This window comes from Haladaptatus salinisoli, from assembly GCF_020614375.1.
GTDB classification, from domain to species: Archaea; Halobacteriota; Halobacteria; order Halobacteriales; family Haladaptataceae; genus Haladaptatus; species Haladaptatus salinisoli.
This window is the reverse complement of sequence record NZ_CP085331.1, coordinates 113,070-170,740: the sequence shown is the minus strand read 5'-3', so window position 1 is coordinate 170,740 and position 57,671 is coordinate 113,070. Positions and strand designations below refer to the sequence as shown.

Below are 57,671 nucleotides of genomic sequence, written 5' to 3'. Positions count from 1 at the left end.
ATTCGAGCAACTCTATCTACGTAGTCGCAAGTCACTCGACTAGGCAATTAACGAATTCCTCATCAGCGTCGATGTGGACGAGGATCTCCCAAACGAGATCGACGACGTTCCGATAGTAATCCTTGATGAAACCCCGCGCAGACGCGATCGAACACGGCGACGACTGCTGCTGGTAGTAGCAGAACGGCCGTGTAGTCATTGTACGGTGTGCTTCGCCACACCTCTCTAGCGAGCGCAATAGTCGCGAAGAGACTGCGTGATGCGCTCGGGGGATTGCCCCGCAGCAAAGTCTCGATCTTATCCAATATGCATTATCCTCGAATGGGCGTGAACGCGATATCGTCAACGAGCAACTTCGGCCGTCCAGTCACCGGGTACCCGAACTTGCGGTGTTCCCGTATCCACTCCGTTCGTGCAATCCTAATATCCTGTCGAAGGCACGTCCGAATCCGCATTTCACTGTCTACTCATCTTTGTGAATCAATTGCTGTTGAATCGGTTACCCGAGTGCGCGGTACTCCCCATGATTCATTTCGAGCCAGAAGGTAACGGCTACGAAGATAGCCGTAGAGGAAAGTACTAACATAAGCACCGTATAGTACGTCATGACTTCGCTTGCGGCCAGCCCACCGGCGCCAAGGATAATGATAAGAATCCCGCCTGCTCTGGGAAGGTCAAACCCCGTACTTTCCCGGTAACAGTCTAGATTCTAATGTATTCGAAATTAGAATGCGAGAATTAGTAGTCAAGAGTGCAACTTCTTCGTTCAGACTTTATATGATCAATCCGGTACAGTGTACCTGTGAGCGGCGTGAGTACCAGCCAACAAACGAGCGGCCATGACGAGGGGATCCAGTGACTGACTATTCGACTGATGTCGTCGTTGTTGGTGGAGGTCCAGCTGGCTGCATCCTCTCCTACTTGCTTGCACGCAGCGGCGTGAAGACGACACTGGTCGAACGACAGCAGACACTCAATCGGGAGTTCAGAGGGTACGGGTTCCGACCGCCGATTCCGAGCCTCCTCGCGGAGATGGATCTCCGTGATGACATCGAATCACTTCCCCACGAGACGATTGCTCGAGGGACGCTCGTCGCCTATGGTCGGTCGTATCCCTTGTTCGAGTTCGACAATGAGCAGGTCATCCTCATGAAGCAGCCACCGCTGCTTCGATGCGTCGTTTCACGCGCCCAAAAGTACGATACCTTCTCGTTTCTCAACTCCACCACAGTGGATGGATTCCTCCGTGACGACGGAACAATTTCGGGCGTCACAGCGACGACACGACCGAGTGGTGAGCGGCTCACCATCCGGAGCCGGCTCGTGGTTGGAGCCGATGGGCGGTACTCAACGACCCGAGACGCTGCCAAGATAGACCTGCAAACAAAAGAGACGGGATCGGAGGTCGTCTGGTTCAGACTGCCCCGTGCAGCAGCAGATCTGACGACACATCTGCGTATCGAACGAGACGGTGTCCTCGCGTACTCCCCGCTGAGCGACCACGAATCTCAGTACGGCTTGCTCATTCAAGAGGGTACGTACCCGGAGCTCCGGAACCGCGGTATCGAGTCCTTTCGGAGCCAGGTCACCGGTATCGAGCCTAGACTCGCAGATAGTGTCGACCAGCACCTCACCTCATTCGACCAGTGTGCGTTACTGTCGGTTCAGTCAGCGCTCGCTAAGCGCTGGGTTGTAGATGGGTTATTGCTCATTGGCGACGCCGCACATGTCGCCTCTCCCATCGGCGCCCAGGGAAACAACTTAGCGATTCAAGACGCGGTCATCGCACATCGGATACTCACGCCGGTACTCAAACAGGAGACGGCTTCAGTATCGACCGGCGTTCTGCAGCGAGTTGAGCGGATCCGCCGTCCAGTGATTGAAGAGGTAATCGAGAGCCAACAGCTAATGGGAGAAGGATTAGCTCGGCTTCTCACGATACACGATTACCTTCCCCAGTCCTTCCACGCACCAGTACTCCGAAGTGGTGCAGCGCTCGTGAGTTTGGCGACAAGATTTTCGCGTCGCACTGAAACCGGTCCTGAACCGCCGTCGGTCGATCGTGACCTCTTTGTGGAATGATTTCTCGCTGGCTTGGCAGCAAGCGCTGGTGCTGCAGTTGGAGGAATGAACCGTCGTCTTTTATGGAAATGTGGCCCAAGTGGCAACATGCCCCAGAGTTGACAGGCAGGCAACCATCTCTCAAACTCATTTATGACCGATGTTACGTAACCATACTGCGATACAGAGCTCCCATCGTCAAGAAGAATCCAACAAGACCAATATCCATCTAATAACGAGTTGTGACAAGTAATTTTCCCAGTATATAGTGTGTCTGGAGTTACTCTGGTACCATATGGAGATCACGCGGCAGACCATGGCGAAAGCCCTAGTTACAGTATTCGTCATCAATCTAATCGTGATGGGAGTTGGGGCATACTACTCCGTCCAGCAGGTTCCACCAATTCTACAAGAAGTAATTGGACTAGATGGAGACGGCGTCGCGACTGAGTCATAGGTCCAAACCAGGGAAGTTGCCTTCTAGAAGGATGGTCTAATGAACCACCGCTCGATTTTGGATAATTGCACGTACTTCGGTGTCGACTACACTGCTGATACACTCAACTTGAAAGTTGAGTTCATGCGCGAGTACTATGCGAAACAACGGTACAACAAAGCATATTCCAATCTCCCCTCCGCCGAACGGGGAGTATAGGCAATCTTGTGCGTGACGATCTCGACAAGTCTGTCGAGCAGGGGGCGGAGACGGTACAGTACTTCGCTGCGGAGGTATACGCCCACCAGCAGGTGCGAACCGTCTACGTTCAACGGTATCACGATGGCGCGCTCGATCGTGACGTCCCGGCCAACTTCATCGATTTCGAGGAGGAAGCACGACAGTTTGCCGACTTTGCGCTCTGAACTACGTGGATCTCACACACCGACCGCCCGAGGAGCGACCTCAGCTTCACGAACGAGTGGCGCTAAAATCGGCTGCGGAGAAGACACCAACTGGATCGACGATGATCTGGAGCGTTACCAGTATGGTGCTTCTCGTTGCAGCTGTCGGTATCGGTGTGTTCGCCTGCAAATCCGTCGAACTTCTGGAACCGGAGATCAACGACCTCGAGGTTCCGGTCTCTAATGAAATCAGGTTGACGCCCAGCCAGCATGCCGTGACCTGGTTCATCTCACTTGCAGGAGCCCCTGTTCGCCATGCAAATGCTTCTCGGTATGGTGGCAAAGCGATTCACGGTGCGCTCAGTTTCGATGCGGCATGACACGCCAGATCGGGGGATAATTCCTGACCGAATGATGGCCGAAGTCGACTGATTTTGAGGAGAACCAGCGTCTACCTCCATTCCAAATTTCTTCACACCTTCGAGTTCATAACTTCTTTATCCGTCTCACTAAAAGCTAGTTACGTAATGAGCGACGATGAAACAGTGTTCGACCGTCTTGGCGGACACGAGGCAGTGGAAAGCGTCGTGAACGATTTCTACGACCGTGTTTTAAATGATGAGCGTGTAAATCACCACTTCGAAGATAGCAACACGACGGAACTCCGGGCTCATCAGGTCCAATTCATCTCAGCGGTAACCGGCGGACCGGTCGAGTATTCAGGGGATGATATGCGCGAAGCTCACAGCGGGATGGGTATCACCGATAACGAGTTCGACGTCGTGGGAGAGCACTTAGATACAGCACTGGCTGAAAACGGGGTCCCCGACGGAGACCGTGAACAGGTTCTTGAGACGGTTGAGGAGCTGCGCCCCGAAATTGTAGAGACCACGGAGAGCGGTGAAACTAGTTCAGCGACCTCGTAGCTCATCCCCCCTCTCTAAACAGCATATTTAATCGCTTTGACGCCATCACTGGATACCTTTTAGTGGGGAGTGCCCGGGAGTTTGCGTCCAACTGATACAGAGGATACTCGTTAGGATTGCTCATGAAGCATCCTATCTACTGAAGAATGAGAACTACACAATACAAGCCAAATTTAATCGCAATACCTGCACTAGAATCTTCAACTCTGTCTATGAGTGGGAAATTTCATCGAGGATCGCGTCACGGACAAAGCGGCACTCGTCGGGAGCGACAAGGTCAAGGCCGATATCTACGTTCGAGAGATACCCAATAACGAGGGATTTGACGCGAAAATGGCTGCTCGTAGCCAAGAGGTCCCGTGAGTCGGTTACTGGTAGAGTATGTTTAAAGAAGTGATCTGCAGGGGCGAGAAGGGTTATCTCGCTATGGTCTCTGTTCTCACGTACGATGATCGACAGCATAGAGTACGAAGTGGAGATGATCAATCGGCACCTAGACATCCTTAGGATGGTTGTCAACAATGAACCCATAGGGATCGTAAAAATGTCGAATGAATTAGACTATGCTCATCATCAAGTCCGTTATTCCCTCCGGATCCTTGAGGAAGATAACCTAATTAGGCCGACAAATCAAGGCGCCGTAACAACCGATCGAACGGGGCCGTTTATTGAAGATCTCGACGAGCAGATTGACGATATCAGAGCGAGACTCGATGCGTTAAGAGGGAGTAACTAATAATCCGTGAGCCGGAGCATCCCCCGACTTCATACAGAGGCCCACGTATGGAGAGACGTTCGACAATATCCTTGGCCGCAGGTCGTTCAAGGTCTTTTTCCTCCGCTAAATTGGTATACACTTCGTCGTAGGAGAGCTCGCACTCATGTGGAGCTACAATTACAAGCGCATCAAATGTATCTCGTACAAGTGAAGTAGTGGCCATTCGCCATTGGATCCCATCGGTACTACAAAATCCGCGTTCTAGATAGGTAAACCCCGTGGATGAAGAGTCCTCATGACACTGTTTCTCGTTGTGACAAGAGGAATGAGCACACAGCGTGGGAAAATAGACTTGGGATGAATACGAGCGCCCACGCCGCCTGCTGGGAGACGCTGACTGCATTCCCTACTAAGTAAACATAGGTGCACTTACTGACGAGAATCTGCGTCTCCAACGTCTGGAAATAGTGTTTATACCCTCACTGAACGCGGAGAGCGTATTTGTGAAGGATGAATCAACATCATTGTTTGGGATACCTAGGCACAAGAGAATACCTGCGTGACACGCTTTTCTACGTTTACAGCAATGAATCACGAGTTGGTAGATTAACATCCTCCTCCGACTAAAGCCGGAGGAATTCTGAGCGTTGGATGTTTCAGGTTTACAGTGCCACCGAACACTGACGCAGTGCGAATCCGCGTGGTGGTCACGGACTAGACTAGGGGGACTACTAGGAGTGCCACGCCCCGGTACTCCTATCGGTATCGGCGAGAGAATCCCGCCGTTCATGGCGGGCGTGAATCGCCGTCTTCGATTTACTTTCACTGTGGATGGTGAAGCCTTAGGTGCTCACCGCACGTTTCTTTGTTCATCCGACGCGGTCCATCTACGCCCATGTCAGGACAATCGGACAGTATGGGGGTTCCGACGTAAGTCTCACGGGGGAGGATACTTGCGAGATAGGCGAGGCTACCAACATGAATCAAGCCTTATAGCTCCGATTCTCTTACAGGATAAGAGTAACGGCCGTGTGGCCCGGCTAGCATCTCATCGGGTATCGAACCGTACATCACCCAACTCAGCAAGCCATCGCCTGTGGGACGCCCCGTCGTTTATGGAAGGGAGGAGATCACGAAGGGTTCCTTTTCATGGTTGATTACTGGCTCATGTAGATATCTACGTCAAAAGACACAACCCATGATCGAGCCGATTGATAATCCACTTGAAGACTGCAATATAAACGTCAGACAAATGGCTGACGAACAGTGTTTACTCGTCTGTAAACCAAGGATGGCGTGAGGATGAATGGCAACCACCACCCGTTCAAGTGAGTGGTTTCCTTTATAAAGACAGAGACCCCGTCGTTCAAGTGAATATCGTCACAAAAGCGGTTCAGGTGAATATATTATTTATTATCTCATGCTAATTGGTGGGAAATAAACGCACGGCTAGAATAACACACTAGTACGGGTGTGGTTGTATGCTATTGGTATTAAATCTTTCCTCCTCTAGAGGTGACGTTGAGAAAGTCACCCGCTCATCAGCAGTTATTCACTTGAACGACGGGGTCTGAGGGTCTATGTCTTTACTTATATAGTCACGCTCTCACTCGAATCACTTGAACGGGTGGTCGATAGAAATAAGTAATTAGGTATCACACAAGAAATCGAATGGGTGACTTCGACTTTAAACCGGGAAATTTCCCATTTGCAAATCGGAACGCACTACTTGACGATTACACCCCCGAAGAGTTCGTCGGACGTGATGATGAACTCCAAGAGTACCACGCTGCTCTTCAGCCTGCTATCGACGGAAGTCAACCCGACAATATTTTCCTCTTTGGAAAAACGGGTGTTGGAAAAACTGCTGCAACTCGGTTTTTATTTGATCGTCTTGAATCTGCGGGAGAGAATTATGATGTAGGTATCAAAACAAAGCTCATCAACTGCGATGGAATCGATACGAGTTATCGAATTGGTGTTGAGTTAGTAAACACCTTTAGACAGAGTGATGAGAAAATCAGCGAAACAGGCCACCCACGCTCGAAAATCTATGATATGATGTGGGAGGCATTTGACAACCACGGTGGCCTCATTATCCTCGTATTGGACGAGGTTGACCATCTCCAAGATGATTCACTTCTCTATCAGTTGTCTCGAGCACGAGAAAATCGAGAACTCGAATCGGCCCGAGTGAGTGTCGTAGGAATCAGTAACGATCTCTCGTATCGTGATCGACTCTCACCAAAAGTCCGCTCGTCACTCTGTGAACGTTCAATAAATTTTCCTGCATATAGTGCTGATGAGCTTCGTGAAGTCTTACGTCAGCGTGAATCGATTGCGTTCCAAGATGATGTTCTTGGGAGTGGTGTCATTCCACTCTGTGCTGCATATGGTGCACAAGAATCAGGCGACGCTCGTAAAGCGCTTGATCTACTGCTCAAAGCTGGTGATATTGCACAAGAAGAAGGCGCTGACATGGTGACCGATGACCATGTTCGCCGTGGGAGGGAACTCCTCCAACGGGAGGAAGTTACACGAGGCATTCTCGGTTTGAATGAGCACGAACGTATTCTTCTCTATGCGGTAACTACTTTCGAAGCAAGCAGTGAGACTCCCGTTCGATCACGTGATCTTTATCGCCGGTACGAGTCGTTCTGTGACCAAGCTGGCCGTGAGACACTCACAAGTCGCTGGATGCACGATCATATTGATGAACTCGAAATGTTAGGGCTTCTGGCAGTCGATAAACGGAATGAAGGAAGTACTGGTGGTCAATATAAAACGATTACATTGAATCAAGACATTAACCCGGTGCTAAATGCACTAGAAGAAATGATCAGTGTTGTAGGTGTTCACCAGTCAATTCGATCGCAGATGTGACTTTCTCTCTATCGAACGGCCAGGGCTCTCAACCATTTTCGCGGCTTGAAGATGAATGAGCAGTTCGCTCCGAATCGCAGTTTGTGGTGATTGCACTCCCTGTAGACGTTGTCGTATCTGCACAGTGCGTCGTGAAAACAGAACAGCCCCTTCTTAAGGAGTGAATAGCCCCTGAATACGTAGAGTGGGCTGGTTCACTTCGCGTCTCATCTATGAATCGATGTCAAGCTCAGAGCGCAAGTCATCTTCATTTTGCAGGACTGTCCGAACGACTGCCGGGTAGAAATCCCAGTGTTTCTCTAAGTCCTCTCCCTTTGACCGAGAGTACTCGAGATCCATGAGTTTGAAAAGGTCGTTGAGATCCCGTTTCAACTCTGGCGGAATGTAGATATTCACGTTGTCATACTCATCAATAAGGCGTCCACGTGATGTCTCATCCGTATCCTCTGTTTTATTGTTAGCTGTTGAATCAGACTCTCCAGCACTGTCTTGTGACACCCCTGCCTCACTAGATTCTTGCTTTGGTGCTGACTCGTTTTCTCCCGATTCTGACGTCACTTCTCTTTTAACTGCTGCTTGTGTTTCTGACGTTTCTAACGCTTCTGATGTTGGCGACGACCCCGATGTTTCAGCCGTTTCTACCCCTGCGGACATCTCTGATGGTACTACTTCTGATTCATCTTCGTCGGTTGATGACGCGGTATTACTTTCGCCTGCTTTCTCACTGGTCTCACCGTTTGTCCCGTCTTCATCGTCGGTTTCACTGCTCACTCCAAACGCAGCGGCCCGTTTTTTCGTTCGCTCCATTTCCTCCTGAAGATCGCTCATGCTTTGATCTCCCGTGATCGAATATCATCGGTCGTTTTCTTCCGCATCGAATCAACATCGCCGAATTCAGGTGGGGTAGTTTGGTCTACGATGAGCTTTACTGCTTTATCGAACTGTGGGAATTCGTCATTTTGTAGCGACTCTTCGTGTACGTAGATCGAGCCAGCTTCCCACTTTGCTCGGTCGAAAGCAGCGCGATCATCGATTTTCACCCCCTTCTCGCCAAATGTATCGTCAAACCACTCCAACACTTCGCGCATCTCTTTCGTCCGCTTCGTCGAGGTGTATGTCATCGTAAAGGCTAGGTATTCGATATCAAGATCATGCATCATGCCGAGGGTATCGTACATATCGAAGAGGAGATTCGTCGAGTGAACCATCTCGGATCGTGGCACCATTGGTACGACCACATTTTCCCCAGCAGTAACGGCATTCTTCGCAAAGGCAGAGAAATCAGGTGGACAATCGCAAACGACATAATGGTAGGTCTTCTCCATGCGCGAAAGAACCTTCCCAAGTCGTTTCTCCCCTGCATCGGCAGAGTCCAATGGTGTCTTGTTTCCTGTGTATGTTGAGTTTGCAGGGATCAAATCAAACTCGTCTCGCTCGATAACAAGGTCGGAAACCTGATCCCATTTGTTTACGTCCAAGAGAACCTCGTCGAGCGATAGTTGATCAATGTCATTGAATACTTCACGATGGCCGAGATTGGCTGTGAGTGTCCCTTGGGGATCCATATCGATCAACAGTACTTCGAATCCCCGTGCAGCGAGTCCACCAGCGAGGTTCATCGCTGTGAATGTCTTCCCTGTCCCTCCTTTCTGGAACGAAACTGCAATGACCTCCGGGTTTACATCCTCCATGGTTAACGCCTCGAACGTTGCTCTCGTTTCTAACGTTAAAAATCTACGTCAGACGAATCGAGAGTGTTTCTAATATTAGAAATCGATCGTGCAGATTCTACCAATGACATTGGACGTGTTTCTTAGGGCACGATGCTGCCGGTGCTAATGCTTCTTCAGCAAGCTTAGAACCAAATAACAGTGATTGAATCAGAGAAGGAATCTTAGACTCAAGCTTATTTACCTTGATAATGTTATTTATCTCCCTGTTGTTTCTAATGCTGGTGATATTCACTAACTTTCTAATAGTAGAAAGACCGCAATCCATTCTAATAGGTGAATGCCACAAGGATGAGTGCTTGTAGTAATGCCAAACCTTTCGACTAGACGCTTGTTTCTACTATTTCTTCTATCTCCTCTATTTCTAAGATCTACAACTTATTCCTGCCACCGTCTTCAACGTCTCTTCTATTTCTAATGCTTCTAATAGGCCTAATGTACCTTATGCTCGATATTCCTACCATTTCTAACGTCTCTTACGTTGCTGACGTTTCTGCTGTCCAGTCACCATTTCTGTAATATTTCCAATAATTCATGTGTTTCTACGGTCTCCAACGTTTCTAATATCTCTAATGCCCCTGTTGGTTACCCCCTGTGCTGACCCAAAATGGTTCGATCTTTCTGTTTTCAGCGTTTCTAATGTTTCTACTGTCTCTAATATTGATCGTGTTCTCATAGGCTGATGTGGCTCATCGGCACAATAGTGTTCGCTTCTTCGTCGTCTAGGCAAAGACGAGATAGCATGGGGTGGCTCTGACAACGGTGCCAATCAAAGAGTTCTTGGTTTGTTGTGAAAAGTCGACGCGCTTGCCGAGACTACTGAATCATTGGCCGCGTTCAACTGTATTCGTCCAGCGCCACCCAAGTACTTTCACATCACTCTGAAACAAGTGGGGTTCGTCGTCGGGACAGCCGAAGCGCACGATGAAGTCTCATTAGCAACTGCTGATGCAATTGCCAAGATGGCCAGGAACCCTTGGATCGTCAGCTGGACGCGCTGAAATACGGAACTGTTTACTTGGGTCATTCCGTTCACTCATACACACGAACCATGCGTGCCACCCGGTATCTACCGTGTTCGGTTCCTCAACCACAATTTGGGCCACTCGATACCGAGATGGGAGGTGACTCGGTTCTCGAAGCGTGAACGGAACCACGCGGTTCGCTTCGTCAATCGACTCGTACCCCCCGCCCTGCCCGAGGTCCTCCGAGCTGAGACGTCTGCTGTGAGACGGGAGCTGTCTGATCTCTTCGGTGACCATCACGGGAAACGTGGTGGTGTAGTCGCGGCCCTCAAACTGGATGGTTACCATGGCTGTCGCCGGGGCGGCGCCAACGACCTGTTCGAAGGTCGGTCGAGGGGTAAATACCGGCTCTCCCTCCTGATTGACAGACGGTTTGATACTGTTGGCGGTGGGTTCCTTCTTATCCTCGTTGTGAGCGGTCTTGCTCTTTTTCTCCCCATTCTGGAAACTATACAAGAGAACATTGACGGAATTAACTGATGAATAAACGAGATTCACCCGAGTCAGTCACTCTTTGGGCTCATTCTATCAATGTCATGCTTCATTGAATCTGATTTCGATAGAAAGAGTAAAAATCATTTACAGTATGTCAGATCCGCGTTACAGTTCTCTGACGATAGATACAGAATATGTGTCCATCACTCGCGTATGCGTTGAGTGCTGCGGGGATAAGCATGAGACCGAGGAGAATTAGGAAGTTAACGCCGAATCCATGTTGTCGGATTGTCACGCTTATGGGATTAGGAGATAGCTCTCCAGAGCGCCTACTATATAAGAACTCTTCGGCTTTGAAGCAATTTCATCAAGACTTCCGAGTGCGACATCCAAGAACGAGGAGACAAGTCATAACAGAACCGTTGTCCTGTCTCCAGTGCAAGTACAACAGCGGTGCTCTCGTTCAGTAGAGGGCCCAAGACTCACATATACGACAATATAAATCTCATGCCGCTATATCGAGATCATGCGCACTACCTACGAATAGCGAATGGTGGATCGACGCTACTATTGTTAGTAACCATCCACACATAAATTGTTATAGAAGGCATAAAAACCCGCTTTTTAGCAACTACACGAGCTGACAAAACGAAGTAAGGGGAAGGTGCATTATTCCTGTGTTGGTAGACATCAATGGCGTCATTTATGCCAGTGATCTTCATCACCGTCGACATATTGATGGACAAGTCTAGATTCAGCCTGGCGAAGGCGGTAGGAGAGTGTTGAGCGTGGAATATTGAGTTCGGCGGCGATTTCACTGAGAGTTATCTCACGCGGCGATTCGTAGTAACCCGCTGAGACGGCAGCACGGAGCGCAGTCTCTTGTTCTTCAGGTAGTGAGGTGGTAACTAGAAACTCCTGTCGCCAGCCGCTGGCGTCACGGAGGTGCCCCATCCGGAACGAGAGACCATCGCAGAGTCGGGCGCTAAGATCGTCATAAAAGACACCGACATTTTTATCTGATCGCATAAGTATTCGCCACCAGTGGGCCGATTCACGGCGACGGGTTTCAAAGATCAATCCGATTGGAAGGTGCTTCCCTGCGAGGGTGTGAACGGATTCACAACATCGAACATCCTCAGTGTATGTGTATAGAACAAGTTCGTTTCCCGAACGTTCAAGAGTATCATGATACTGGGCCGCCTCGCATCGTTGCTCGGTAATCGCCTCACCACACGTCGTATTGTCAAAACGTATCGCTTCGATCCGGTCAAGAGCTGATTGTGATCCAGAGATACGTTCTATTCGCCAGAATCGATCTTCAGTGACAAACCCTTTGAGCGAGCGAGCAACGAGAGATGGATGGTCAATGAAGACATCCATAATCGGGTTAGACCCCGGATCGTACTCAATGGCAAAGGTGAGTTCCCGCATATATAGTAGTTGAATAATTACTCAATAAAAAATTTGCTGACTGGGGCATGGTTTTGGAGGTCAGAAGAATGTCCGTACAACGAGTAGCATTGTCGTAGCGATAATAAGTAGTCCAACAAGGATAGTAAGAATCGGTCGATATCCCGTCTTTTGGAGCTCCTTTAACCGGATTTCAAGACCGAGTCCCGCAAATGCAAAAAGGAATGCCCAGTTGGATCCGTTTGAGAGTGACGTGATCTGTTGACTACTGAGAAATCCGAGGTTCGCGATGATCATCAAACCCAGAAACCCGAGAACGAACTTTGGGAAGATACTCCAGATGAACCGCCAACCACCGGACACACTGTCGGCGGTGTCGGTGTGACCTTGGCGGGTATAGTATACCGCATATGCGATGACAGCAAATCCGATCATCGAGTTACGGGTGAGTTTTACGAGAAGAGCCCACTGACCGGCGGTTTCCGAGAATGCGAACCCAGCAGCAGTAACAGGACCCGTACTGAACATGGTCAGTCCGGCCCAGATACCGAAGACCGTGCTAGAAAGATCGAGAACGTGACCGACGAGCGGGTATGCAAGGAGCGTCACCGAATCGAACAGGAGAACTGTTGCTGCAGCGTACGCGATGCGTGTATCATCAGCGTGAATACTTTCGGAGGTGGCGACGACGGCCGAAACCCCACAGATTCCCGAGCCTACGGCGAGCAGCGACCCCGTCTCTTCGTGAATTGAGAAAACAAAACGTGCGAGGAATTCGACGGTGAGAATAGTTATTACGACGGTGATTATAACAAGGAGGAGTATCATCGGCCCGGCAGCGACCACATGATCGAACGCCACGCTTGCACCCATGACAATGATTCCAGTCTCAAGCCAGAATTTATGAGTTCCGACACCCGGACTAGCCCAGTTCGGAACTCCGTACGTATTGCCGATAACAAAACCGAGAGTGATTGTGACAATAAGGTAGTTCACAGTTGGGACAGTTGATGCGATGAGGCGTGCAACAAGACCGATCATGAGAAGAAAGAGAAACCCTGGGATGAGCGTCCGGTTCATCGTTTACCAAGGAATAGGGATACCAAAGAAAACGATGAGAAGCAGGAAAAAGCTAAGACAAATAGCTTTCCAGTCAGTTTCAAGGTTCATCCACCTCTGAAATACGTATCCCAGTATGTGAGCGTAGTTGAACACAGTAGTAGTTAGTTAGAAGGGGGAACAACATACAGATTTAGTTGTCGTACGACAAATTGTCTACGACGACTGATATCGCCTCTCTGAAAGCGACTGTTTGTCAGTCTTTAATAGCTGGATAATAACGGTGGGAAGGGCGACACGGGAGCGTCATCTGCAAATCATTGTTTTATTTGAGCGATCCACTTTGGAAACAAGCGCTGTGGATTTACTGAGGAAAATTCGTAAGCGGAATAGACGCAAGTACCCTCACTACTGGTCTGAGTTAGTGGCTACTACGGTAGGGCTCTGGAAGTAGTACCGGTCAAGAGACCGCATTCTTAAACGGGGAAGGTATTTTATACCACGATTGCAATTTAGTAACTCATGGTGATGCAGGCGAATAACCCTGTCAAAGCCCTCTATACAATGGAAGAGATAATAGAAACCCTTGAAGAACACAAAGCAGTCGGGGTCACAGAACTCGCAGGAATTGTTGAGCGGCCTCAAAGCGTAGTTCACAACCACCTTGCGACGCTCCGGGAACTTGAGTACGTCATCAAGGAGGGATCAAAGTACAAGCTTGGGCTTAAGTTCTTGCAACGAGGGGAGATCGTCCGCAAGCGTTTACCACTTTACGCAAAGGGGACACCAACTGTCAGCAAACTCGCGAAAGAGACCAAAGAGTTGATAACACTCATAGTAGAGGAGCACGGAAGAGGGGTCTACCTTGATGTCGCTCAGGACAACGCGGATATTCAATACCCAGCAATTCCGGGAACACGAATTAGGCTGCATTGTTCGGCCACCGGCAAGGCAATTATGGCGTATATGTCTGAAGATGAAGTCGAGGAGATTATCAACCGACATGGATTGCCAGCCCAGACTGACAAAACCATTACGACAAGGGATGAATTGTACGAGGAACTTGATGCAATTCGTAAACGAGGTTACGCTTACGACCGTCAAGAGTTTCGCGAAGGAATGCGCTCTATCGGTGCACCAATTCTTGACGAGAGTAACAACATCCTCGGTGGACTGAGCATCGCCGGGCCGACACACCGGTTCGCCGGCGACCGACTCGAAACCAAGCTCCCAAAGAAACTTTTACAATCAGTGAACGTCATTGAACTCAACTACAACGAGCCGAATATCCAGTGAAATCATGGCGTAGGGACCTCTTCGCTGCTCACGCGCAAACTTCCGCATTTCACAAAGAGAGACATAAGCAGACATATCCGCTGGCAGAGACCGAGGACAGAAGAGCCGTTAGAAAGGAATCAAAGCTGTTTGGCCAGCCGTTCTAGACCGATGGCGAGTGCAGCAGGCACTACTAAGAGCATGGCCACCACAATGAGTAACGTCGAAACAACGCTGATGGTCGGGTCAAGCTCATTCCTAAGCCCGATCCACGCCAACACCGGAATGGTACGGGTGTCCTGTCCTGACAGGAACAGCGCCATAACGAACTCCTGTAGGCTAATGATAAATGCGATAAGTGCCGATGCAAAAATCCCGTTTTTCACATTCGGGAGAATGACCTCGGCGAATGACCGAATGGGACCAGCGCCAAGGTCGTTGGCCGCGTCCCTCAGTTGCCAGTCAAACTGGGCGAGCACAGCCTGCATAATGAAGAACACTAGCGGTGTCGCCCACAGCGAGTGTGCAATAATGATTGCAAAGTACGAGCGATGGAGACCCAATTCGCTAAGGTAGGTCAGTAGGATGACCGCGATAACTACTGCCGGCAGGAGGAGCGGTAGTAAGGCGATGGGGACGAAGTATTGCAGCGACTTTGATTCGACGCCTTTCAGACCAAATGCAGCAGTTACACCTAAGAAAGTAGATAGTACCGCTGTTCCCGAGGATGTAATTAAGCTGTTCACGACTGCTCCTTTCCATGACGGGTTTGAGAGAAACTGGTTGTACCAGACCAGTGAAAATCCACGCGGCGGGAAGACCAGCTGCCCCGTTGAGCCAAACGAGGTGCCGATAACCACTAGTAACGGCAGCACCATCAGAAATGCGAGTAGTCCGTATACAACACGGAATGCAAATATTTCTATGCGTTCGAGTGCATATGAATTAAACATGCATCTCGTCACCTCCCCAGTAATTCATGGCTGTGAACATGAGCAGAACTGATATTAGGACGAAGATAAGAAGAATTATCGACAGTGCACTGGCGACCGGCCAGTTAAACTGCTGAAGCATCAACCGTTCGACCTCAATGGCGAAAGTTGTTTCACTGGCCGACCCCAAGAGAGCGGGCGAAGCATACGCGCCAACGCCCCAAGCAAAGGTTATTACCGTAGCTACAGAGATCCCCGGCAGTGTCTGTGGCAGCACCACCTCGAAGAATGAGCGTGGTCGGCTCGCCCCAAGATCGCGGGCCGCCTGAACTGTCTTCCACTCAATGGTCGACATTACACTGTAGATGGCCAACGTCGCGTAGGGGAGTGCAGTATAAACTTGACCGACGACCGTCCCCAAGAAATTATTCATTAGTATCATTGTTTGCTCGATGACGCCAATCCTCACCAGGAGGCTATTGAATGGTCCAATAGGGGATAATAACAGTAACCACGCGTAGAGCTTGACGACGAGCGTCGTCAACAGTGGGAGGATGACCGTAAATAGCAGGACGGTCTTCAACATCCCTTTGGCTCTCCAGACAGCATAGGATAGCAACACCGCAAGCATGAGCGTTACGACGGTTACCACGACGGTGAACTTCACCGTGAATATTATTAGTCCGATGGTAAGGTCCGAGGTAAGTACTTGAACATAGCTGCGGATAGACCATGTTCCCGCAGCATATGCACCAGCACCAGTAGGTGAGTAGAGACTGATACGGACAAGATAAAGTAACGGTACAATGAAAAATATTATCTCGAAAACAATGAGTGGAACCATCAGTAATTTTGCCCGTGAGGAGCCACGCTGGAGCCACTTTCCAAGTTGACTGAGGAAAGAGCTTTGTTGCAATTTCATACTCATACTTACTTCTCGAAGGCAGTAAACTGAGTTTCCTCACCGTCGAAGGCAACTAACCGTTCGGGATCCCATTGTATAACAACGTCCTGCTGTTCTTCGATTTCGTTGTCTGGATCGTACTGTTGCTCGATAAATATCTTCCGCGACCCGGTGTTGATGTACAGTCGCGTCATTGAACCACGGTAGATTACATTATCGACCTGCCCACCTACTGCACATCGTGAATCACCGCCGTCGGCCTTGATATTGTGAATTTTAGATTGCCGGATTCGCATATTTTCCGGCCGCAAGGAGATGGACACCGATTCGCCTCTGCTTGGGGCTGCCTTTCGGTTCTTGACGGGGATGTCTACGTGGCATCCAAGATCCGTTTCGGCGACGACTCCATCTGAGGTCGTCTCAACGACTTTTCCTTCAAGAAAGTTAGTATCGCCGAGAAACTCTTCTACGAACTGGTTTTCGGGGTTATTGTACACATCCGGCGGTGCCCCTACTTGAACAAGTTCGCCGTTATTCATGATGCCGATACGATCAGCCAGCGTGAACGCCTCGCTCTGGTCGTGAGTGACGTGAACCATCGTCTGATCCAGTTCCTTGTGAATTTCTTTAAGCTCGATCTGCATCTCCTCTTTTAAGCGCTTGTCCAGATTTGACAGCGGTTCGTCGAGTAACAGTACATGGGGTTCAATTATCAGTGAACGCGCCAGTGCGACTCGTTGTTGTTGACCGCCACTGAGCTCCTTAGGTTTCTGATCTTCAAACCCATCGAGTTGAACCATTTCGAGAGTCTCCCGCGCGCGTTCCTTTCGCTCGGTTTTATCAATACCATCCATCTTCAGCCCAAATGCGACGTTTTCTAATATCGTCTTATGAGGAAACAACGCCCAATCCTGAAAGACGATGGAGCAGTCGCGTTCATAGGGTGGTTGCTGCGTGACCTCTTGACCCGCGATGTGAACGCCGCCCTCTGTCGGTCGCTCGAGGCCACCGATCATCCGCATAGTCGTCGATTTTCCACATCCACTTGGACCGAGCACACACAGCAATTCCCCCTCCTTTACCTGAAGGGATAAATCGTCGACAGCGTTGAAACTCCCATACCTTTTCGTTACGTCTTCGAGTTCGATTGCACTCATGGCGAATCAACCACCCAACGCGAGCAAAGCAGCTGTACAGTCGGACAGGCCTGTGAGTGTGTGACTTCCACACATAGGGTAATATGTTTCATCTAACATCATATAAATTTCCGTAATATCCATGATATGTATGCGGAAACATCTTCCGAATATGACTACGATGGGTAAAATATATCGTCTTAAGTTTTGACTGCATTAGTTGAGCGCAGATTCAATGAGTTTTATAAATGCCGTCGATGAAAGTTGATAGATCGTGTTCCCGGAGTCTGTCCGTCGGCGAGCGGTCGTCTCGATACACCTACCATCGACGTGGATCTCCCACTGAGAAGGATAGCGTGGCTGTTTTGACCGAAATGTAATGGAACAACCGTGTTTGTCCTCTATTTGTTTTACGACGTTATGTGTGAAAACGCCGTCGGAGAACTTGGGCGGTTTGTAACCCGGCAATCCCATCTCTTCACGAAGTCGCTCATTTTTCTCCCACCACTCCGGTCGCTCAGTCGACGAGGGTGTAGTCTCTTCGGACACCACACTCCAATTACTGGTTTTATCGTACTTATCCATGACGCTGTGGCTTCACTCAGAAAAAGCGCCTGTCCGAGGTGAACAATCAAGAGAAATAAGGATGGAAAGTGGCAGTGTGAGTAGTACAGACGGAACGTGAAAGTACGAGGTCACCTAACGCGAACACTAGCGAGGGGGCAATAAGGTGAGTATTGCTATCGTCAGGGTTATTTACCATCGTTTCAGTGGCTAGCACTCGCAGAAGGTGAATCGACTTTCATATGATTCACCCTTTAATAGGTATGAACGACCTCAGGATGTTGTTTCCGAGGACGGTAAACACAAGTGGACAACTGATGTCAACAGTCACCGTCATCTGTTTCATCAACAGTATTGGCATCGTCTGTCTCGGTGACTTCCGTTAACTTATACGGAGTAGGTATTAAACCTCGAAACAACAATTCAATCACAGGTAAATTCACGTGACCACGATTAGCGCGTTGGGTCCTCAAGATTCATATAAACGCTCTTAGTTTGTAAATAATGGTTGAGGGATTCTTCGCCGAGATCATTGCCAATACCTGACTCCTTGAAGCCGCCGTAGGGTGCTTCGGGGAGGATAGGGCCATAGTCGTTAACGTAGACTATCCCAGCTTCAAGATCCGCGGCCGCGCGGTGGGCGAGCGAGATATCTTTGGTTCCGATACCGGCCGATAGACCGTATCTAGTATCGTTTGCTAGGTCGATACCTTGTTCGTAGCTATCAAACGTCTGGATAGTCTGAACTGGACCAAATATTTCCTCGCAAGCGATACGCATATCATTATCCACATCGGTGAACACGGTCGGTTCAACATACCACCCGTGTTCCAGTGATTCAGCGGGCGTTCCACCACCATACACAAGGTTCGAACCCTCTTTCTTTCCAAGAGAGATGTATTCCTGGACGGACTCGTACTGGTCTTCGGTGGTCAACGGCCCCATTGTCGTGTCCTCGTCAAGAGGGTCTCCACAAGTATACTCATCGGCGGCCGCGAGGAAAGCGTCGAGAAACTCCTCGCAGATGTCCTTGTGGACGATGGTTCTTGAGAATGCATCGCAAATTTCCCCTGAACTGTAGTAGATACCGTCGGCAATGGCCTGTGCGACTTTCGAGAGGTTGGCGTCGGGAAAGACCAAGAATGGTGACTTACTACCGAGTTCCAAGGTTACGGGTGCAATATGATTTGCGGCATTTTGCATGACAAGTTCGCCGACCTTGCGACTGCCAGTGAACGACACCTTCCGGACGTCTCTATGGCTGGTTAGCGCATTCCCTACATCACTTCCTGTCCCAGGAACGACGTTAATCACTCCATCTGGGAAGATGTTTTTCGACAGTTGCGTAGCGCGGATCGCTGTCAGCGGTGCATCCTGCGCTGGTTTCAAAACCGATGTGTTACCGGTTGCAAGAGCAGGCCCGAGCTTCCAGGTCAATGACCAAATAGGGAAGTTCCATGGGATTATCTGCCCAACCACGCCGAACGGTTCTTTGCGAGTATAGGCATGGAGATCCTCACTGGCGGCGATTTGATCGCCATTGATAGTTCGACAGAGCGAGGCATAATAGTCCAGGGTATCGAATGCTGCCCGAACTTCTCCGCGAGCCTGTTCGATGGGTTTGCCGGTATCAAGACACTCTAGTCGGGTCAGTTCGTCTTCGTGGTCTCGTAACACGTTAACCCACTTACGAAGCATCGTCGCCCGCTCAGCGGGCAGAGTCGCCGCCCATTCACGGTCGTAGGCGTCTCCGGCCGCTTTGACCGCAGCATCGACGTCACCACTGTCACAGGCGGGAATCGCCGTAATAGGAAGAGTCACCGCTGGGTCAATGGTCTCGATAGTTACATCCTGGTCAGGGAGATACTGCTTCCCGTTTATCCAAGGAGTGAACTTTGCATCGGTCGTTATCTCAGTAATTGCGTCTTCGTGCCTGGTTAGGATGTCTGAATTATCCATGAATCTATTGATTTAAGGGGGAATCAGCTGACTGTGGCGATACCATCATGATCGCTTGAGCTTTTCGAATTTCCTACTAAACTTAGCCGAGTAATCCGTGAGGTATTCATAGTTGGGGAAGTGGAAATTTTTGTACTCCTGGTTGGTCGAGGGGAAACCGGCCTGCTGTGCGGCCTGAGAGTGCTCTGCATTCTTATTAGCGAGTAGTTGATGGCTAGTCTTGCCCCACTTGTTCTGAACGTCCGTCCGGAGCATGAAGTTGAGGAAGTGTTCGGCCATCTCGCGTTTATCTGTACCACGGACGACACCATAATGGTCGTAGTATCCCGTTGTTGTCTCCGGGAGCGTGACCGATATCCAGTCATTATCGGCCTTACGTCCCATCGAGACGCCAAAATACGTCTGGGCCGCGTTGGCGATGCGCAGTTGCATATGCTGCCATCGTTCGGCACCCGTACTGTAGAATGAGGTTGTGTTGAAATCTTTCACCCTTCTGAACGGCACCTCGTGGTGCCGTTTATTGTATATCTCTTCAACCCCTGGCATTTGATCGGCGACGATAGCAGCGATGTGTATCGTGTACGCATAGAAGCCGCCGTCCATCGTCAAGCGCGTCTTATTGTCAATGAGAGTTTGCCAGTCTCTAATGTCGTAGTTGATCTTCTGATTGTTATACATTATACCAACGGGTGCCCCGTCAAACGGGGCTCCGTACTTCGTTGACCGAAGATTCTTGATGTAGGGATACACCTTGTTCAGATTCGGTATGTTTTCTTTTCGAATTTTGAGGAAGAGGTTCTCTGCTTGCGCCTGATTATACATCTGTCCCTCTGTGACTGCGATGTCGTAAGGCGGATCGTCCTCGGGAGCGCTTTTGATTTTTGAAATAATCGCACTCCACCCGGGTACGAGTTTCACTGTTGCGCCAGTTTCCTCCTCGTACATCCGCTTGATGGTGTTCTTGAAATAGGTATGGTATTGGCCACTCCAGACAGCCACCTTAAGTGTCTGGCCCGTCGTTGTACCAGAACTACCACCGCTACTGCCACCTCCATCGCCACTGGATTCGCTTGAACAGCCAGCCAGTAGCGAAGCAGACGCTCCTGCCATTGAGAGCAGGAGTGTCCGCCGTTTTCTAGTGTTGTGCTCCCTATCTTCGGAACCCGAGGATGTCGTCTCGCCGTCGGACTCACTCTGTGAGGTATGTCCACTCATACCGTAACTGTATATGAATCAATATTCTCATATAAGTCTTTTGCGGCATAGGATACAACTAAGAATTTCGTCACCTCTTACCTATATTCTAGCTGTCCGTCCGTCTAGTCAGTACAGCGATTCAGTAAACGTCATCACCAGGAATCCTGTAACATTGGATATATTAAGTGTTTTCACGTAGAACAACGAGTACCGGTTGTACCCTCAGAATGTAAATTAACTTACCACCAGTGGATGGTAGTCATTCCAATAGTGGAGGAAAACAATTTTTCCAAATTCGTCCTCGTGAGTAAATGACTGTTTGCAAGGGTAAACATGAGGAGGCGCCGTTGGCTTCGACGATGCCCCAATCTCAGCATTACGACTATGCCATCCTCTTTTACTTGATGAGAGTTCTAATGTTCTTGTTGAAGGAGTAAGAGCGTCAGACCTCTTCGAAGTTGAATTGATTGGGACGGTCATGAAAGCCCTGTTTACAAAAACTCATGCCATAAATTCCGTTGATTATGATGCTCACAAACCGTTATAGCGAGTATTTCATACTGAATCTCGAAAAGTGGTTAGACTACTGGTCGTAACTCAGACACTAACAATGATATCCTCACCGTCGACTCGAACTGGATGAGAGGGAAGTTGTGCATTCGAAGTTAATGATTCACCGTTTGTGACGTTATACTCCCACCCGTGCCAAGGACAGCTCAGAATCTTGTCTTCACTACACCACTCCATGCAAACTTTGAGATTTTCCTGGTCGTACTCGGCGGTCCAGGTACCGGTCAAGGTACCTTCACAGACCGGGCCAGCTTGGTGGGCACACCAGTTCGTGTATGCTTTGTACTCACCGTCGACGTTGAAAACAGCGATTTCGCGTCCTTCGATTTCGACCAGCATTCGCTCACCTTCGTTCAGTTCGTCTGCTCGTGCGACCACATGTTCTTTCATGGTTCACTCCAATAGTTGGTTCATCCTCATGTAGGTAGGTCGTCTGTCCGTTTCACAAGTCAAGTTGGAAGGCCTCTACAGGGGTATCATATAGAACTTTCCGACGATCCTCCTCCGTGAAATAGTGTTGTAAGTACTTATCGAGTTCATCAAGTGCATCGAAGTCCCAATGAGGGTAGTCAGTGGCGAACATGATGTTGTCTGTACCCATGATTTCAAGCATCTTCGCCATGTCTTCAGAGTCGTTCGGTTCACCGAGAGGCTGGTTGGCGAAGTAGAACGAGTCACGGATGTACTCCTCTGGTGTCTGCTGCAGCAACGGCACCTCGCTCCGACGCATGTGATATATCTTATTCATCCGGTGCATCATGTAGGGAACCCAGCCGTAGCCTGCTTCGAGAAAGACCCAATTGAGATCAGGGAACTTCTCCGGCGCACCTTCAGCAATGATACTCGTCAGCGTCATCATTTGCTGCCAAGTATGGGCGACGCTATGAACCTCGAAAAATTTGTTAAAACCCCGGTTCTGCATCGGGAAGTCAAACATAAACTCCTCAGCGTTACCGTGGAACGCAATTGGAAGGCCGTTGTCCTCAGCAGCCTGGTAGATAGGATCGTACTTTGGATCCCCTAGAGGTGGATGCTCACCGCTTGACCCGACGTACAGGCCAACGACTTGATTTTCTTGGCCCATCTTGTCGATTTCCTCTGCAGCTTCATGGGGCTTCTGAGTTGCGACGGCAGCCAGACCTAGGAAATCGTGATCGTCTATATACTTGTCTAGCAAAAGTCGATTATACGCCCGCATAAGCTCCATTGCTAGATCCGGCTGAGAGAACTTCCCTAGTGGCTCGAAGGTATTGATGATCGGATGATCGATATCGAATTCTCGCTGAAACTGGAAAATATCCTCAGCGTCAGTAAATTCAGAGAAATTGTCCTTGATCTTTCCGCCCATCCGCTGATCCCAGCTACTTGATGGGAAAATAGGGTGGGGAGAGTCAGTGATACTGGAAGCGTACGGTTCATCCATATACTGTGCGACCTCCTCTTCAGGCACGGTCATGTGAACATCAGTATCCACTACGGTCGTCTCTGCTAGAGTCGAATTGGTAGCTTTTTGTGCCATACACTTCCTCACTTCTGGGTCGTTCATAATAAAACTTGTTCGTAATTGTCCACTATCATGCCCGATATCTCCCGATTTCGGTTCTTTATCGCGGAATTCCTGTTCTTAACACCGAATGCAATACAAAGCCGCTGTTTCGAGAGGCAAACGCGGAAGAAAGGGAAAATGGTTTTTGCCGTTTCAGCCGGCCGTACATTCACCATTACGAAATAACTGTTAAATTCGTTGATCGGGAACTGCAGGCGCCTAGATGGTTGTATTGGGCTCATCAACTATAATACATTTAACCTCAATCGAAAAAGTGATCAAAATCCGGAGTATGGCTTCCTCTCAACCGGATTCACTCTGTTTCCAATTTTCTCGCGATATTCTATAATTCTGAATCACTCCTTTGATGTCCTCATCTCTCCCGTTACACTCATAGAGATGTAATGGAATCTCTAAACCAATTGTCAAACCGAGCAAGTTGATGGTGAACGCGTACAGCGGAATGACGTAGCGCCAGACCTGACGTCTAAATACTACGCCTTCCTACCGATCTTGACTGGTTCGATGTTAGTGACTCAGTTCTCAATAGTGGATCTCTCTTTGACCCTATTCTCGTCCCTCTCGGATGACGGAATTGACTTGGTCGATTCAAATATGATCGAGATTTTCATAATCGAGTATGTTTAGAATCGCCTCCATATATCCGTTGAACTGGTCGACTACGTTCTCTTCAAATTGATCGATGCAGAGTCGCAAACTCCTCTTAGATTTCTTCCCGTTGCGTTTCGAGTTGCTCCTGCTTGGCGACCTCAGATTCGATGAATTCAGTTTCTCCTCACATCTTCATGATCGTTCGTCTCTTTGTGATCATATCCGATACTTATCCCCCTTCTTTCAACTCGTCCGGAGGAAGTATGCATTTCAAAATACATTACTCAATTTTCGAAAGTAGTCTGCAGACACTCGTTCGCGAATAGGTAACATCGAACTGCTCGTCCAAAAGGCGTTGTACGAGTGGGATACTATATTCTTCAGCGTCGTAGCCAGCGTTTACAGGCGGCTCGCACAGCAGTTGTGCGAAATTGAATTGTTCCTCACAATCGAGTTTCGGTGGGCGACCCGGGCGTACCTTATCCCAGGCTGCGTCGTGATCTGGCTCTTCCTCGAATCGGTGAAGACATTTATAAATAGTCTCCCCTGAGAGCCCGTACCGCTTTTTTTTACGTCCGTTTGAGAAACACCTTGTTTGTAGGTGATCGCCACCTAGGTCGCTTCGCCGCTTGGCCACTGCTCATATTTTCAAACTTTACCGGAGTTCTTCAGTCAAGATAATCCCCAAGCGATATGTAAGTTTCTACGAGTAGATAATCGAGTAAACAATTTCGGGAAACGGGATTTCTTCAGTAGTCTTCCTGAGCACTAAACCGGGTGCAGCCAAAAAATGGAGTGGTACCTTTCGTACTAAATACTGCCAGTACAACGATTAAAAAGTAGAACAAATTCTGATATTATCAAATGTCTGTATACCGTTGGTCGCCAGTCATACCTCTCTTCGAGTGCTTCAATAGCGCAATCGACAGTTTTGAGGACAGAAGTTATTTCTTCATCGTATTCGACAATGTCGGCCCGGTTTCTCTCGAACTTGAACACAAAGAAACTCTGCTTAGCGGTTACTGTGAAGACGTTGGACGATGGAATACTGTCTCAAGCTCATCTCGAGTGTTAATGTTGGTCGTTGACTCCTTGATGGGAAGACTAGCTGGTGCAGCCTCTATAGGTACCGTGACAACCTTCTCCAGCGACGCAAGCAACATTCGTGGTCCGACTGCCGAGGGAAGTTGTTTCCGAACACGCTTGAGTGTCGGCTGTTGGTACAGCGTGTGCAACGGATCTATTGTCCCGTTAGGCTGTTGAACCGCCAGCGCTGCAGGTGGCGTCTTAGACATGTGAACCCTGTCTTGTAGCGTGTCGAAAAGCCATTAGAGGACTTCTGGCGAAAGTAACGGCATGTCACAACCACAACAGAATACCCAGGATCCTTCGACGGCATCTACTGCGCCGAATACACCGGCTAGCGGACATTCGAATGCCACATCGTCAAACGCGAATGTTACGTCACGGTCAGACAGTACGTCCGCATACGTCTCCTGTTGGTCGGCGGTTTTGATAGCAACTACCGGTGGCTGATTCGTAGTTTCTGTGATAATGTCGACAACACGACCGATCATCGTATGTCCATCGAACGTCGCAACGGCCTTGTTTTCACCGTCGTCGCCGAACCGGCTGCTCTGGCCCCCCGTGAGTACAAGACCAGTTACATTCAACGTAGTTTCAATCTGTTCTGTCACTGTGGGTATACTCCTGTTCGACCACTAATCGATTAATACGTACGACGGTTCGGGTCGCCAGACGTTCGATGGCGCTACGGGCCGTACCACCTCCATCACGAACTGCGATCGGGGGGAGACTCATGGATCTCTCGCGTTCCTCTTGTAGCCGAGGGAGTTACAGCCGGCCGATGCCGGGAATCGATACACCGGGTACTTCGGCAGTGTCAGTCTCGTCATTGAGCAACCCGACTGCTGACGTCATCTCTGACTCCTAGGGTCAACTTGATTAGTGGTGCAAATCTGATCACTTGGATTGCAGTCGGCGGCATAACCTAAAAAGGTGAGTTTATGACCGGTGGCGGCAATCGCCGAAGAGATAGCTGTCCCGATGGCCCACCACTGCGCGTTCGATCTCGGAATCCGAACGGCGACCATCCTCCACGTATTTCGAGGATCTCCTCGAGGCGATTGCGGCGCTCAGGGTACTCCGGCCAGTCGTAGCCGAGCGATGTCTCGTTCATCGCCTCGTCCGTACTGAGGCCGAGGACAACCGTGTGGAACTACGGGTGGAAGTGATCCGAGATCCAGATGAAGTCCGCGCTCTCGGCGCGCTCGGCCAAGTTCAGGAGGCGACTGGGACTGAACGGCTCCTGGTGGGTCACGTAGTTGATACGGATCATCCCGTTCTAAGCATCAAAGAGTCCCAAAATACAACTTTCCCTCGCGTAAAAGTGGCGTCCGTCCTAAGATTTTTAGATGTCCGGTATGCTTTATTAATCATGTCCTGTACCATAGAATATTGCGTTCAGAACGTGTCGGCAGACGTCCGCAGTCATCTCGAAGCGTGTGAGTTCGACGTCCGTGAGGAGGCTTGTCTCCAACGATGTGGGGACTGTTTCGATACCGAATTTCTCGTGGTAAATGGAACTCTCGTTGAGGGAGATCACGATCGACTTCTCGTGAAAGTCGGGGGAGAAGAGAACCGAACATGAACGTCCTGTTCATCTCGATCGACAGCCTTCGCCGGGACGTACTCGGAGCATATCCGGACGCACCCACCATTTTCGACTACGAAGTTGAAACGCCGAACTTGGATCGGTTTGCCAAACGGGCGTTGGTCTTCGACTCTCACTACGCGGGCAGTCTCCCCTGCATGCCGACGAGACGGGAGTGGCTGACCGGTACGCAGGAGTTCCTCTGGCGGCCGTGGGGCCCAATCGAACCGTTCGACACGACGCTCCCGCTCGCTGCGCGGTCAAATGGAACGCTAACCCAGCTGATTACGGATCACTATCATTACTTTCAACACGGTAGCAACGGCTACTATGAGGACTTCCACGGGTTCGAGTTCGTGCGCGGTCACGAGTACGACGCCTACGAGACCGTCCCTAAGGAGCCAGACGAATGGCTCCTGTCGCAAGTGGTCAACGAGTCTCCCAAAGAATCCGATGACATCGCACTCACCGAGTTCACCGCGGGGACAAACCCGACCGACCTGCGGTTCATGAACCGAGCCCAATACGTGCGAAACGCCAAATCCTTCGAGGCCGAAGAGGACTTCTTCGCACCCAGAGTGTTCTCGAATACGGCCGAGTGGCTCAGGGAAAACCAAGAGTGGGATGAGTGGCTCCTGTACGTCGACAGCTTTGACGTCCACGAACCGTTCCACAATCCGGAACCGTATGCGTCGATGTACACCGACGAGGATCCGAGAGATCCCGAGCACACCGTCTGGCCGTTCTACGGTCGGACTGACGCTGGCCAGAGCGAATTGACCGACCGAGAACTTGACTTCGTCCGCTCGCAGTTCGCCGGCAACGTGACGATGGCCGACCGCTGGTTCGGTAAGGTTCTCGCTGTGATGGACGAAGAGAACCTCTGGGAGGACACGATGGTCATAGTCACCTCCGACCATGGGTTCTTCCTCGGAGAATACGGTTGGATCGGAAAGCCCGGGCGAGTCCCCATGTATAACGCCCTCGCTCACACGCCGCTTCTAATCTGGCACCCCGACGCACCGCGAATGGGTGAGCGCGTCTCGGCGTTGACGGCTGCGGTCGACCTTTACGCGACGATCCTCGAGGCCTTGGACGTAGACGACACGAGTCGCGGCCACAGTAACAGTCTCTTCCCCCTCATTCAGGGCGAAGTAAGCCACATCAGAGATTGGGCGCTCTACGGCTACTGGGGCTCATCGGTCAACGTTACCGACGGTGAGTACACGTATCTGCGCCCGTGCCGGTCAGACTATTCTACGGGGTGTTACTCCACGACGATGATGAATCCGTACGGCTGGTTTACGCCCCAACGACCGAAGGAAGATGCGACCTCCGGACGGTTTCTGCCGTACAGCGATGCCCCAGTGTGGCGATTCGAAGGCCCGTCAGTACAGCGTCACGAAACACCTCTTCTCTTCGACGTACAGGATGACCCGAACCAATCTACGGACTTGAGCGAGAGTGCTCGGGAGCTCAGCCGGGACAAGCGTGATCTTCTCGAGAAAGCGTTAACCGAAATCCAAGCGCCGGCGGAGCAGTTCGAGCGGCTAGGGCTGTAGCCCCGCGGCCATCCTTATCACCAAAGACGGAGAGAACAGGGCGGTCGTTTCTCGTGAGCAACCTACGTCTCGGGATGTGGTTCGATGCGGTCAGTTCTCTAGGTGTAGTTTCTTTCTTCCTCGGCGCCGGCTGTGACTTCGCGCTCGCCTGCGATCTCCGGGTGATGAGTGAGGAGGAGTCGTTCCTGGTGAACAGTTCGTGAACGTTGGCCTCGTGCCGGGCGACGGGTGGCTTCTTCCCCGGCTGGTTGGGGGAGCAAAACCAAGGAGTTCATCCTGACCGCGCCAGAGGTGGCCGACGATCAGCCTCAGGTCGTCGAGGTTGTCGAGGACGGCCAAACGTTGGCGACAGTCCGCAACCTCGCGGCCAGCCTGCGGGATAACCCAGCGACCGCCCTCCGCGAGACGAGTCGCTGGTTGACCAGACAGGGTCGTTCAAGGATTACGCATAGGCCGCCATCGAGGCAGAGTGGAAAGCCACGGGCGATCCTGAAAATAAGGAGGGGGTCAGCGCCGTTCGTGAAGGGCGTGACCCCGAGTTCGACCGAAAGTACTGACAAAGGGAGGATTACGGCCTTGCGCAGTCGGTATGAGAGTTCGGGCGACTGATCGCGATATCAACTCGTAAGATGGATTGGCTGAACGAACCGCCGTCACGATGCTTGACGGCCCCCAAACGAACGAGGTCGAACCGACGGAGGGCTTGACCCATGTATATTGTCAAATGGTGTGGGGCTGTACCTCGAACTCCTCGAAACGCCCGAGAAAATGTCGTACGTTGATGACACCGACGAGTGGCTATACGATTCCGTACCCTCGTGGACAAACAGACCCGATCACTTGAACTGAGCGACGCCTTACTCTTCCACATATAAACGCGGGGAGATTTGTGCTTCCTACTGGCATCCTCGCTGCTGGATTTATTGAAGAAACAAGAATTGAAACGCAGAGGTGTCCCCACTACGGTGAACGAATCGAAAGAGGATCTCTGAGCGGTCACCCAATGTGCTCAACTAGACTCTGTTCGCGCCGATCCGTTGGACTTCAACGAGGAACACCTTGCATTGACGGCGGCGAGTTTTGTGCTTCCCGGAGGGCGGCGACCCGGCCATTTTCACTTCCGCTTAGAGATATAATCGGAAGCATTGACTAAAATTGAGTATTGGCCGAATTTAGACGGAAGAGAGGTTAAAACCTGCATCACCGAAGTGTTAAACTGTATAACGCTATAGAAAATCTCGCAATTCAGATCGCACAACGTTATTTGAGGGAGAAACCAACCACAATGACCAAATCCAGTATATTCTCGCCGCTACTGCCTGTGAGAAGGCGGAACGCCATATCGATAAAACATTGAGAAGTTCGGGAACTAGCCAAAAGGTGGTATCAAAGCACATTACCCGTGAGAGTATTTGTTCAAACTTCAAGTTTAATTACATCATGCATAGAGGCCCAAGAAGCTGTAGTGACGGACTTCCATTTTATAGGAGGCAAGCATTCATTAGGTAAGTCCGCGATGTTCATCGTGACTGGTATAACGGACGTTGATCAGGAATGAAGACAACTAATCCCCCAAACAATGCGAAAGGTTGTCCGTTATTCGAGAGTCGTGTTTGATCTTCTGCTTAAATCATTGAAGGAGTCAAAACAATGAAACCAAAAAGTGATTCAATATACAAAGTAACCCCGTTGAACAGAAAAGGGAACCACATCTCACTTTTAGAATCGACTTGGAAGGAACACGGTCTGATCTCCGTAACAGATGGTGGTATCAGCAGTAGCATGCAACTGATTACGTCGGATGATACAATTGTCTCTGAAAAAGTAATCGCTACAAAGGCAACAGCACCTTTCGAGGGGACATTTGAATGGAAGTTCCTTCGAGACATGATGATTCGTCCAGATGGAATTCTCGAACCCATCCCCCGACACTACGCTGCAAAGGTTGCTGGGTCAATTATTCGGTTTGTTGAGGATCTTTGTTTAGGAACGATAATCCTAGCGAATTTTGATAACAAATCGGTCCCTGGTATTGTTACTGGCCCGTGTCGATATCGCTCAAGTTCGGCTCTGACTAACGTTGCACCGACTCATGTATTCCAGCGGGATGTTCGGTGGTTAGATCCTGTGTTAAAGAATATCTCGATTAATGAACATTTACTTGATCCTCATTCCAATATGGTTCCCATCAAGGAATTATCTGTTTCGGAGGCGTTGTGTGAAGTCGGACAGTCTCCTAAATCTCCTAACCAAAATCATGATCGAGTTCGTTAAAAGTCGTGTGTTTAGAAAAGAAAACCCATAAGGAAATAACAATAACCTTCCTACACTAGCCGGTTCCAGGACTATTATATTTGCGCAAAGCCTCTCTCAAATCGTGATTGTCGACGCAATCCAGTTGAGCAATACAGAGTTCGAGGGAAAGAATAATGCCTATCTGCTCCGCGGTGACGAGATAGCGCTCATTGATACAGGTGTCTCAACACCACAAACAGAAAATGCACTTCGGACAGGTCTTGCCGGACATGGCCTGACAGTGGCTGATCTCGATCACATCTTCTTGACGCACTTGCATGAGGATCATATTGGCCTTGCAGGTACCTTGCAACGTGAAAGTGGGGCAACCGTCCATGCTCACTCTGCAGATGCACCACTCATTGAACGTAATTCAGAGGCGGTTGATCAATTCCGCAAAACGCAACACAAATTTTTTGACCGCTGGGGGATGCCGACAACTGCCCGCCGTGAATTGCTTAGCTTCTTTAAACATCATGACGAACTTCGTGGTGAACCTGCCGATTTAATCACGCGCACTGACGGTGATGTTATCACCGTCGGTGACCAACAGCTAACTGTTGTCCATACACCTGGACATACTGCTGGGCATATCAGCTATGCGTACGAAGATGAAGACGGAACGGCGTTGTTTGCTGGCGATGCACTATTACCCCACTATACGCCAAATGTTGGCGGAGCAGACGTACGCGTATCACATCCACTTGAATCGTATCTTACGACACTCTCTCGTATTCAAGATGCTGAATTTGAGCGGGCGTATCCTGGGCATCGCCACGTCATTACCGATCCGGCAGCACGAGCGCAAGAGATCATCAATCACCATCACGAGCGGAGTCAACGCGTCATCGAAGTGCTCAATGACTATACCGCTGCCGACGCATGGACAGTCAGTGCGGAGCTGTTTGGCGATCTTAATGGGGTTCACATTCTTCACGGCCCAGGTGAAGCTTACGCACACCTCCATCATCTCACTAAAAATGGTGTTCTAACCGAAGACAACGGTGCATATGCGACGAAATCGGACACAAAACATCGCCTTAAAGAACTCTTTAATAATATTAAGTAATTTATGACATATTCTAATCGATTGTACCCTCTATTGAAGTAGACTACAAGATCTCAAACGAGTACTCGGACTGGTAGTTTGGCCAAGATTTTTGGCAACGAGGAGCAATATATTAGTTTAATGAGGAAATTTTACTACGACGATATTGATGTCGGTGAAGTTCACGACCTTGGGAGTTTTACGGCCGAACGAAAGGAACAATTAGAATTCGCAGAACAGTGGCACCCAGAACTACTCCCCCGTGACGAAGAAGTGTCTGTGGACCCACTACAAAATGACATCATCGCGAATGGCTTGTATATCGCGAGCTCGTGTATGCGTTTATTGGTGGACCGGTTTTTGAACGATACTGCGTCGCTTGGATCGTTCGGCCTTGATGAAATACGGTGGCCAAATTCTGTTAAACCAGGAGACACAGTGGATGTCAAATGTAGAATTACTGAAAAAACAGCGTCAAAATCACACGATGATCGAGGATACATAGAGATCGAAGTGCTGGGAACAAACGAAAATGACGATGAAGTAATATTCTGGCGTGGAACGAGCATTTTTTCACGCAAATAATCGTTGACTCTTTTGCATATAATGGTGGAGATAGAGATCAAGACCAATGTCAAACATCGCTCTGGAAGTGAATTTACTGTAAACCCAGAAGATCGATTCAGCGGCTGGCACGCCGATAATGCTAATAAAACTCAAAATCAAGACACTATTCAAATCGGCCAGTTTCCTTATAACTCCGACCGAAGTCAACGTAATGTTGATGAACTCGCGATATCTCTTGTTTCTGGTTCTCAGTCAAAGGACGTGTTTGAGCAGGGACACCGTATGCTAGGTGCCCCTCTGGAATTGTTTGATCCTGCAGGACGACGCTTCCCGCCGCGACTAAGCAATTCGACTCGACGGTTGCACCACGGAGTACTGTACTTTGCATCCCAATAAGTGCATGGTTCTTGACCGTTGCATAATCAATAACTGCATTGTGGCCGATGGATACTTCATCCCCAATCGATGCCCCGTGGAGCATCGTGAATTCTTGTATGTTGCACTCTTCGCCAACTGTCGTTGGATTATTCTTCTCATCACCACGTAAACAAACGAAAGGCCAAAGACTGGACCGTTCTCCTACAGTAACATCTCCAATCAAATACGACATCTTTGGAACAAATGCAGACTTAGCTACTTTTGGCTCCATGCCGAAAATCGATTCTTGCATATTCTGGCTAACTCTGACCAAGTGATAAAGTCTTATCGACGGAAAAGGGAGGAGGTCTTTACTGTGGTAGTTATTCAAGTGAGTTCATTATCAGTTTACTCTGGTTGCTGTGTATCAACCATTTTTGAGGGTGTTTTTTCTATCTCTGTTCCCATACTAATTTTCGATATATCTTCCGCGGCAAGCCACCAAATGCATAGCGCTGATAGCCATGCAGAAGCGCCAGCAGCAATATTGAGAGTAGCATTCGAGAGTATAAAGTTTATACCGGCAAACAATACTAGTAGAAACAAGGATATGAACGCTCCTTGAATCTGCCACCCCATTTGATTTTTAAAGGCTGGGTATCCCAGGAGTACAATTGGAATAAGAAGGGCAAGGAAGTAGGTTGCCATTGCCTGCGGCGTCACTAAATGCAATACATGACCTACCGTTTCAAGCATAAAGAGACCGAACAACCAGATTCCAAATGTTGCGACTACTGAACCAATATAGGTTTTGCCTTGCGAAATTTCCCATAGACCGCCAATACTTTCACCTACTGCCGCTATGAAGATAGCGAATACTAATGCGCCTGCTGCGTCAGGTACTATCAAGAGTTTAGCCCCTAAAACGGCAAGTGAATAACCGAACAGTAGTAGGGGGAAGATTCCAGGATTGACTGATTTATCTTGTGCCATGGTCCAACACACCCCATGATTGATAACAACTGAATATATGTGTTATGGCTTCGGTTATTTTCACCAGAATGCTATCATAGCAATACAGGATAATCCCCAGTTTATCACATTACTACTAACGGCGTTATATTTCGTTTATAATTCGAACAAAGAAACACCGACCGATCTTGCCTAATTACCACTAAAATCGGGATCTCGCTTTTCTCGAAACGCTTCTATTCCTTCCTTATGATCCTGTGTTTCCAGAAGAGTGCTCTGAGCTAGCGACTCGAGTAAACTTGCTGTTTGAGTGTCTTGGTTCCAAGCAGTATCGATGACACGCTTAGCTAATCCGAGGGCCTGTGGTGGTTGCTGGAGAAGATCGTGTGCATATTCTTGAGCGGCATGAGCTGGGTCCTCCGCAATTCGCTCAATAACACCTAACTCAAATGCTTGTTCTCCATCGAACAGTTCTCCGGTGAAAATAAGATCTTTTGCTTTTCCAGGCCCAACGAGCTGAACAAAGCGAGAACATCCACCAAGTCCAGGAATGAGACCGATATTATGTTCGGGAAAGCCAAGAGTAGCGTCAGGCGATGCGATTCGAACGTCACATGCCAATGCGAGTTCAAGTCCGCCGCCGACGCAGGTGCCATTGATGGCTGCAATGACTGGTTTTTCAAGTTGTTCTAACCCATCAAAAACACGACCAAGAATCCGCGAGTTCGACCGGAACTCTTGTGTTGTCCATTCTTGGGCTTCTTCAAATAATCCTATATCAGCACCGACGGAGAACACATCCCCAGCTCCTAAAAACACCACCACTCGTATTCGGTCTTCCCGAAGGACTTCTAATACATCTGCCAACTCGTGGCGAACTTGTTGACTGATTGTATTCACTGGTTCGTTATCTAATTGGACTGTTGCAACTCCATCCGAGATTGTTAGGTCGAGCGTTTCAAACTGCATACTCCTTATTCCGTACTCACCCTATATGATTCTGTGGTGTCGACCGGTAATCTATCTCACTTCGAGACAATATCACAGATAAAGGCATCAAGGCTCTCAATCAACACTAAAGACGAGTTCTCTATCGTCATCTTGTAGTATCCACGAAAACCGCTCTTTCGCTACTGATCAACTATTGACCAATGCTGCAGTGCAGACCGCAAGCGTATGCTTAGGGACGACCTCGTATTGTTTGCCGTTTTCTATACTTTAGTAGTGCCAGATGAGGTACTGAAGTGATATGCAAACTATTACCAACCACCGAGTACGCTTTGGTGAGCTTGCTGGGCCGCTTGTTCACGGCGCGAAGTTCTTCGATTGGCAGTTAATTTCCACCCAGGAAGTAGCCATGGCGTTTGACTACCCCTTTGAAGAAATCCTTGATGCCGACGGTATTCCTTATGCACCAGTGGTCGTTAGCACCTCGGTCGAGCGCTATCCCACCGTGGGGGACACCATTTCTGTCGAAACAGTCCCACGGAGCGTCGGGGACACAAGCGTGGAACTGGTATACACGATGGTAGACAGTGACGGTGAAAGTCTGGCAACAGCACAAATGACCCATGTAACTATTTCGCCAACTGGAACTGCATTACCACTTCCCGAAGTGGTTCGCTCGGCCTTTATTGACGCTTGTGTGGATTGCAATCCTACGGTTGGTCCAAGTACGGAAACCAGTGGAATCAAAAACCTACCGACGTTTTCATCGACATTCCCGATTCGTAGTCCCTTTATCGAGGGGGCGGAGTTAGCGTATTTCGAAGAATATCCACGGTTTGCAGATATTGCCCTTGAAGAATACCTCAGTGAACAAGGAATGAGCATTACCGAATTACAGGGGGAAAAACAGCCGTATCACATTCGCAACTGGAACTGGGAATTCAAGGCGCCCGTGCAGTTCGAGTCGACACTAACTGTTACATGTGACGTACTAGCGGTCGAACGTGAAACGATTCGCGTTGCCCATGAGTTGTCCAGCAATGGTCAAACCAACATTAAAGGTATCACCGAATACGGCTGTTATAATCGGTCGGGTACCCCTGTACCGTTTGATAAGTCGATGCTCACGCCCTTTATGGCATAAACACTCATCTTCTGCGGGTGGACCTCCTACTACATAGTGTCAGAATAGATCTTTAGCAAACCTGGAGTTCCTCTTGTATTGGATAACCTCAGTATTGTATTATCGCGGCCAACCGTTTTTTCCGGACTTGGTTGAATTCTATGCTGGTTTTTGGCCCTTCGTACGCAAAGTGCATAAACTCCTTTGAAAAAAGAGCAATCGCAAACCGAAGAGTCTCCCACAGATTCAGCAGCGGAGGGATTTACATATGATTGTCGAGTAATAAACCGCGTATGTCAATGGATAAGATAGCCAGCATGCACGATGCTATTGCTAATATTAGGGCCGGCAGCTCTGTTGCCCTAGGATTGGCGCTGGAACATGCAATACCTTTTGCCGCTGGACATGAGCTAATTCGGTAGGAAACGCCGAACCTCACATTGATTGGCCCAATCAGTGATGTACTCTTCGACCAGCTAATTGGGGCTGGGTTAGTAGAACAGATTCGGGCGGCATGGATTGGGAATGTAAGTACAGGCACTGGCCATTGTTTCCGACGAGCAGTCGAGAGCGACAAACTCACAGTCAAGAACCATTCAAATTTCAGCATTGCACTCGCGCTAAAGGCGGCAGGGATGGGTGTGCCTTATCTTCCAACACGATCATTATTGGGGAGCGACATTCTCAAAGAAAGCAATCAGTTCATTGAAACCGAAGATCCCTTCGCAGGGGATTCCGTAGTTCTCATTCCGGCGATCGCCCCTGATTGGGCAATTGTTCATGTACAACGAGCTGATCCATATGGCGACGCCCACTTCTGGGGCAACACTGGAATTACTCATCCTGCTATCGAGGCAGCAGATCGCGTGATCTTGACCACTGAAGAAATCGTCGAGCCATCGGTGATCAAGAGTGACCCAAGCAGAACCAGCATCACTCGCGACCAAGTGACCGCTGTCGTCGAGGTGCCACACGGAGCTCATCCGTCACCGGTAGCTGGCTACTATAACCGTGACAACCAGTACTTCCTTGACTACTACAAGTGGACCGAAAGTTCCTCGGCGTATGAGGAATGGGTCACAGAGTGGGTGTACGATGTTGATTCGCGTGCAGAATACTATGAGAAGGTAGACGCAGATCTCTCATTGTCCATCGATTGTTCTGCCGCAGAGGTGAATTATGGCCAATGACAATCACGAATATACTGACCGAGAACTGATGGTGAGCGCTGCGGCGCGGGGGATTGAAGATGGAGACGTGGCATTTGTCGGAATGCGTCTCCCGTTGATTGCATTCCAGCTTGCCGTTAGTACCCATGCGCCGAATGCACTCTCAGTTTTTGAAAGTGGTGTTGTACGAGATGATCCGGCAGATGGATTTATTCATACAATGTATGATCTCCCAAACCTCAATTGCGCCGTCTCGACAACGGATATGATCGACACCATGAGCCGATTACAACGAGGTGATGTTGATATTGGATTCCTCGGCGTTGCAGAGATTGATCGACGTGGAAACTTAAATACGACACGAGTACAGGCTGATGAGCGAGAAATTCGTCTTCCGGGAAGCAGCGGTGCCTGTGATATTGCGAATATGGCTGGCCGAACAGTAATCCTGATGGCACATGAATCTCGCCGATTCGTTGAGGATGTCCACTATAATACTAGCCCTGGATACGGAGAGAGTGAAGAATGGCGGACTGAGAACGACGTAACAGGTGGGGGCCCAGACGCACTAGTCACTACAAAGGCGACGTTCGGTTTCTACAACGGCGAACTCTTTCTTAAGACGACGCATCCAGGCGTGTCGGTTAACGAAGTGCAAGCCGACTTTCCTTGGGAACTGCAGACGATAGGCGATATTGGGCAGGGGAAGGTTGAGGAGACATCTGAGCCAACGGGGAGAGAGCTATCGCTAATTCGCAAATTCGATCCTGAAGGATTTTGGACTCAATAGTTGTTTTCTTGGAACCGACCCCCGGTTCTAACCACAAGTTATTTGCCCTGAAACTATAATCAATCACCTGGCGCTATGCAAGACAATATCCCACAGGCGTACCTACCGGATGAGACCGACAGTCCAGACTTGGTACATGCGGTACCCGAAGTTCACTACCCCAAGCAGATAAACGCCGCAACGGAACTGGTGGATCGACATGTGGAAGAAGGACATGGGGATAATATTGCAATCTACTTTGAAGATGAGACGATTACATATAAAGAACTCCAAGAGCGAATTAATCGACTGGGGAATTCTCTTCTAAACTTGGGTATCGAGCCAGGAGATAGAGTTGTAATCCGGTTTACGAACCGACCAGAAGCGATCGTCTCCTGCCTGGCCACACAGAAGATTGGGGCAGTAGCCCTCCCCTCGATGAAACTCCTTAGAGCGAAGGAGCTTACGTACATTATCAACGATGCTGAAGCGACGGCGGTCATCGTATATGATGATCTGCTGAACGAGATTGAACAGACAACAGACGATCTCAAGACGCTTGAGGAAATTGTAGTTGCAGAGCGAACTGATATTGATCACGATTTTCATAGCTATGATAATTTGATGGAGGACGCCTCTCCTGAGCTTAGCGCATATGATACGCATTGCGACGATCTCGCGCTCATGCTCTACACCAGTGGCACTACCGGTCGACCGAAAGGGGCAATTCATACCCATAGACAGGTACTCGCAACGGCCGATACGTACGCACGGTATTGTCTTTCCCCCACGGAGGAAGATGTCTTTGGCGGCAATCCACCGCTCCCATTTGCCTATGGATATGGTGACCTTGTGACATTCCCACTTCGATTCGGTGCGAGTACCAGTCTTGTTGAAAACGCTACTCCAAAGACGCTCTTAGAAGCTATCGAGAACCATGGTATTACCATCTTTTGTTCGATCCCAACTGCGTATAACCAACTTCTATCTAAGCATCCTGAGGGCCCTGAGAAGTACGACGTTTCATCGCTCAGACTCGGAGTAAGTGCCGGCGAACCGCTAACTCCGAATACATTTGAGCAGATTCAGGAGGAATATGGTATCGAGATTTACGATGGAATCGGAACGACGGAAATGCTCCACATTTTCATTAGTCATCGCCAAACGGACGAAGTTGACGCAAGCGCCACTGGATTTCCAGTACCGGGATATGAGTGTAAGATCATTGATCCGGATACCGGTGAGGAGGTTCCACGGGGGACGCCAGGCTTGTTAGCGGTTCGCGGTCCAACCGGGATGACCTATTGGAACCGGCCAGATAAACAGGATGAGGTAGTGAACGATGGTTGGAGTCTTCCTGGGGATATCTTCGTTCAGCGGGAGGATGGCCGCTTCGAATACAAGTCACGTCGTGATGATCTCATCATCTCCAGTGGCTATAACATTCCTGGTCCCGAAGTTGAGTCGGTTCTTGAGGAACATGAAGCAGTCGGTGAGGTCGCCGTGATAGGCAGTCCAGATCCAGAGCGAGGCCAAATCGTCAAAGCGTTCATCGTTCTATCCCCTGATTTCGATCCTGATAACATCCTTATTGAAGATCTGCAAAATCGAGTCAAGAACACACTCGCACCGTATAAGTATCCTCGAGAAATTGAATTTCTTGATGAACTTCCTCGAACGGAAACAGGGAAAATACAACGTATGAAACTTCGGAAAGAAGAACGAAGCAAAGTTGACGAACTAGCCTGAGCAAAGCCTTTTTCCACTATTGTAAAGGAGCATACGAACCTGGCTGTCGTAGTTTATGGAGAATTAACAACGATTAGTCGGTCTCTTTTCGTATAGACGAAGACGGCAGTTGTCAAGTTAGCACCGTAATCGAACCCTTCGTGAGTACCTTGCGATATGGAAAATTTTCTGCCAAGGCGGGAAAACACCGTTTTCGACCCTGTTCCGCCTGTTTACAAGAATTGATTACAATTTCGTTTACGATGGCGGGGGCAGTAGACGAAAAACGCCCGAATGACATCATTAACCATTAAATATCGCGAGTATTCCATTACAGTCCTACTGCTGTAATCCGTGAATCGGTGGTGCGTTAGCTCTTCATTACACGAATAGGCTTGTAACGGGGGCTCTATTTATGAAGTCGATCTGCTTAGGAAGTATGAACAGTTCGATTTCAAGAGTTGTGTAAACAGAAAACGTAAACACCACGGGAAACGCAAATCTAGCTCGGATTCGTATGAACAGAAAATCAATGGATTTGGAAACTGCTATGGACCGGTGTTCGTCTCGATTTTCACGTCGGATCGCGGTTTCGCAATACACGTGAGCACGTACCCTTCTTCGCGTTCTGTGTCGGAGAGAAACATCCCTTCTGTTTGATCAACCTCTCCTTCAATGACCATGCCCGAGCAAACTCCACAGACGCCCATTCGGCACTGGTATGGGAGCTCGAGTCCAGATTCCTCTGCAGCCTCCAAAATCGGCTGATTCTCGGGAACCTCTATCGTGACATCTTCATTGACGAATTTTACCTTGTGAGTCTCAACCATTGTCACTCCAGCTGTTTCTCGTAGATGTGTTCGACGGGGGTGAACCCAAGTGCTGAATACTTCTCCTGTGCTTTTGCATCTCCTTCGATCGCATTGATGCGATAGAAATTCACATCACGAGGCGAAGTGGTAAACCACTCCTCTGCAGTCTGAAGGAGTGCTCGCCCAATTCCTTCACCTCTGTAGGACTCTATCACATAGAGCCCGTTGATGTGCCCATGATCCTCAAGCCGAAAGATGGGGTGGTTCCCCATGATCCGTGCTTCAGCAACACCGACAAGTTCGTTATCAGCTTCGGCGACGACGACCGTCCCGTACTTTGAGTCAACCAATTGATTCTCAAAGTACGAGAGCCACCGTTCGTCGGCACTCTCCTTATGCCGGTATCGTTCATCGTACTTGGAGAGATGATTCGTAAATCCATGCCACAATTCAAGGAGGGCGTCGCCATCCTGAGCATCTGCATGTCTGGTTGTGAATTCCATATATAGGAGTCAAACACATGTGATAAATAAGTTGTCCCCAAAGGATGGGAGATCCCATATGGGTGTTCTTCCTTTCACAAAGGATAGAACCGAAAGCGCTCTGTGGAGGTCGTGTTTGCGTTCGCACTTAGGTGAGTGGTTCTTAAGCCTAGCTCCTCTTCTGTTGAGCCCCAAGCACAGATGCATACGGATGTGAGCGTCAACAACGCCATTGATTGGTGAACAGGAGATGGATGCTATGGTTTCACCGATTATCCGTTGTCTCACAATCAACGAGCAAGCGATTTTGGCTAACACATGGTGTACCATGGCAAGTATTATATGTACGCGCCGGTAAACCAAGAAAGGAGGGACGCAAGATGGTTAGCGAACAGCAGTTCAAAGATGAACTGCAAAACGGACGTATGATTGAATCGACCGAAGAAATGACAGACGGCTACCTCGATGCGCTGAAAACAATCCTTAAAGTATCCGGGGACACGGAGCTAATGAGCGCCCCGGCATACTATGAACAGTCGTTAAACGCACCTAGTCTGAACGCCCGAACATCCTGTGTGAGCGTGATCCAGGACGAACTTGGCCACGGCCACATCGCCTATCGCCTCCTCGAAGACCTCGGTATGAGTCGTGAGGAATTAGTCTACGGTCGTGAACCACACGAGTTCCGGAACACCTACGGCTTCGACCAACATATCGATAATTTCGCTGAACTCGTGACTGCCCATGGCTTGTTCGACCGAGCCGGCATCGTTCTCCTCAGTGACGTCCATGAAAATACCTCATACGCACCATGGAAACGTGCGTTGACGAAGGTTAGTAAGGAAGAGCAGTTCCACCTTCGACACGGTGAAACGTGGATGCGCCGACTGGCGATGAAAAACGACAAAACGAAACAAAAGCTCCAGAAGGCCGTCGATTGGATGTTCCCCATCGCAATCGAATGGTTCGGACTCCCAGACGACAAAAAGAAGCACAACGATCAAATCGAGTATCGAATCAAGGGATTGACCAACGACGAACTTCGTCAGGCTTGGATGGAACGAACCGTTCCGCTCTGTAATGAGCTCGACCTTGATGTTCCGGCTCATTACGACGAAGAGGCTGACGAATACGTCCTTGAATATGATCTTCCCGTCGCTTTCGATGAGAAGAACAAGGAATGGCTGTTTGACCAGCCCATTTCGTGGTCCGACGTTATCGATCGCTGGCGATCGCGCGGTCCAGCCAACGAGAAGTACGTCAACATGATCCAATCTGGGAAGTTGGAGGGTCTGGCATGAGCACGAATGTTGCAAGTAGTGACGCTACTGGAATCACCCTCGGTCCAGGCGAGGATACGTCAACGTTTGAACGAGAACTCTGGAGCCTCGTCGATGAGATCCCTGATCCCCATATTCCCGTCAGTCTGGTCGAGATGGGGATGATTTACGATATTCGGGAGAAAGAGGGCGAAGTAACCGTTGAAATGACATTCCCCTGCATGGGATGTCCCGCATACGATTTCATCCAGAACGATATCAAAAGTATCCTTCGTCCGGTTGACGGCGTCACGTCCGTCACAATCGACATTGTTTGGGATCCTGTCTGGTCGAAGGACATGCTCGAATCGGATGTCAGAGATAAAATCCGCAACGCTGGAATTAGCCTATGAGATACGAAGTATTCGCACAAATCAACCCTGGTGGTGACATTACTCACATCGGCCGAGTTGAGGCCGAAAACGGTCGATTAGCAAAGTCATATGCTAGGACAACGTTCGATGAAGAGGACTGGAACTATATGGCAGTGGTTGCAGAGAATGATCTCTTGGAGGTCACTGGTGAGTACGAAACACCGACCCCTGAGGTGGATGCATGAACGAATGGCCAGAGGGTGCAGTGGACTACGTACAGGCGATCACTGATACAAAGCTCCTCCTCTCACACCGTTATGCCGAGTGGATGTTAGCAGGACCGTCGCTCGAAGATGATATTGGCGGTGCTAGTGCTGCCCAAGACGAAGTAGGCCATGTCCGACAACTAGTCCGTCTCCTCGAACAACAAGGTCGAGAAACCGACTGGCTCGAAGGAGATCGTGAACCCAATGAGTTCAGGAATGCAGCGGTACTGGACACTGCGAGCGAAACTTGGGTCGAACATCTTGCCACAGTCGCGACCGCAGATCGCGCAGCTTGGTATTTACTCGATTCGATTACCGCCGAAGATTTTACTGGACTCGTCGAGAAGATAGGCCAAGACGAGTACTTCCATCTTGAATACCATGACGCTCGGCTGACGACACTCGCACGAAACCGTCCCGATGAATTACAACCCATCGTCGAGGATGCGCTGTCGAAGACGTTGGTTTTCCTCGGTCCAGCGTCCTATGACTCTGATTCAGATCCTCTTGTACAAGGGGGATTCGTAGACCGATCGGCCGTGGAACTACGAACAGCGCTATTCTCACACTACGAGAACCTCTTCGACGGGACGGACGTTTCACTAGATGATGTCACTCGAGAGGCACCATCACCTGACGAGTGGGATGCTACTCGGCGGCGAGTCGAGAATGGTGTGATCAGTCAATCGGTCGTCGACTCCTTAACCGGTGTCCAGAACAAAGAGTTCGCAGTGGAATGAGCGCCATGAATGGACCTTCGACCGAGAAGGACGAATTCGAACCATCATGTCCTTTCTGCGGGTCGACCGACGTTGAGCGAGAGTCTGCATTCGGATCGGAGATTTCGAAAACACAGTATTACTGTCATCACTGCCAAACCATGTTTGAACGGCTCAAGTATGACGGGAAACGGCCAGACACTGGTCGCTAGCGCGGCAACTTTCGGAAGTCCCACGAAATCTCCGATTCCGGTGTGAGTGCGATTTTAACCCGTTGGTGTCCATCAGCTCCCGGAATGGATTTAACGGTTCCAAACAGCGCGCGTTCAATCTGTTTCTCGAACTCACGATCATGTACTACTGATGCACCTCCTCGCCACATGATCCCGCGATGTTGTGAGTAGTCGTCGGCACCTGCATCAACAACCGCCGCGGCTTTTCGTGTCGCCCTCACGTTCTTCGTCTTGACTGCATCGTCGTCGGTTTCAAAGCACAGTTTTCCATTTACCTCTGCAAAGGCTACAGGAACAACGTGTGGAAGTCCGTCAGGTCCGACACTTGCAAATCGCATCACTGGCATCTGACCGAGTAACCCTGCTCGCTCATCTTCGGTAAGTGCGATTTTGTCGTAATCTCGGGTCACATCGAAAATTCGTGGCTGAAGCTCTTCAGCCTACCTACCAAACTTATATATGGGTGGGTGATAACTGAATTAGTGTATGGAGTCATTCGCTGACCTCGAGTTAGAGAACTTCAGTACTGAGATGGATGACCATGTGGGAATCCTTCGCATCGACCGACCGCCGGCGAACGCCCACGACCTCGATATGATAATCGAACTTCAGTCGGCCATCGAGAGTGTTCGATTCGACGAGGATGTCCGTGTTGCCGTTCTCGCCAGCGCAAACGACCGATTCTTCTCGACCGGCTTTGACATTGAGGTGCTGCAGGAGGAAAGCGGCAGCCACATTGGTAAAGCGAGTCAGACGAGCAAGGAAGCGATCATGAAGATGCGGACGACGGACACCCTATTCATCGCCGCCGTCGACGGTCACTGCATGGGTGGTGGTCTCGAATTTGCCCTCGCATGTGACATGCGGTACATTGGTAACGATGACGAGTACAATATCGGCGTGCCTGAGGTTGACTTGGGACTCATCCCCGGTGAAGCAGGAACGCAACTCCTTCCCCGCTACGTCGGTCGGTCGAAAGCACTCAAGATGATGATTAGCGGTGAAACGCTTACCCCCGAGGAAGCGCACGAAATTGGGCTGTTTGACGAACTCACTGAAGTGGGAGAAGCAGAAGAGGAAGTGCTTGAGTTTGCGCATGAGATCGCCCAACTCCCGAACAAAGCAGTTGGCTTCGACAAACTTGCCGTTAACGAAGGGATGGAACTGCCCCTTTGGGATGCTCTGGCGCACGAACGCGAACTTCAGAACCAACTCTTCGACACACCCGGTGCGAAGGAAGGAATCGCTGCATTCCTCGAAAAGCGTGACCCAGACTTCGTCGAAGCTGAACTTGGCGATAAGGACGTTAAAGAGCTCTCAAAAGTCAATTCCGAGCACTGATCTGATAGGAGAGATCTCTATGGATACTCATCACGGTCGCTCGTCCCATCGACCTTCCTCCAAGCGAGCTCCGGGTATTCATCAGTATCTGAGCTAAAACATAGAGATTGAGTCCTCTCCTTCAACGAGCGCCTGAGGTGTTGAGAGGAGTAGTCAGTGCTCACGTGTGTATTCAATTTTTTCTTACGATGCTAATAGACGTAGACGGAGAACGCTCTTAGCCACTGGAAACTGCGCTCTCGGAGGAAACTCTGGAATTTAGAAAGAAACGTTGTGGAAACGTAATTTTCGTACTTCAATGAGGTCTATGCGTCGACGCGAGTGAACCAGAGTCAAGTAGGTCAGAGGACATCGTTTTCAAGTGTTGGCAATTAGATTCCGAGTGCAGCACTCGCAACTGTTGTCTTCTGAATTTCGCTTGTTCCGCCAATGATGCTCAGTATTTTGGCGTCCCGGTAGTACCGTTCTAGCGGGAGATCAGTCCTGTATCCTTTCCCTCCGTGAATTTGAATCGCGTTTCGAGTCACGAACTCGGCAGCATCGCTCGCGACGAACTTTGCTTTGCTGGATGCACGTGTGTCGCCTTTATCGCCAGCAATCATGGTCGCAGAATCATATACAAGGTGACGTGCACTTTCAAGTTGGGAGTCCATCTCGGCGATGAGTACCTGAACCGCTTGATAGTTTCCAACTGGTTGCCCCCCTTGCTCGCGCTCACTCGCATATTCGATCGCACGGTCGAACGCTGCTCCGGCAATTCCAATACCGATCCCACCAAGCCCTGTTCGAGCCATATCGATGGTTCCCATTGCGATACGGAATCCTTGCCCAACATCACCGAGGAGTGCGTTTTTTGGAACGATAACATCGTCAAACGATGAGTCACCAGTAACATGGCCGCGCATACCCATGAACTCTGTTCGATCGAATTCAAAGCCGGACACCTCACCACTCCCTGGTACAAGCAGGACACTCACGCCGTGAGAATCATCTGGCGTCGGCTGCACGCGTGCGACAACAAGATGAACATCGGCGATGCCGGCGTTCGTGCCAAATGCCTTCTCGCCGGAGATAGCATAGCCATCGTCACGCTCTTCGGCAACGGTCTCAAGTTCGGACGGGGAACTGCCTGCTCCTGGCTCTGTCAGTAACATTGCACCGACAGCCTCGCCTTTGATCATTGCGGGAAGATATGTCTCACGTTGTTCTTCCGTGCCAAATTGTGCAATTGGGACGGTAGCGAATGTGTGACCCTGAATACTTTCTGCGACGGCACCGCTCTTCCGGGCAACCTCTTCGACTGCCAGACAGTACGAGACGAAATCCGAATCCAGTCCGCCGTACTTCTCTGGAAGGAGTATACCGAGAAGCCCGTAATCTCCAGCAGCTTCCATCACATCCCGTGGAAACTCATCGGTTTCCTCAATTTCCTCTGCACGTGGGGCGACGACCTCTGTTGCAAACTCGGCTGCCTGGTCGCGCACTTCTCGATTCTCTGCTGATAGCGCACTCTCAATGAGAGCCATGTACTTATGTAGTCCAGTGCAGGGGCTAAAACTTCACCCTTTCGAGTGGGAGAGATCTCGGACGTGTTCAGTAGTAGATCACTGTCACTGGCATCTACCAATATTTGGATATCAACAGTCATCCGAATTTCTGCAAGCAACAAGGAATCTCGGACAGCCTTGTTCCGGAAGAAAGCGAGTAAGTCACAATCGACGAGTTTGAACACAAATCCCTTGATTCAGTTGAACTCTAACTAAGGTTAACGTTGATGTTTTTCACTTGCGTGTACTCGTTGATTGCTTCACGGCCCTGCTCACGACCATATCCGCTTTCTTTGTATCCTCCGAAGGGAGTTTGCGGGAACGTGACCGGATACTCGTTGACACTCACCATCCCGTAGTCAAGATACTCAGCGACCGTGTGTGCGCGGGTCAAATCAGACGTCCAGACGCCGGCGAGAAGGCCATATGGAGAGTCATTAGCGATCTCAATAGCCTCCTCTTCGTCCTCAAACGTAATTACGGAAAGAACCGGCCCGAAGATTTCCTCACGAGCAATGGTCATGTCGTTTGTGACGTCAGTGAATACCGTCGGTTCAACGAAATACCCACGATCTTTTTCAGATGGGATACTACCCCCGGTCACCAGTGTTCCCCCTTCTTCTTTACCAATTTCAATATATTCGAGGATCTCTTTGCGCTGACTCTCGCTTACAACTGGACCCATTCGGGCATCATCATCAATACCGCTTCCGAGAGGTGTCTGTTCAGCACGGGTCGCCACTAGATCGAGGACTTCATCATGAATATCCTCATGCACGAGGAGTCGCGACCCTGCCCAGCACATCTGACCGGCATTCATGAAGATCCCATTATGAACACCTCTCGCTGCAGCTTCAATATCAGCATCCTCAAAAACAATATTTGGCCCCTTTCCGCCGAGTTCAAGCGTGATTCCTGTGATGTTATCTGCTGCGCTCTCCATCACACCTTTTCCAACACCTGTACTTCCAGTAAATGCGATATGATCGACATCCGGATGCGATGCCAATGCAGCACCGGCGTCACTTCCTGAGCCAGGAATGACGTTTATGACGCCATCCGGGAGGTCTGCCTCTTCAGCAGCTTTTGCGTAATAGAGCGCCGTAAGGGGGGTCGTACTTGACGGCTTTACCACAAGGGAGTTTCCACAAGCGAGTGCCGGTGCGAGACTTCGTCCGGCAAGCTGGAACGGGTAGTTCCAAGGAACTACATGACCGGTCACCCCGATCGGTTCACGACGGGTATAATCAAGGCGATCTCCCGGGACAGGGATCGTCTCACCTTCGATCTTATCGGCCCAGCCAGCATAGTACTCGAATGTGTTGATTGCAGTCTCAACGTCGATCTGAGCCTCAAATGGTGTTTTCCCATTATCGTGAGACTCTGTCAAGACAATCTCATCCCGCATCGAGTCAAGCGCGGCCGAGAACTCTCTGACATATTCTGCACGCTCTCCGGGAGCGAGTTGGCGCCACTCACTATCGCGATCGACTGCCCGTTTAGCTGCGGAAACGGCATGTTCGACGTCTTTCTCATCCGCTTTTGCTACTGTCGCGTAGACTTCCTCAGTCGCTGGATCGAGTGTTTCGATGGTTTTCTTATCTTCTGCAGATGTCCATTCTCCGTCAATATACAGCTCTGTCGGACCCGAGTAACTCACATCATGCCATTGATACTCAACCCTATAATCAGTTGGGGTTCCGGCCACATTTTATATAACAGACCGCGCCATTCCCCAGGTGTTTTTTACCATGCTTTTCCATTGTAACGGTGTGACAGAGGCATATGTTATCGGGGCTGGCCAGTCACCGTTCGGTTCCTTCCCCGACAAGAGCTATCGATCCCTGTTCGAGACAGCATTTAATCGCGCGCTCGACAGTATCGATACCAGTATTGATCGAAATCGAATTGAAGAGGCGTTTATTGGAACACTCGGAGTTGGCGGACGACAGCTCGGTCTGAGTGGTCCAGCCGTCACTGAGCACATCGGACTTCATGGAATTTCGACAACGCGAGTAGAGAACGCGTGCGCTGCGAGTGGCTATGCATTTAGAAACGCCGTTGCTGCCGTTCGAGCTGGTCTCGCTGACCTCGTATTGGCGGGCGGATACGAAATAATGACGGATATGAGTTCTGACCATACGAAGTGGTGGCTCGGTGTGAGCGGCGAAACAGAGTGGGAGCGACTTTCAGGTACGACGTTCGCAGGTGTGTACGCACAAATGGCGAGCGCACATATGGCTGCCTATGGGACAACCGTTGAAGATCTTTCCCGAGTTGCGGTGAAAAACCATCATAATGGAGCATCAAACCCGAATGCACAACTAGGATTCGAGTGTACTCTCGAGGACGCGATGGCAGCACCGACCGTGGCCGATCCACTCAATCTCTATCATTGTTGCCCAACGACGGATGGCGCGAGTGCTGTGCTGATCGCGAGCGAAGAGGTTGCTCGAAAAGTGAGTGAAACCCCTGTTCGTGTCGCTGGTATGGGTGCCTCAAGCGGTCGAGTTGGCTTGTTTCAGCGTGATACTTTCACCGGTATCCCTGCCAGTGCGCGGGCAGCTCACCGCGCGTATGATGATGCCGGGATTAGCCCTGAAGAAATCGATTTCGCAGAGGTTCACGACTGTTTTGCCATCGCAGAGATCATGGCGTATGAAGACTTAGGGTTCTGTGAACGTGGCGATGGGGGACAGCTCCTCCGCGAGAAGGAGACGGAGCCTGGCGGTCGACTGCCAGTTAATACGAGTGGGGGACTGAAGTCGAAAGGGCATCCTATTGGTGCGACTGGCACCGGTCAAATTGTCGAAGTATTTGAACAGTTCCAGAGTGTCGCTCATACGCAAGTCGAAGATCCATCCTATGGACTCGCGCATAATGTAGGTGGAAGCGGGGGAAGCGCGACCGTCCATCTATTCGAAGGTTCGGAGGGAGGAACTACATGAGAGGCATCGCGGCAATGGGGAGCTATCTCCCTCGGTTCCAAATTAGTTCAGACACTATTGCCAATTCGTGGGGTCATTACGATGGCTCTGATATCGAGGCCAAGCGGGTACCTGCGGCAGATGAGGATGCATTGACAATGGCTGTCGAAGCAGTTGAAGCCACGCTTGAGCAGAGTACCGTCGATATTGATGCCATTTCGTCAGTCCATTTCGCGACAACGACCCCGCCACTTGCGGAAGAAGAACTCATCCCGCGCCTCATTCGGATGCTCGGACTTCCTCAAACAGTGTCAGCACGAACATTCACACAGAGTACTCGTGCAGGAGCGTCAGCACTCTCTACCGCGCTCGATGCTGACGGTGTGGCTCTCGCTATTGCCTCGGATGCCCCACGAGGGAAACCGGCAGATACGGATCATCCGTTCGGGGCCGGGGCTGCAGCGTTTCTTATTACAGATTCGCCGACTGCCGAACATCTCACTACGGCCAGTTTCTCCGACGAACTCCCTGGTATTCGATATCGAGAACGAGGAAGTGAAGAGATTGAGGGACTCGAAATAACGTCGTATGAGCGCGATGAAGTCAGACAGTGCGTGACAGAGGCCGTCTCAGGGCTTAATAGCGATCTCGATGATGTGAGTGCTGCGGCAATATATCAGCCCGACGCTCGCTTTCCGTCCCGTGTTGTCAGCAGGATCTCAGTCGATCGTGAAGCTGTGTCTAGGGGAACTCTTGTCGACAAAATCGGCGATACCGGTGCCGCTGGCGTTCCGCTTGGATTGATAAAGAGTTTCTCATCGATTGAGGGTAGCGAACAGACGCTTGCAGTCTTCTTCGGTAGTGGCGGCGGTGCGACTGCGATGTTATTTCAGGGAGGAGTCGACAGTGATTGTGACGGTATTCCTGATGCCGAAGAAATCTCATACTCCTCGTATCTTCGTGAGCGTGGATACATCGGAACGGTCGACGTATCAGGCGGCGGCGCACACGTCAGCCTTCCCTCATGGCGGCGGACACTTGATCAGCGGTATCGCCTCTTGGCAGGACGATGTCCAGAGTGCCGCGCCCTTGCATTTCCGCCGGAAGGAACATGCCCAGAATGCCACCGTGATGTTGAGTTCGAACACGTCGAACTCCCTCGAACGGGAACGATTCGAGCAGTGACCGTGATTGGACAAGGTGGTGCACCGCCAGAGTTCACCGAACAACAACGTCAGGACGGAGAGTATGGTGTTGCTATTATCGAACTTGGAGTCGATGATGAGGAGACCGTCACACTCCCGGCACAACTCACGGACACAGACCCCAATGCGGTCGACGTCGGAACCGAAGTTCAGGCACTAACCCGTAAGATATACACACAAGAGGGCGTTCCTCGATACGGCGTGAAATTCACGCCGACTGAATCGTAGCCCTATTCGACATATTCTAGCTTTTTGAAGTAAACGTCAGCGGGTTATCGTCGATACGCCGTAGACAGCCGCCTTCGGATAGTGCTGTAAGATGTGCAGCTGCCTCGCCAGCACCCATCTTGACGTGAATCCCACTCATCTCTCCAAAGAGGACTCTCGCAACATCCCACGGTGTGACCGGTTGATCCCGCCGAACGACCGTCAAGACATGCTCTGAGCGCTCTTCATGGTGAGCGATGATTTCGTTTATGCGATTCTCGAGTGAGACTTCTGTACCATGCCCGGGATACGCCGTTTCCTCCCGCGTTTGTAGTCGATTGAGCGTCTGCCGATACGTTTCGAGAGGTCGTTTGGTGCGTGTATCACTACCGCCAATATTCGGAGTATACGTCGGAAGGATAGCATCGCCAACGAAAATTTGCTCATTCGTTGCAAATGCTGCATGGCCACGTGTATGACCAGGGGTGTGTACCAGTTCGAAACCTGCGACTTGATCGCCATTCGAGAGCGCCTGAACAGGAACCAGATCCGGAAATGGAGACGGCGTATCATGATCCTGTACTGACTGCGTGACATCCTCAGGCACTCCCCATCGTTTTAGATGACGCGTATCACGCTTGATCCGCCGCTTACGCTCAACCTTGTATTCCGCAGCCAGCGGAACATCGGCCTTATGCATGAAGATGGTCGCATCAGTCAAATCAGCCAATCGCGGTGCAAGTCCAACGTGATCGATATGCCAATGTGATACGAGTATCGTCTGGAGGTCATTCAGTTGTAAACCAATATCTTGGAGTCCATTCCGTAGATTTTGCCAAGCGATGTCGCTTGGTGGCCCAGGGTCTATTACTACTCCCTGGTCTGGGAAGACGTATGCGCTATTCGTCCCCTCGGGACTGCCTTCGCCAACGGCGATTCGGTACATCTGTTATGACCCTCCTGAGTCAGTTGAGAATCCCATCTCTTTCCAGTTGTCTCGGACGAACGACCTCGTTTCCTCTGGATACGACGATTCGAAATCAACCCGTGGTGCAATGAACTCATCGTCCCACCGGGGATCCCACGTTGCGTCAATAAACAACCTGGATCCGGTTGTTCCGTCACGTCTATAGGTGGTTGCTGTGGCAGCTGGAGCTTGGGGTTCACTGAAGTGCCAATCGTGGGAGGGGTGGGCTTTAATCCACATATCGTCGAATGCTCTTGCAAGATTCCCTGGCGGTGTATCTTCGTCGAGAATGAGTACTTTGTCGAATAGCCGGGAGAACGAAAACAGGGTGTTAGCGAGTTGCCACTCAAATCCAGCATAGAGGATTTCGGTCGCCACGAGACACATGCCGAGTCGTGTTTCTGCCGGGAGGTAAATCCATTCTACTGGCGTTACTCCCCAATAATTATTCACTCGACGAAGCAACCGAACGGACTCAACGATACTCGCGAGGTGGATATCGTCAGAGAGTGGTGCACCGACAGCTGAGAAGGGGAATATCGGTTCGTCTCGTAGGGCAAGGTCGGTGACGCGAATTTTGAGGGTGGTCGTCTCTGTGGCCTTCTCCCAAGCTTCGGTCGGACTTGTTTGGCGACTATCGATGGTTGATATGGTTCCATCGATAATCCCTTCGGCGCTTGCAGGAATCGCACCACCTAATCCATCGGCAATCTCTATATCGTCGTACAAGCAAGCCGTCTGAAGCGGGTCGCTCGCTCTCGTTTCTCCCATCCAACGGAGTTCGGCAGCGATTAGACACGCCGCTGGCACGCCGAGGGCCACGGTGACATCAACATCACATGAGAGCCGTGCTGCGAGCGATGTGGGGACTGAAGCTATCAGACTTTCGTGACCGTCGACGAGCGCTCGAACGGGTGCCCATGTCGTCTCCCCCTCAACGGATACCGACAGAAGTCCAAGGGTAATCGTCGGTCCCCCTGCAGAGACGGCTGGCAGTCCAAGTGAGTAAAGATCGACCTCAGTTGGAGTCGCTTTGAGCGACCCTTGCGGCGGTAAGGAATCATCGCTTGGTATCTTTGATAGTTGACGGACGAACTGGTCATACGGTACGTCGCTCTCTAATCCGATGGCCATCGCGAGTCGCGACCATGGGGCTTTCTTTCGTGGAATCATCTGATCCGGCCCGCCATACGCTCCACTCACTACTCGCGTCTGTCCAGGAACGTTTTCAAAGAGAATCGCTGGGCCGTTCTCTCGTGCTGCCTCTGCTCCTATAACCGGCAACTCATCGGACCAGTGAACATTTTGTTCGATAGGCAGTAGATCTCCATTCGCATTGAGCGTCGATATATGCTCTCTGAAGCTCATTGGTGATTCTCCTGCACTGACTCCGTGGTAATCGACAAGCCAGCACTCTCGAGTGTTTTGCGAGCTTCATGGACAACCTCGTTGTCATCAAGGTACGCCGGTTGTACTTGCGAACTGTCGCTAGTGGCGTCTATGTATGCCTTCGCTGTCTTTGTCTTAGAGGTTCCAGTCTCGATATTCCCTTTCTCCTCGGGAGTCTGGTAGATGTTGAGCGGTATTTTCGGCATCGTCTCAACGCCAAACTGGTGAAAATCTCGATCTGGGTCAGCGTTAATCGCAATCGCCTCAAGAACGGCGCGCTGATCTAGCGGATCGACATCTGTGTCGACGAATACAAAGAAGTCGATATGGAGCATTCCCCATGTCGTGAAGATGAAGTTCGCGAGGTCATGGAGATAACCTGGCCGGGGATTCTTGGTGGAGACCGTATATGCCGTTCGCGGGGTGAATCGCCATGGAACACATTTTTCGATATCAAACCCAGCAGTCTGGAGCCCGAGTGTCGCATCAGGGCCAACACAACTTACCTCCATCGTCGTACTCGAGTTAAGTGTATGGCCTACTCCAATACCTTCCACACAAAAGGGGATATACGGATGTTTTCGGTGTGTAATGGCGTCTACTTCCAATGCAGGCATTGATCGTCGAGGACCATGCATATACCCAAAGTAGTCACCGAACGGCCCTTCGTCGAGCCGTTCACCAGGTTGCACTGACCCTTCAATGACGACCTCCGCACTGGCTGGCACAAGAAGGTCATTCGTTTCACATTCAACTAATTCGATTGGTTCACCCTTCAATGCTCCTGCGAAGTTTGCTTCATCACGCCCTGTCGGAATCCACATGACCGACGAGAAGTAAACGGCTGGCTCTGCCCCAATCGCAATTGCGATCGGCATTGGCTCATCGCGTCGCTCGTACTTATAATAGTAGAGATTTGGCGTCTGTTCCCCCGCAAGTAAGAGGACACTCGCCTTCATCGGGGAATGAATCATCGTACGATGGTACGACCAGTCCACCCACTCCGAATCAGGGTCAGTTGTAATCACTGTGTGAAGATTGGAGTACCGCCCTCCGTCTCCAGTGTGTATGTATGGCCATGGGAAGTCAAACAGATCAATCTCTGGGTCTGTCCGAACTTCCTCTTTACACGGAGCCGATTCACGATCGATGGTTGTTGGAGGAATTGGTGATCGGAGTCGATCCGTGACCGTCTCGTAATACTCGTCACCAGTCAATCCCATTGGCAGATCAAGTGCGGCAGCAATCCGATCCCATGGTCGATGTCGTTCACCGCGATATGGATCTCCGACGAGGCGCGCGTTTACTGACTTCTGATCTTCAACTGTTTCAAATACTGGAATATTGGCATCAGTAAGATTCGCCATCATCGTAATCGCGCTTGCTTCAAGATTCCATGAAATGGGTTTCGATATCCGTGTTGTTTTGTCTGCATCATCAAGTAGAGAAATATAATCACGAAAACTTTCAACACTCATTATTCTCTGTCGCCTCCTAATTGAGAAGATATCTCCTCGCGCTCATATTCCGTCCGAACGTCAACATATTCCTCAACGAGTTCAGGGAACTGTACAGAAAGATGATCTCTTAACAACTCACGGACGGCTTCTGAGACAGATCCGTATCTATTCGTCTCAACTAAATAGAGCAGCAGTGCTCGAAGTTCATCCGAGCGAGCGTTAATAATATTAGACTCCTCTCGGCTCTGTTTAATGCATTCCCACAGTACTTCTCGATTAACTTCAAGATCACCGATGTCCGTTTCCAAAATTTCGATGTACCACTGTTCCTCAACGCTCTCATGTGGACCTCGGACGATTGTCAGTGGTTCAGGGTTAGCTAGCTCACCGGAACTCTGTGCCAGACGAGCTCGCGTCGTAAAGATCTCCTTTGTCTCTTTATCAGTAACTTGGAGCGTAACCTCGCCTTTGGGATTCTCTGGGAGGTATTCCTCAGAGGTGGTATACGCAGCGGTCATTGTCCCCGCCTCCCCTCGATTGAGGACGTGATCCAGTACATGTCAAACACCACCGTGTGGCGGTACATAAGTTCTTCCTACAGCGCCAGATCCAATAATCGGCCAATACAAAACATATCGGTTACTTGCGACAGTGATATTGGAAACTTTGTGTCATGTGAATCCTTAAGAACGAAGTCTTCTCATCTATGGTTCTCTTCTTAATTAGTAGTATGAAATTATAGTATTTAAGATGGTTTTTCTATTGGGTAGTCTGTAGTTTTCGTTCTTGATCCCTTAGTTTCTTCCGTTGTATTTTCCCTGTCTCTGTTCGAGGAAGATTCTCGACAAAGGTTACCGCTCGTGGATATTTGTATGGTGCCAGAGTAGTTTTAACGAGATTTTGTAGTTCCGAGACTAGCGCTTTACCGGTTTCAGCATCGGGACTTGGGACAATGAAGGCCTTGACAATTTGTCCTCGCTCTGAATCTGGACTGCCAACGACAGCGACATCTGCGACAGCATCGTGACTTTCAAGTACGCTCTCGACTTCTGTCCCTGGAATATTATAGCCACTGGAGATGATGAGATCATCACGTCGAGATTTGTATTCGAAGCGGCCGTCCTCGCGCTGAACGAAAATATCCCCAGGCAAAGACCATCCGTCAGCGATGACTTCCTCTTGTTTATCGGGACGGTTCCAATAAGTCATACCAGTTGGTCCACGAACCGCTAATAAGCCAGGCGTCCCCCGTGGAACGTCTTCATACGTATCTGGATCGACGATCTTACATTCATACCCCGGTACTGGAAACCCAGTCGCATTGGGGTCGATATTCTCAGTATGCCGGTGGCTGACGAAGACGTGGAGCATCTCCGTCGTACCAATACCGTCAAGCAACGTGATACCATACTGTTCTTCGAAATTATCGAAAGTCGTTGGCGTCAGCGGTTCACCTGCGCTCATTCCAACCCGAAGCGATGACACGTCATACTGCTCGGCACCATCAGGATATTTTGCGATGATTTGGTTGAAAGCTGTCGGAATGGAGCAGAGAACTGTAATGCCGTGATTTTCAATTGTCTGAAGCAATTGTCCCGGTTTCGCATCCTCGACGAGGCTTGTCGTCGCACCGAACCGTAGGGGGAATGTGACGAGAGCACCGTAACCGAATGCGAACGGAAGCGGTGAATTCCCTCCAAAAACATCGTCTTCGGTCGGCTCAAGACAATACTGCGCGTAACCATCGGCTGTTGCAAGCAACTGACGATGTGTGTGGATTGTCCCTTTCGGCCGACCGGTAGTGCCACTGGTGTAGAGCATGAGCGCGAGATCGTCCCGCTCTGTTTGATGTGGATCAAGGTCAGTAGATGCACTATTGAGCAATTCGTCGTAATCTGCATGGTCATGTTCGGTGTTCGACCGATTGACCACAATTACCTCCTCAAGCGTGTCGAGATCATCAAGCGCCATTTCGAGTTCGTCGAGTAACCGATCAAAGACAATAGCGACTTTCGCTTCTGAATTATTAATGATGTAGGTGAGTTCCTTCGCTCTGAGGAGCTTCATTGAGGGAAGTGCTACTGCCCCAATTTTTTGAATTGCAAGACAAGAGATGATCGCTTCAGGCCGATTTGAGAAGCGAACAATGACTCGATCACCCGGTTCGACGTCTTTATTCAAAAGAGCGTTCCCAAGACGATTTACCTGCTTCTGTAGGTCAGTGTATGTGAATTCATCGTCCCTGAACCGAATTGCGACGTTGCTTCCTCGTCCCTCATCGATATGCGAATCCATAAGTTCGGCTGCAACGTTGATTTTCTGCGGATAGTGTACTTCAGGTAGTGTGTGAACGAAATCTGGTCTCTTATCCGCACTTGGGAGGTATCCCTGTGGGACATTCGCTTGCATAACCAACTAAATGAACCTAGTTAACCATGAAATAGCTTGTGGTAGATGGTGAGATTAGCGAAAATCTTCTGTCTCTGAAATACAACTTTACATTACATTATTGCCATCATGGCCTGCTATCGGCAATAGATGTGTTACTATAAGAGTATTCATAAAAACCACAGAGTGGTTGTGCGTTACAATGGGTCTAAGTAATCTCTATCGACCTTGCCACTCGGGCTCACGATCCTCGAAGAACGCGTCGATACCCTCATTCTTGTCTTCCGTAGCGAACAACTGTGCGAACAACTCTGCCTCATACTCGATCCCGGCTTTCAACTCCATTTCACTGTTGGCTTGGATTGCAGTCTTGGCGAACTCCAACGTAACTGGACTTTTCTCGGCTATGGACTCGGCCAGATCATATACCGCGTTGTCGAGATTGTCCTCTGAATGAACCTCATCAACGAGTCCAATGTTGGCAGCTTCGGTAGCATTGATGAGTTCCCCGGAGAGGATTAGCCGCATTGCCTGACCCTCCCCTACTAATCGCGGAAGACGCTGAGTCCCGCCACCCCCAGGGATGATTCCGAGGTTAATTTCCGGTTGACCGAGTTTTGCACTCTCCGCGGCAATCCGAATGTCACAGGCTTGCGCCAATTCGCAGCCGCCACCTAGTGCATGTCCGTTAATTCGAGCGATCACAGGCTTCGAGAGATTCGCCACACGCTCATAAATGCGTGGACGCTTGCTTACCTCGCGCTGTTCGATAGCATTCCGTTCGCGGAGCTCTGTCACGTCGGCTCCGGCCACAAATGTCCCTGCCTCATCATCCCCGGTCAAAACGACTACTCGGCACGTGTCGTTCTGGTCAATGGTAGCAAGCACTCTTGACAGTTCGTCGCGAACCTGTGCATTGAGTGCATTCCGCGCAGCGGGCCGCGACAGCGTCACAGTGACGACGCCGTCAACTCGCTCACCGACAGTGACTTTAACGGTCTCACTATCCGTGATGGCGTTTTGGAGATCAGTCATTAGTCAACTCTCCGCTTTCCGCTAACACCGACGATCTCGTCATCCTCCCACACATAAAATCCT

The 57,671-nt window shown here is 50.0% G+C and carries 55 protein-coding genes and 1 pseudogene (1 of these 56 only partly in view); 27 read left to right on the top strand and 29 right to left on the bottom strand.

Annotated features, from left to right (window positions below; all coding sequences use genetic code 11):
* Positions 1-499: 499 nt before the first annotated feature.
* Positions 500-667: pseudogene (locus tag LIX00_RS26420) on the bottom strand (DUF7333 family protein); the annotation flags it as partial.
* A 188-nt stretch (positions 668-855) separates the two neighbouring features.
* On the opposite strand from LIX00_RS26420, the gene LIX00_RS24005 reads away from it, so the two are divergent.
* From LIX00_RS24005 to LIX00_RS23980, 7 genes are all read left to right on the top strand, one after another.
* Positions 856-2,082: an FAD-dependent monooxygenase gene (locus LIX00_RS24005; RefSeq protein ID WP_227357235.1), complete on the top strand. Its 1,227-nt coding sequence runs from the start codon at positions 856-858 to the stop codon at positions 2,080-2,082.
* A gap of 475 nt (positions 2,083-2,557) precedes the next feature.
* Positions 2,558-2,716, top strand: a complete 159-nt coding sequence (locus tag LIX00_RS26415) for a hypothetical protein (protein ID WP_438267119.1) — start codon at positions 2,558-2,560, stop codon at positions 2,714-2,716.
* An 8-nt stretch (positions 2,717-2,724) separates the two neighbouring features.
* Positions 2,725-2,922, top strand: coding sequence for a hypothetical protein (locus tag LIX00_RS24000; RefSeq protein WP_227357234.1), 198 nt, complete (start codon positions 2,725-2,727; stop codon positions 2,920-2,922).
* A gap of 122 nt (positions 2,923-3,044) precedes the next feature.
* A complete protein-coding gene (locus tag LIX00_RS23995) occupies positions 3,045-3,281 on the top strand; it encodes a hypothetical protein (RefSeq protein ID WP_227357233.1) in 237 nt (78 codons plus the stop codon).
* A gap of 147 nt (positions 3,282-3,428) precedes the next feature.
* Positions 3,429-3,827, top strand: a complete 399-nt coding sequence (locus tag LIX00_RS23990; RefSeq protein ID WP_227357232.1) for a group I truncated hemoglobin — start codon at positions 3,429-3,431, stop codon at positions 3,825-3,827.
* A 448-nt stretch (positions 3,828-4,275) separates the two neighbouring features.
* On the top strand, positions 4,276-4,563 hold the full coding sequence (locus LIX00_RS23985) for a hypothetical protein (RefSeq protein ID WP_227357231.1): 288 nt from the start codon (positions 4,276-4,278) through the stop codon (positions 4,561-4,563).
* A gap of 1,653 nt (positions 4,564-6,216) precedes the next feature.
* Positions 6,217-7,428 (top strand): Cdc6/Cdc18 family protein, encoded by a 1,212-nt coding sequence (locus tag LIX00_RS23980; protein ID WP_227357230.1) that lies wholly within the window; start codon positions 6,217-6,219, stop codon positions 7,426-7,428.
* 210 nt (positions 7,429-7,638) lie between these two features.
* Here the strand turns inward: LIX00_RS23980 and LIX00_RS23975 are convergent, their stop codons facing one another.
* Positions 7,639-8,256, bottom strand: a complete 618-nt coding sequence (locus LIX00_RS23975; protein WP_227357229.1) for a DUF8160 family protein — start codon at positions 8,254-8,256, stop codon at positions 7,639-7,641.
* The gene (locus LIX00_RS23970; protein ID WP_227357228.1) at positions 8,253-9,119 is read right to left on the bottom strand and encodes a ParA family protein; all 867 of its coding nucleotides are present in this window, start codon (positions 9,117-9,119) and stop codon (positions 8,253-8,255) included. Before LIX00_RS23970 ends, LIX00_RS23975 begins: the two co-directional genes overlap by 4 nt.
* A 1,265-nt stretch (positions 9,120-10,384) precedes the next feature.
* On the opposite strand from LIX00_RS23970, the gene LIX00_RS23965 reads away from it, so the two are divergent.
* Positions 10,385-10,663, top strand: a complete 279-nt coding sequence (locus LIX00_RS23965; protein WP_227357227.1) for a hypothetical protein — start codon at positions 10,385-10,387, stop codon at positions 10,661-10,663.
* Between the two features lie 654 nt (positions 10,664-11,317).
* On the opposite strand, the gene LIX00_RS23960 is transcribed toward LIX00_RS23965, so the two are convergent.
* Positions 11,318-12,052, bottom strand: coding sequence for a helix-turn-helix domain-containing protein (locus LIX00_RS23960; RefSeq protein ID WP_227357226.1), 735 nt, complete (start codon positions 12,050-12,052; stop codon positions 11,318-11,320).
* Between the two features lie 60 nt (positions 12,053-12,112).
* Positions 12,113-13,111 carry a YeiH family protein gene (locus LIX00_RS23955; RefSeq protein WP_227357225.1) on the bottom strand — a complete coding sequence of 333 codons (999 nt, stop codon included), beginning with the start codon at positions 13,109-13,111 and terminating at the stop codon, positions 12,113-12,115.
* 501 nt (positions 13,112-13,612) lie between these two features.
* On the opposite strand from LIX00_RS23955, the gene LIX00_RS23950 reads away from it, so the two are divergent.
* A complete protein-coding gene (locus tag LIX00_RS23950) occupies positions 13,613-14,386 on the top strand; it encodes an IclR family transcriptional regulator (RefSeq protein ID WP_227357224.1) in 774 nt (257 codons plus the stop codon).
* Between the two features lie 119 nt (positions 14,387-14,505).
* Here the strand turns inward: LIX00_RS23950 and LIX00_RS23945 are convergent, their stop codons facing one another.
* The 9 genes from LIX00_RS23945 to LIX00_RS23905 form a co-directional block, all read right to left on the bottom strand.
* Positions 14,506-15,243: an ABC transporter permease gene (locus LIX00_RS23945; RefSeq protein WP_227357223.1), complete on the bottom strand. Its 738-nt coding sequence runs from the start codon at positions 15,241-15,243 to the stop codon at positions 14,506-14,508.
* Positions 15,244-15,310: 67 nt separating this feature from the next.
* Positions 15,311-16,219: an ABC transporter permease gene (locus tag LIX00_RS23940; RefSeq protein WP_227357222.1), complete on the bottom strand. Its 909-nt coding sequence runs from the start codon at positions 16,217-16,219 to the stop codon at positions 15,311-15,313.
* An 8-nt stretch (positions 16,220-16,227) separates the two neighbouring features.
* Positions 16,228-17,358 carry an ABC transporter ATP-binding protein gene (locus LIX00_RS23935; protein ID WP_227357221.1) on the bottom strand — a complete coding sequence of 377 codons (1,131 nt, stop codon included), beginning with the start codon at positions 17,356-17,358 and terminating at the stop codon, positions 16,228-16,230.
* Between the two features lie 996 nt (positions 17,359-18,354).
* Entirely contained in the window at positions 18,355-19,860 is a 1,506-nt protein-coding gene (locus LIX00_RS23930) for an aldehyde dehydrogenase family protein (RefSeq protein WP_227357220.1), read from the bottom strand.
* 45 nt (positions 19,861-19,905) lie between these two features.
* Positions 19,906-21,075 (bottom strand): ABC transporter substrate-binding protein, encoded by a 1,170-nt coding sequence (locus LIX00_RS23925; protein ID WP_227357219.1) that lies wholly within the window; start codon positions 21,073-21,075, stop codon positions 19,906-19,908.
* 579 nt (positions 21,076-21,654) lie between these two features.
* Positions 21,655-22,017 (bottom strand): Rieske (2Fe-2S) protein, encoded by a 363-nt coding sequence (locus LIX00_RS23920; protein ID WP_227357218.1) that lies wholly within the window; start codon positions 22,015-22,017, stop codon positions 21,655-21,657.
* Between the two features lie 52 nt (positions 22,018-22,069).
* The gene (locus LIX00_RS23915) at positions 22,070-23,146 is read right to left on the bottom strand and encodes an amidohydrolase family protein (protein WP_227357217.1); all 1,077 of its coding nucleotides are present in this window, start codon (positions 23,144-23,146) and stop codon (positions 22,070-22,072) included.
* Between the two features lie 919 nt (positions 23,147-24,065).
* Positions 24,066-24,422: a helix-turn-helix domain-containing protein gene (locus LIX00_RS26215; protein WP_227357216.1), complete on the bottom strand. Its 357-nt coding sequence runs from the start codon at positions 24,420-24,422 to the stop codon at positions 24,066-24,068.
* A gap of 691 nt (positions 24,423-25,113) precedes the next feature.
* The gene (locus LIX00_RS23905) at positions 25,114-25,482 is read right to left on the bottom strand and encodes an NTP transferase domain-containing protein (RefSeq protein ID WP_227357215.1); all 369 of its coding nucleotides are present in this window, start codon (positions 25,480-25,482) and stop codon (positions 25,114-25,116) included.
* Between the two features lie 761 nt (positions 25,483-26,243).
* Here LIX00_RS23905 and LIX00_RS26210 point away from each other — a divergent pair.
* From LIX00_RS26210 to LIX00_RS23875, 6 genes are all read left to right on the top strand, one after another.
* Positions 26,244-26,456, top strand: a complete 213-nt coding sequence (locus LIX00_RS26210; RefSeq protein ID WP_227357214.1) for a DUF1450 domain-containing protein — start codon at positions 26,244-26,246, stop codon at positions 26,454-26,456.
* Positions 26,453-28,021, top strand: a complete 1,569-nt coding sequence (locus tag LIX00_RS23895) for a sulfatase (RefSeq protein WP_227357213.1) — start codon at positions 26,453-26,455, stop codon at positions 28,019-28,021. The genes LIX00_RS26210 and LIX00_RS23895 overlap by 4 nt, the downstream gene beginning before the upstream one ends.
* A gap of 53 nt (positions 28,022-28,074) precedes the next feature.
* Positions 28,075-28,224, top strand: coding sequence for a hypothetical protein (locus LIX00_RS23890; protein WP_227357212.1), 150 nt, complete (start codon positions 28,075-28,077; stop codon positions 28,222-28,224).
* A 1,447-nt stretch (positions 28,225-29,671) separates the two neighbouring features.
* Positions 29,672-30,295, top strand: coding sequence for a hypothetical protein (locus LIX00_RS23885; protein ID WP_227357211.1), 624 nt, complete (start codon positions 29,672-29,674; stop codon positions 30,293-30,295).
* Positions 30,296-30,398: 103 nt separating this feature from the next.
* Positions 30,399-31,385 carry an MBL fold metallo-hydrolase gene (locus LIX00_RS23880; RefSeq protein ID WP_227357210.1) on the top strand — a complete coding sequence of 329 codons (987 nt, stop codon included), beginning with the start codon at positions 30,399-30,401 and terminating at the stop codon, positions 31,383-31,385.
* 120 nt (positions 31,386-31,505) lie between these two features.
* Positions 31,506-31,949 (top strand): hotdog family protein, encoded by a 444-nt coding sequence (locus LIX00_RS23875; protein WP_227357209.1) that lies wholly within the window; start codon positions 31,506-31,508, stop codon positions 31,947-31,949.
* A 145-nt stretch (positions 31,950-32,094) separates the two neighbouring features.
* On the opposite strand, the gene LIX00_RS23870 is transcribed toward LIX00_RS23875, so the two are convergent.
* The 3 genes from LIX00_RS23870 to LIX00_RS23860 form a co-directional block, all read right to left on the bottom strand.
* A complete protein-coding gene (locus LIX00_RS23870) occupies positions 32,095-32,601 on the bottom strand; it encodes a gamma carbonic anhydrase family protein (RefSeq protein WP_227357208.1) in 507 nt (168 codons plus the stop codon).
* Between the two features lie 95 nt (positions 32,602-32,696).
* Positions 32,697-33,281 carry a GPR1/FUN34/YaaH family transporter gene (locus LIX00_RS23865; protein WP_227357207.1) on the bottom strand — a complete coding sequence of 195 codons (585 nt, stop codon included), beginning with the start codon at positions 33,279-33,281 and terminating at the stop codon, positions 32,697-32,699.
* 171 nt (positions 33,282-33,452) lie between these two features.
* Positions 33,453-34,229, bottom strand: coding sequence for an enoyl-CoA hydratase/isomerase family protein (locus LIX00_RS23860; RefSeq protein WP_227357206.1), 777 nt, complete (start codon positions 34,227-34,229; stop codon positions 33,453-33,455).
* Between the two features lie 280 nt (positions 34,230-34,509).
* On the opposite strand from LIX00_RS23860, the gene LIX00_RS23855 reads away from it, so the two are divergent.
* The 4 genes from LIX00_RS23855 to LIX00_RS23840 all read left to right on the top strand — a co-directional run bounded on the left by LIX00_RS23855 (position 34,510) and on the right by LIX00_RS23840 (position 39,018).
* Complete coding sequence (locus LIX00_RS23855; protein ID WP_227357205.1) at positions 34,510-35,352, top strand: acyl-CoA thioesterase; 843 nt, start codon at positions 34,510-34,512, stop codon at positions 35,350-35,352.
* A 419-nt stretch (positions 35,353-35,771) separates the two neighbouring features.
* Entirely contained in the window at positions 35,772-36,521 is a 750-nt protein-coding gene (locus LIX00_RS23850; protein WP_227357204.1) for a CoA transferase subunit A, read from the top strand.
* On the top strand, positions 36,511-37,290 hold the full coding sequence (locus tag LIX00_RS23845; protein WP_227357203.1) for a CoA-transferase subunit beta: 780 nt from the start codon (positions 36,511-36,513) through the stop codon (positions 37,288-37,290). Before LIX00_RS23850 ends, LIX00_RS23845 begins: the two co-directional genes overlap by 11 nt.
* Positions 37,291-37,365: 75 nt before the next feature.
* A complete protein-coding gene (locus LIX00_RS23840) occupies positions 37,366-39,018 on the top strand; it encodes an acetate--CoA ligase (RefSeq protein WP_227357202.1) in 1,653 nt (550 codons plus the stop codon).
* Positions 39,019-39,545: 527 nt separating this feature from the next.
* Here LIX00_RS23840 and LIX00_RS23835 read toward each other — a convergent pair.
* Positions 39,546-39,827, bottom strand: a complete 282-nt coding sequence (locus LIX00_RS23835; protein WP_227357201.1) for a 2Fe-2S iron-sulfur cluster-binding protein — start codon at positions 39,825-39,827, stop codon at positions 39,546-39,548.
* 2 nt (positions 39,828-39,829) lie between these two features.
* Positions 39,830-40,312, bottom strand: coding sequence for a GNAT family N-acetyltransferase (locus LIX00_RS23830; RefSeq protein ID WP_227357200.1), 483 nt, complete (start codon positions 40,310-40,312; stop codon positions 39,830-39,832).
* A 359-nt stretch (positions 40,313-40,671) separates the two neighbouring features.
* On the opposite strand from LIX00_RS23830, the gene LIX00_RS23825 reads away from it, so the two are divergent.
* From LIX00_RS23825 to LIX00_RS26410, 5 genes are read left to right on the top strand one after another with little or no spacing between them, the layout of a single operon-like run.
* Positions 40,672-41,592, top strand: a complete 921-nt coding sequence (locus tag LIX00_RS23825; RefSeq protein ID WP_227357199.1) for a Phenylacetic acid catabolic protein — start codon at positions 40,672-40,674, stop codon at positions 41,590-41,592.
* On the top strand, positions 41,589-41,963 hold the full coding sequence (locus LIX00_RS23820) for a metal-sulfur cluster assembly factor (RefSeq protein ID WP_227357198.1): 375 nt from the start codon (positions 41,589-41,591) through the stop codon (positions 41,961-41,963). Before LIX00_RS23825 ends, LIX00_RS23820 begins: the two co-directional genes overlap by 4 nt.
* The gene (locus LIX00_RS23815) at positions 41,960-42,169 is read left to right on the top strand and encodes a phenylacetic acid degradation PaaB family protein (RefSeq protein ID WP_227357197.1); all 210 of its coding nucleotides are present in this window, start codon (positions 41,960-41,962) and stop codon (positions 42,167-42,169) included. Before LIX00_RS23820 ends, LIX00_RS23815 begins: the two co-directional genes overlap by 4 nt.
* Positions 42,166-42,930 carry a Phenylacetic acid catabolic protein gene (locus LIX00_RS23810; RefSeq protein WP_227357196.1) on the top strand — a complete coding sequence of 255 codons (765 nt, stop codon included), beginning with the start codon at positions 42,166-42,168 and terminating at the stop codon, positions 42,928-42,930. Before LIX00_RS23815 ends, LIX00_RS23810 begins: the two co-directional genes overlap by 4 nt.
* Entirely contained in the window at positions 42,927-43,121 is a 195-nt protein-coding gene (locus LIX00_RS26410) for a PaaD-like zinc ribbon domain-containing protein (protein WP_438267118.1), read from the top strand. Before LIX00_RS23810 ends, LIX00_RS26410 begins: the two co-directional genes overlap by 4 nt.
* On the opposite strand, the gene LIX00_RS23805 is transcribed toward LIX00_RS26410, so the two are convergent.
* Positions 43,118-43,552: a pyridoxamine 5'-phosphate oxidase family protein gene (locus LIX00_RS23805; protein ID WP_227357195.1), complete on the bottom strand. Its 435-nt coding sequence runs from the start codon at positions 43,550-43,552 to the stop codon at positions 43,118-43,120. The genes LIX00_RS26410 and LIX00_RS23805 overlap by 4 nt on opposite strands.
* Before the next feature lie 76 nt (positions 43,553-43,628).
* Here LIX00_RS23805 and LIX00_RS23800 point away from each other — a divergent pair, with 76 nt between their 5' ends.
* Complete coding sequence (locus tag LIX00_RS23800; RefSeq protein ID WP_227357194.1) at positions 43,629-44,483, top strand: enoyl-CoA hydratase/isomerase family protein; 855 nt, start codon at positions 43,629-43,631, stop codon at positions 44,481-44,483.
* A 371-nt stretch (positions 44,484-44,854) separates the two neighbouring features.
* Here LIX00_RS23800 and LIX00_RS23795 read toward each other — a convergent pair whose 3' ends face one another.
* Both LIX00_RS23795 and LIX00_RS23790 read right to left on the bottom strand, forming a co-directional pair.
* Positions 44,855-46,009: an acyl-CoA dehydrogenase family protein gene (locus LIX00_RS23795; RefSeq protein ID WP_227357193.1), complete on the bottom strand. Its 1,155-nt coding sequence runs from the start codon at positions 46,007-46,009 to the stop codon at positions 44,855-44,857.
* 229 nt (positions 46,010-46,238) lie between these two features.
* The gene (locus LIX00_RS23790; RefSeq protein WP_227357375.1) at positions 46,239-47,690 is read right to left on the bottom strand and encodes an aldehyde dehydrogenase family protein; all 1,452 of its coding nucleotides are present in this window, start codon (positions 47,688-47,690) and stop codon (positions 46,239-46,241) included.
* 112 nt (positions 47,691-47,802) lie between these two features.
* Between LIX00_RS23790 and LIX00_RS23785 the strand changes: the two genes are divergently transcribed.
* Both LIX00_RS23785 and LIX00_RS23780 read left to right on the top strand, forming a co-directional pair.
* Positions 47,803-48,978: a thiolase domain-containing protein gene (locus tag LIX00_RS23785; protein ID WP_227357192.1), complete on the top strand. Its 1,176-nt coding sequence runs from the start codon at positions 47,803-47,805 to the stop codon at positions 48,976-48,978.
* Positions 48,975-50,390 (top strand): zinc ribbon domain-containing protein, encoded by a 1,416-nt coding sequence (locus LIX00_RS23780; RefSeq protein ID WP_227357191.1) that lies wholly within the window; start codon positions 48,975-48,977, stop codon positions 50,388-50,390. The genes LIX00_RS23785 and LIX00_RS23780 overlap by 4 nt, the downstream gene beginning before the upstream one ends.
* A 16-nt stretch (positions 50,391-50,406) precedes the next feature.
* Here LIX00_RS23780 and LIX00_RS23775 read toward each other — a convergent pair whose 3' ends face one another.
* The 7 genes from LIX00_RS23775 to LIX00_RS23745 all read right to left on the bottom strand — a co-directional run.
* The gene (locus LIX00_RS23775; protein WP_227357190.1) at positions 50,407-51,315 is read right to left on the bottom strand and encodes an MBL fold metallo-hydrolase; all 909 of its coding nucleotides are present in this window, start codon (positions 51,313-51,315) and stop codon (positions 50,407-50,409) included.
* A gap of 3 nt (positions 51,316-51,318) precedes the next feature.
* Positions 51,319-52,704, bottom strand: a complete 1,386-nt coding sequence (locus tag LIX00_RS23770) for a UbiD family decarboxylase (protein ID WP_227357189.1) — start codon at positions 52,702-52,704, stop codon at positions 51,319-51,321.
* Positions 52,701-54,203, bottom strand: coding sequence for a UbiD family decarboxylase (locus LIX00_RS23765; RefSeq protein ID WP_227357188.1), 1,503 nt, complete (start codon positions 54,201-54,203; stop codon positions 52,701-52,703). The genes LIX00_RS23770 and LIX00_RS23765 overlap by 4 nt, the downstream gene beginning before the upstream one ends.
* The gene (locus LIX00_RS23760; RefSeq protein WP_227357187.1) at positions 54,203-54,703 is read right to left on the bottom strand and encodes a hypothetical protein; all 501 of its coding nucleotides are present in this window, start codon (positions 54,701-54,703) and stop codon (positions 54,203-54,205) included. The genes LIX00_RS23765 and LIX00_RS23760 overlap by 1 nt, the downstream gene beginning before the upstream one ends.
* 241 nt (positions 54,704-54,944) lie before the next feature.
* The gene (locus tag LIX00_RS23755) at positions 54,945-56,594 is read right to left on the bottom strand and encodes an acetate--CoA ligase (RefSeq protein WP_227357186.1); all 1,650 of its coding nucleotides are present in this window, start codon (positions 56,592-56,594) and stop codon (positions 54,945-54,947) included.
* A gap of 198 nt (positions 56,595-56,792) precedes the next feature.
* A complete protein-coding gene (locus LIX00_RS23750; RefSeq protein WP_227357185.1) occupies positions 56,793-57,608 on the bottom strand; it encodes an enoyl-CoA hydratase/isomerase family protein in 816 nt (271 codons plus the stop codon).
* A protein-coding gene (locus LIX00_RS23745; protein ID WP_227357184.1) for a 3-hydroxyacyl-CoA dehydrogenase family protein crosses the window boundary here: on the bottom strand, positions 57,608-57,671 show its end. 821 nt of this gene lie beyond the right edge of the window; only the last 64 of its 885 coding nucleotides appear in the window; its start codon lies beyond the right edge, outside the window; its stop codon occupies positions 57,608-57,610. Before LIX00_RS23745 ends, LIX00_RS23750 begins: the two co-directional genes overlap by 1 nt.

What these genes read in the sequence shown, in the direction of transcription:
- LIX00_RS26415 (WP_438267119.1), top strand. Translation starts at nt 2,558, where the DNA reads ATGAACCACCGCTCGATTTTGGATAATTGCACGTACTTCGGTGTCGAC.
- LIX00_RS23995 (WP_227357233.1), top strand. Translation starts at nt 3,045, where the DNA reads ATGGTGCTTCTCGTTGCAGCTGTCGGTATCGGTGTGTTCGCCTGCAAA.
- LIX00_RS23990 (WP_227357232.1), top strand. Translation starts at nt 3,429, where the DNA reads ATGAGCGACGATGAAACAGTGTTCGACCGTCTTGGCGGACACGAGGCA.
- LIX00_RS23985 (WP_227357231.1), top strand. Translation starts at nt 4,276, where the DNA reads ATGATCGACAGCATAGAGTACGAAGTGGAGATGATCAATCGGCACCTA.
- LIX00_RS23980 (WP_227357230.1), top strand. Translation starts at nt 6,217, where the DNA reads ATGGGTGACTTCGACTTTAAACCGGGAAATTTCCCATTTGCAAATCGG.
- LIX00_RS23975 (WP_227357229.1), bottom strand. Translation starts at nt 8,256, where the DNA reads ATGAGCGATCTTCAGGAGGAAATGGAGCGAACGAAAAAACGGGCCGCT.
- LIX00_RS23970 (WP_227357228.1), bottom strand. Translation starts at nt 9,119, where the DNA reads ATGGAGGATGTAAACCCGGAGGTCATTGCAGTTTCGTTCCAGAAAGGA.
- LIX00_RS23960 (WP_227357226.1), bottom strand. Translation starts at nt 12,052, where the DNA reads ATGCGGGAACTCACCTTTGCCATTGAGTACGATCCGGGGTCTAACCCG.
- LIX00_RS23955 (WP_227357225.1), bottom strand. Translation starts at nt 13,111, where the DNA reads ATGAACCGGACGCTCATCCCAGGGTTTCTCTTTCTTCTCATGATCGGT.
- LIX00_RS23950 (WP_227357224.1), top strand. Translation starts at nt 13,613, where the DNA reads ATGGTGATGCAGGCGAATAACCCTGTCAAAGCCCTCTATACAATGGAA.
- LIX00_RS23945 (WP_227357223.1), bottom strand. Translation starts at nt 15,243, where the DNA reads ATGGTGCTGCCGTTACTAGTGGTTATCGGCACCTCGTTTGGCTCAACG.
- LIX00_RS23940 (WP_227357222.1), bottom strand. Translation starts at nt 16,219, where the DNA reads ATGAAATTGCAACAAAGCTCTTTCCTCAGTCAACTTGGAAAGTGGCTC.
- LIX00_RS23935 (WP_227357221.1), bottom strand. Translation starts at nt 17,358, where the DNA reads ATGAGTGCAATCGAACTCGAAGACGTAACGAAAAGGTATGGGAGTTTC.
- LIX00_RS23930 (WP_227357220.1), bottom strand. Translation starts at nt 19,860, where the DNA reads ATGGATAATTCAGACATCCTAACCAGGCACGAAGACGCAATTACTGAG.
- LIX00_RS23925 (WP_227357219.1), bottom strand. Translation starts at nt 21,075, where the DNA reads ATGAGTGGACATACCTCACAGAGTGAGTCCGACGGCGAGACGACATCC.
- LIX00_RS23920 (WP_227357218.1), bottom strand. Translation starts at nt 22,017, where the DNA reads ATGAAAGAACATGTGGTCGCACGAGCAGACGAACTGAACGAAGGTGAG.
- LIX00_RS23915 (WP_227357217.1), bottom strand. Translation starts at nt 23,146, where the DNA reads ATGGCACAAAAAGCTACCAATTCGACTCTAGCAGAGACGACCGTAGTG.
- LIX00_RS26210 (WP_227357214.1), top strand. Translation starts at nt 26,244, where the DNA reads ATGTCCTGTACCATAGAATATTGCGTTCAGAACGTGTCGGCAGACGTC.
- LIX00_RS23895 (WP_227357213.1), top strand. Translation starts at nt 26,453, where the DNA reads ATGAACGTCCTGTTCATCTCGATCGACAGCCTTCGCCGGGACGTACTC.
- LIX00_RS23885 (WP_227357211.1), top strand. Translation starts at nt 29,672, where the DNA reads ATGAAACCAAAAAGTGATTCAATATACAAAGTAACCCCGTTGAACAGA.
- LIX00_RS23875 (WP_227357209.1), top strand. Translation starts at nt 31,506, where the DNA reads ATGAGGAAATTTTACTACGACGATATTGATGTCGGTGAAGTTCACGAC.
- LIX00_RS23870 (WP_227357208.1), bottom strand. Translation starts at nt 32,601, where the DNA reads ATGCAAGAATCGATTTTCGGCATGGAGCCAAAAGTAGCTAAGTCTGCA.
- LIX00_RS23865 (WP_227357207.1), bottom strand. Translation starts at nt 33,281, where the DNA reads ATGGCACAAGATAAATCAGTCAATCCTGGAATCTTCCCCCTACTACTG.
- LIX00_RS23860 (WP_227357206.1), bottom strand. Translation starts at nt 34,229, where the DNA reads ATGCAGTTTGAAACGCTCGACCTAACAATCTCGGATGGAGTTGCAACA.
- LIX00_RS23855 (WP_227357205.1), top strand. Translation starts at nt 34,510, where the DNA reads ATGCAAACTATTACCAACCACCGAGTACGCTTTGGTGAGCTTGCTGGG.
- LIX00_RS23845 (WP_227357203.1), top strand. Translation starts at nt 36,511, where the DNA reads ATGGCCAATGACAATCACGAATATACTGACCGAGAACTGATGGTGAGC.
- LIX00_RS23840 (WP_227357202.1), top strand. Translation starts at nt 37,366, where the DNA reads ATGCAAGACAATATCCCACAGGCGTACCTACCGGATGAGACCGACAGT.
- LIX00_RS23835 (WP_227357201.1), bottom strand. Translation starts at nt 39,827, where the DNA reads ATGGTTGAGACTCACAAGGTAAAATTCGTCAATGAAGATGTCACGATA.
- LIX00_RS23830 (WP_227357200.1), bottom strand. Translation starts at nt 40,312, where the DNA reads ATGGAATTCACAACCAGACATGCAGATGCTCAGGATGGCGACGCCCTC.
- LIX00_RS23825 (WP_227357199.1), top strand. Translation starts at nt 40,672, where the DNA reads ATGGTTAGCGAACAGCAGTTCAAAGATGAACTGCAAAACGGACGTATG.
- LIX00_RS23820 (WP_227357198.1), top strand. Translation starts at nt 41,589, where the DNA reads ATGAGCACGAATGTTGCAAGTAGTGACGCTACTGGAATCACCCTCGGT.
- LIX00_RS23815 (WP_227357197.1), top strand. Translation starts at nt 41,960, where the DNA reads ATGAGATACGAAGTATTCGCACAAATCAACCCTGGTGGTGACATTACT.
- LIX00_RS23810 (WP_227357196.1), top strand. Translation starts at nt 42,166, where the DNA reads ATGAACGAATGGCCAGAGGGTGCAGTGGACTACGTACAGGCGATCACT.
- LIX00_RS26410 (WP_438267118.1), top strand. Translation starts at nt 42,927, where the DNA reads ATGAGCGCCATGAATGGACCTTCGACCGAGAAGGACGAATTCGAACCA.
- LIX00_RS23800 (WP_227357194.1), top strand. Translation starts at nt 43,629, where the DNA reads ATGGAGTCATTCGCTGACCTCGAGTTAGAGAACTTCAGTACTGAGATG.
- LIX00_RS23795 (WP_227357193.1), bottom strand. Translation starts at nt 46,009, where the DNA reads ATGGCTCTCATTGAGAGTGCGCTATCAGCAGAGAATCGAGAAGTGCGC.
- LIX00_RS23780 (WP_227357191.1), top strand. Translation starts at nt 48,975, where the DNA reads ATGAGAGGCATCGCGGCAATGGGGAGCTATCTCCCTCGGTTCCAAATT.
- LIX00_RS23775 (WP_227357190.1), bottom strand. Translation starts at nt 51,315, where the DNA reads ATGTACCGAATCGCCGTTGGCGAAGGCAGTCCCGAGGGGACGAATAGC.
- LIX00_RS23770 (WP_227357189.1), bottom strand. Translation starts at nt 52,704, where the DNA reads ATGAGCTTCAGAGAGCATATATCGACGCTCAATGCGAATGGAGATCTA.
- LIX00_RS23765 (WP_227357188.1), bottom strand. Translation starts at nt 54,203, where the DNA reads ATGAGTGTTGAAAGTTTTCGTGATTATATTTCTCTACTTGATGATGCA.
- LIX00_RS23760 (WP_227357187.1), bottom strand. Translation starts at nt 54,703, where the DNA reads ATGACCGCTGCGTATACCACCTCTGAGGAATACCTCCCAGAGAATCCC.
- LIX00_RS23755 (WP_227357186.1), bottom strand. Translation starts at nt 56,594, where the DNA reads ATGCAAGCGAATGTCCCACAGGGATACCTCCCAAGTGCGGATAAGAGA.
- LIX00_RS23750 (WP_227357185.1), bottom strand. Translation starts at nt 57,608, where the DNA reads ATGACTGATCTCCAAAACGCCATCACGGATAGTGAGACCGTTAAAGTC.